Annotated in this window: 47 protein-coding genes (2 of these 47 cut by a window edge); 14 read left to right on the top strand and 33 right to left on the bottom strand. The window is 60.4% G+C overall.

The window, feature by feature from the left end:
• Positions 1-359, bottom strand: the start of a protein-coding gene (gene hldE / locus ACIGHL_RS11885; RefSeq protein ID WP_446697568.1) for a bifunctional D-glycero-beta-D-manno-heptose-7-phosphate kinase/D-glycero-beta-D-manno-heptose 1-phosphate adenylyltransferase HldE. It extends 1,063 nt beyond the left edge of the window; 359 of the gene's 1,422 nt are visible here — the first part of the coding sequence; it begins with the start codon at positions 357-359; its stop codon lies beyond the left edge, outside the window.
• Positions 360-384: 25 nt separating this feature from the next.
• Complete coding sequence (gene msbA / locus ACIGHL_RS11880) at positions 385-2,193, bottom strand: lipid A export permease/ATP-binding protein MsbA (RefSeq protein WP_446697567.1); 1,809 nt, start codon at positions 2,191-2,193, stop codon at positions 385-387.
• A 161-nt stretch (positions 2,194-2,354) separates the two neighbouring features.
• Between msbA and ACIGHL_RS11875 the strand changes: the two genes are divergently transcribed.
• Genes ACIGHL_RS11875 through ACIGHL_RS11865 form a run of 3 tightly spaced genes read left to right on the top strand, consistent with a single transcriptional unit; the run spans position 2,355 to position 4,868 of the window.
• Positions 2,355-3,002, top strand: coding sequence for a BUD32 family EKC/KEOPS complex subunit (locus ACIGHL_RS11875; RefSeq protein WP_446697566.1), 648 nt, complete (start codon positions 2,355-2,357; stop codon positions 3,000-3,002).
• Positions 3,002-4,237: an O-antigen ligase family protein gene (locus ACIGHL_RS11870; protein WP_446697565.1), complete on the top strand. Its 1,236-nt coding sequence runs from the start codon at positions 3,002-3,004 to the stop codon at positions 4,235-4,237. Before ACIGHL_RS11875 ends, ACIGHL_RS11870 begins: the two co-directional genes overlap by 1 nt.
• Positions 4,215-4,868, top strand: coding sequence for a CatB-related O-acetyltransferase (locus ACIGHL_RS11865; protein ID WP_371916878.1), 654 nt, complete (start codon positions 4,215-4,217; stop codon positions 4,866-4,868). Before ACIGHL_RS11870 ends, ACIGHL_RS11865 begins: the two co-directional genes overlap by 23 nt.
• On the opposite strand, the gene ACIGHL_RS11860 is transcribed toward ACIGHL_RS11865, so the two are convergent.
• From ACIGHL_RS11860 to glnE, 14 genes are all read right to left on the bottom strand, one after another.
• Positions 4,826-5,713: a glycosyltransferase family 2 protein gene (locus ACIGHL_RS11860; RefSeq protein ID WP_446697608.1), complete on the bottom strand. Its 888-nt coding sequence runs from the start codon at positions 5,711-5,713 to the stop codon at positions 4,826-4,828. The two genes, ACIGHL_RS11865 and ACIGHL_RS11860, sit on opposite strands and share 43 nt — an antisense overlap.
• Positions 5,707-6,645: a glycosyltransferase family protein gene (locus tag ACIGHL_RS11855; protein ID WP_446697564.1), complete on the bottom strand. Its 939-nt coding sequence runs from the start codon at positions 6,643-6,645 to the stop codon at positions 5,707-5,709. The genes ACIGHL_RS11860 and ACIGHL_RS11855 overlap by 7 nt, the downstream gene beginning before the upstream one ends.
• A gap of 1 nt (position 6,646) precedes the next feature.
• On the bottom strand, positions 6,647-7,585 hold the full coding sequence (locus ACIGHL_RS11850) for a glycosyltransferase family 2 protein (RefSeq protein WP_446697563.1): 939 nt from the start codon (positions 7,583-7,585) through the stop codon (positions 6,647-6,649).
• Positions 7,585-8,643, bottom strand: a complete 1,059-nt coding sequence (locus ACIGHL_RS11845; RefSeq protein ID WP_446697562.1) for a glycosyltransferase family 9 protein — start codon at positions 8,641-8,643, stop codon at positions 7,585-7,587. The genes ACIGHL_RS11850 and ACIGHL_RS11845 overlap by 1 nt, the downstream gene beginning before the upstream one ends.
• A gap of 31 nt (positions 8,644-8,674) precedes the next feature.
• A complete protein-coding gene (locus tag ACIGHL_RS11840) occupies positions 8,675-10,405 on the bottom strand; it encodes a carbamoyltransferase family protein (protein WP_064480723.1) in 1,731 nt (576 codons plus the stop codon).
• A 114-nt stretch (positions 10,406-10,519) separates the two neighbouring features.
• On the bottom strand, positions 10,520-11,941 hold the full coding sequence (locus ACIGHL_RS11835) for a lipopolysaccharide kinase InaA family protein (protein ID WP_446697561.1): 1,422 nt from the start codon (positions 11,939-11,941) through the stop codon (positions 10,520-10,522).
• The gene (locus ACIGHL_RS11830; RefSeq protein WP_446697560.1) at positions 11,938-12,690 is read right to left on the bottom strand and encodes a lipopolysaccharide kinase InaA family protein; all 753 of its coding nucleotides are present in this window, start codon (positions 12,688-12,690) and stop codon (positions 11,938-11,940) included. Before ACIGHL_RS11830 ends, ACIGHL_RS11835 begins: the two co-directional genes overlap by 4 nt.
• The gene (locus tag ACIGHL_RS11825; protein ID WP_446697559.1) at positions 12,687-13,424 is read right to left on the bottom strand and encodes a lipopolysaccharide kinase InaA family protein; all 738 of its coding nucleotides are present in this window, start codon (positions 13,422-13,424) and stop codon (positions 12,687-12,689) included. Before ACIGHL_RS11825 ends, ACIGHL_RS11830 begins: the two co-directional genes overlap by 4 nt.
• The gene (rfaP, locus tag ACIGHL_RS11820; RefSeq protein ID WP_446697558.1) at positions 13,421-14,236 is read right to left on the bottom strand and encodes a lipopolysaccharide core heptose(I) kinase RfaP; all 816 of its coding nucleotides are present in this window, start codon (positions 14,234-14,236) and stop codon (positions 13,421-13,423) included. The genes ACIGHL_RS11825 and rfaP overlap by 4 nt, the downstream gene beginning before the upstream one ends.
• Positions 14,233-15,354 carry a glycosyltransferase family 4 protein gene (locus ACIGHL_RS11815; protein WP_446697557.1) on the bottom strand — a complete coding sequence of 374 codons (1,122 nt, stop codon included), beginning with the start codon at positions 15,352-15,354 and terminating at the stop codon, positions 14,233-14,235. Before ACIGHL_RS11815 ends, rfaP begins: the two co-directional genes overlap by 4 nt.
• Positions 15,354-16,355: a lipopolysaccharide heptosyltransferase I gene (waaC, locus tag ACIGHL_RS11810; protein ID WP_446697556.1), complete on the bottom strand. Its 1,002-nt coding sequence runs from the start codon at positions 16,353-16,355 to the stop codon at positions 15,354-15,356. Before waaC ends, ACIGHL_RS11815 begins: the two co-directional genes overlap by 1 nt.
• Positions 16,356-17,390: a lipopolysaccharide heptosyltransferase II gene (waaF, locus tag ACIGHL_RS11805; protein ID WP_446697555.1), complete on the bottom strand. Its 1,035-nt coding sequence runs from the start codon at positions 17,388-17,390 to the stop codon at positions 16,356-16,358.
• A 77-nt stretch (positions 17,391-17,467) separates the two neighbouring features.
• Positions 17,468-18,391 carry a branched-chain-amino-acid transaminase gene (gene ilvE / locus ACIGHL_RS11800; RefSeq protein WP_446697554.1) on the bottom strand — a complete coding sequence of 308 codons (924 nt, stop codon included), beginning with the start codon at positions 18,389-18,391 and terminating at the stop codon, positions 17,468-17,470.
• A gap of 43 nt (positions 18,392-18,434) precedes the next feature.
• On the bottom strand, positions 18,435-21,380 hold the full coding sequence (gene glnE / locus ACIGHL_RS11795) for a bifunctional [glutamate--ammonia ligase]-adenylyl-L-tyrosine phosphorylase/[glutamate--ammonia-ligase] adenylyltransferase (RefSeq protein ID WP_446697553.1): 2,946 nt from the start codon (positions 21,378-21,380) through the stop codon (positions 18,435-18,437).
• 276 nt (positions 21,381-21,656) lie between these two features.
• On the opposite strand from glnE, the gene aceE reads away from it, so the two are divergent.
• Both aceE and aceF read left to right on the top strand, forming a co-directional pair.
• Entirely contained in the window at positions 21,657-24,302 is a 2,646-nt protein-coding gene (gene aceE / locus ACIGHL_RS11790; RefSeq protein ID WP_446697552.1) for a pyruvate dehydrogenase (acetyl-transferring), homodimeric type, read from the top strand.
• A 27-nt stretch (positions 24,303-24,329) separates the two neighbouring features.
• Positions 24,330-26,339, top strand: coding sequence for a dihydrolipoyllysine-residue acetyltransferase (aceF, locus tag ACIGHL_RS11785; RefSeq protein ID WP_446697551.1), 2,010 nt, complete (start codon positions 24,330-24,332; stop codon positions 26,337-26,339).
• 68 nt (positions 26,340-26,407) lie between these two features.
• On the opposite strand, the gene ACIGHL_RS11780 is transcribed toward aceF, so the two are convergent.
• A complete protein-coding gene (locus ACIGHL_RS11780; RefSeq protein WP_216707068.1) occupies positions 26,408-26,935 on the bottom strand; it encodes a hypothetical protein in 528 nt (175 codons plus the stop codon).
• A gap of 110 nt (positions 26,936-27,045) precedes the next feature.
• Between ACIGHL_RS11780 and ACIGHL_RS11775 the strand changes: the two genes are divergently transcribed.
• A complete protein-coding gene (locus ACIGHL_RS11775) occupies positions 27,046-29,721 on the top strand; it encodes a sensor domain-containing protein (RefSeq protein ID WP_216707067.1) in 2,676 nt (891 codons plus the stop codon).
• 94 nt (positions 29,722-29,815) lie between these two features.
• On the top strand, positions 29,816-30,463 hold the full coding sequence (msrA, locus tag ACIGHL_RS11770) for a peptide-methionine (S)-S-oxide reductase MsrA (protein ID WP_446697550.1): 648 nt from the start codon (positions 29,816-29,818) through the stop codon (positions 30,461-30,463).
• 540 nt (positions 30,464-31,003) lie between these two features.
• Here the strand turns inward: msrA and ACIGHL_RS11765 are convergent.
• The 10 genes from ACIGHL_RS11765 to bioB all read right to left on the bottom strand — a co-directional run bounded on the left by ACIGHL_RS11765 (position 31,004) and on the right by bioB (position 43,397).
• A complete protein-coding gene (locus tag ACIGHL_RS11765) occupies positions 31,004-32,782 on the bottom strand; it encodes an acyl-CoA dehydrogenase C-terminal domain-containing protein (RefSeq protein ID WP_216707066.1) in 1,779 nt (592 codons plus the stop codon).
• A gap of 220 nt (positions 32,783-33,002) precedes the next feature.
• A complete protein-coding gene (locus tag ACIGHL_RS11760) occupies positions 33,003-34,796 on the bottom strand; it encodes an acyl-CoA dehydrogenase C-terminal domain-containing protein (protein WP_045423921.1) in 1,794 nt (597 codons plus the stop codon).
• A 157-nt stretch (positions 34,797-34,953) separates the two neighbouring features.
• Positions 34,954-36,291, bottom strand: coding sequence for a GGDEF domain-containing protein (locus ACIGHL_RS11755; RefSeq protein WP_216707065.1), 1,338 nt, complete (start codon positions 36,289-36,291; stop codon positions 34,954-34,956).
• 117 nt (positions 36,292-36,408) lie between these two features.
• The gene (locus ACIGHL_RS11750; RefSeq protein ID WP_046161709.1) at positions 36,409-38,214 is read right to left on the bottom strand and encodes a phenylacyl-CoA dehydrogenase; all 1,806 of its coding nucleotides are present in this window, start codon (positions 38,212-38,214) and stop codon (positions 36,409-36,411) included.
• 239 nt (positions 38,215-38,453) lie between these two features.
• Positions 38,454-38,708 carry a hypothetical protein gene (locus ACIGHL_RS11745; protein WP_045423915.1) on the bottom strand — a complete coding sequence of 85 codons (255 nt, stop codon included), beginning with the start codon at positions 38,706-38,708 and terminating at the stop codon, positions 38,454-38,456.
• A gap of 122 nt (positions 38,709-38,830) precedes the next feature.
• Positions 38,831-39,529: a dethiobiotin synthase gene (gene bioD, locus ACIGHL_RS11740; protein WP_216707064.1), complete on the bottom strand. Its 699-nt coding sequence runs from the start codon at positions 39,527-39,529 to the stop codon at positions 38,831-38,833.
• Positions 39,526-40,350: a malonyl-ACP O-methyltransferase BioC gene (gene bioC / locus ACIGHL_RS11735; protein WP_216707063.1), complete on the bottom strand. Its 825-nt coding sequence runs from the start codon at positions 40,348-40,350 to the stop codon at positions 39,526-39,528. The genes bioD and bioC overlap by 4 nt, the downstream gene beginning before the upstream one ends.
• On the bottom strand, positions 40,347-41,069 hold the full coding sequence (locus ACIGHL_RS11730) for an alpha/beta fold hydrolase (RefSeq protein ID WP_216707062.1): 723 nt from the start codon (positions 41,067-41,069) through the stop codon (positions 40,347-40,349). Before ACIGHL_RS11730 ends, bioC begins: the two co-directional genes overlap by 4 nt.
• Complete coding sequence (gene bioF, locus ACIGHL_RS11725; RefSeq protein ID WP_216707061.1) at positions 41,062-42,243, bottom strand: 8-amino-7-oxononanoate synthase; 1,182 nt, start codon at positions 42,241-42,243, stop codon at positions 41,062-41,064. The genes ACIGHL_RS11730 and bioF overlap by 8 nt, the downstream gene beginning before the upstream one ends.
• Before the next feature lie 98 nt (positions 42,244-42,341).
• On the bottom strand, positions 42,342-43,397 hold the full coding sequence (gene bioB / locus ACIGHL_RS11720; protein WP_045423905.1) for a biotin synthase BioB: 1,056 nt from the start codon (positions 43,395-43,397) through the stop codon (positions 42,342-42,344).
• Between the two features lie 93 nt (positions 43,398-43,490).
• Between bioB and ACIGHL_RS11715 the strand changes: the two genes are divergently transcribed.
• Together ACIGHL_RS11715 and ACIGHL_RS11710 are read left to right on the top strand one after the other, a co-directional pair.
• A complete protein-coding gene (locus ACIGHL_RS11715) occupies positions 43,491-44,216 on the top strand; it encodes a ComFC family protein (protein ID WP_216707060.1) in 726 nt (241 codons plus the stop codon).
• Between the two features lie 44 nt (positions 44,217-44,260).
• Positions 44,261-45,235, top strand: coding sequence for a serine/threonine protein kinase (locus tag ACIGHL_RS11710; protein ID WP_127840275.1), 975 nt, complete (start codon positions 44,261-44,263; stop codon positions 45,233-45,235).
• 225 nt (positions 45,236-45,460) lie between these two features.
• Here ACIGHL_RS11710 and ACIGHL_RS11705 read toward each other — a convergent pair whose 3' ends face one another.
• On the bottom strand, positions 45,461-46,300 hold the full coding sequence (locus ACIGHL_RS11705; RefSeq protein ID WP_216707059.1) for a 23S rRNA (adenine(2030)-N(6))-methyltransferase RlmJ: 840 nt from the start codon (positions 46,298-46,300) through the stop codon (positions 45,461-45,463).
• 143 nt (positions 46,301-46,443) lie between these two features.
• Here ACIGHL_RS11705 and ACIGHL_RS11700 point away from each other — a divergent pair, with 143 nt between their 5' ends.
• Together ACIGHL_RS11700 and ACIGHL_RS11695 are read left to right on the top strand one after the other, a co-directional pair.
• The gene (locus ACIGHL_RS11700) at positions 46,444-47,487 is read left to right on the top strand and encodes an NAD(P)H-dependent flavin oxidoreductase (protein WP_128121650.1); all 1,044 of its coding nucleotides are present in this window, start codon (positions 46,444-46,446) and stop codon (positions 47,485-47,487) included.
• A 92-nt stretch (positions 47,488-47,579) separates the two neighbouring features.
• A complete protein-coding gene (locus tag ACIGHL_RS11695; RefSeq protein WP_046161698.1) occupies positions 47,580-48,113 on the top strand; it encodes a sterol desaturase family protein in 534 nt (177 codons plus the stop codon).
• On the opposite strand, the gene ACIGHL_RS11690 is transcribed toward ACIGHL_RS11695, so the two are convergent.
• Genes ACIGHL_RS11690 through fni form a run of 5 tightly spaced genes read right to left on the bottom strand, consistent with a single transcriptional unit; the run spans position 48,067 to position 54,054 of the window.
• Complete coding sequence (locus tag ACIGHL_RS11690) at positions 48,067-48,999, bottom strand: phytoene/squalene synthase family protein (protein WP_128121649.1); 933 nt, start codon at positions 48,997-48,999, stop codon at positions 48,067-48,069. The two genes, ACIGHL_RS11695 and ACIGHL_RS11690, sit on opposite strands and share 47 nt — an antisense overlap.
• Positions 48,996-50,513 carry a phytoene desaturase gene (locus tag ACIGHL_RS11685; protein WP_128121648.1) on the bottom strand — a complete coding sequence of 506 codons (1,518 nt, stop codon included), beginning with the start codon at positions 50,511-50,513 and terminating at the stop codon, positions 48,996-48,998. Before ACIGHL_RS11685 ends, ACIGHL_RS11690 begins: the two co-directional genes overlap by 4 nt.
• Positions 50,513-51,676: a lycopene beta-cyclase CrtY gene (gene crtY / locus ACIGHL_RS11680; RefSeq protein WP_128121647.1), complete on the bottom strand. Its 1,164-nt coding sequence runs from the start codon at positions 51,674-51,676 to the stop codon at positions 50,513-50,515. Before crtY ends, ACIGHL_RS11685 begins: the two co-directional genes overlap by 1 nt.
• Entirely contained in the window at positions 51,669-52,958 is a 1,290-nt protein-coding gene (locus tag ACIGHL_RS11675; RefSeq protein WP_128121646.1) for a glycosyltransferase, read from the bottom strand. The genes crtY and ACIGHL_RS11675 overlap by 8 nt, the downstream gene beginning before the upstream one ends.
• 46 nt (positions 52,959-53,004) lie before the next feature.
• Entirely contained in the window at positions 53,005-54,054 is a 1,050-nt protein-coding gene (fni, locus tag ACIGHL_RS11670; protein WP_128121645.1) for a type 2 isopentenyl-diphosphate Delta-isomerase, read from the bottom strand.
• A 118-nt stretch (positions 54,055-54,172) separates the two neighbouring features.
• Here fni and ACIGHL_RS11665 point away from each other — a divergent pair, with 118 nt between their 5' ends.
• The 3 genes from ACIGHL_RS11665 to ACIGHL_RS11655 form a co-directional block, all read left to right on the top strand.
• A complete protein-coding gene (locus ACIGHL_RS11665) occupies positions 54,173-55,078 on the top strand; it encodes a polyprenyl synthetase family protein (RefSeq protein ID WP_128121644.1) in 906 nt (301 codons plus the stop codon).
• A gap of 120 nt (positions 55,079-55,198) precedes the next feature.
• Positions 55,199-57,001 carry an acyl-CoA dehydrogenase gene (locus ACIGHL_RS11660; protein WP_128121643.1) on the top strand — a complete coding sequence of 601 codons (1,803 nt, stop codon included), beginning with the start codon at positions 55,199-55,201 and terminating at the stop codon, positions 56,999-57,001.
• A gap of 191 nt (positions 57,002-57,192) precedes the next feature.
• Positions 57,193-57,671, top strand: partial view of a potassium/proton antiporter gene (locus tag ACIGHL_RS11655; protein WP_216707058.1) — the start only. The gene runs 1,267 nt beyond the window's last position; the window shows 479 of its 1,746 coding nt (coding positions 1-479); the start codon lies at positions 57,193-57,195; the stop codon falls past the right edge of the window.

Below are 57,671 nucleotides of genomic sequence, written 5' to 3'. Positions count from 1 at the left end.
TCCATTCGCAACAGCTGCTGATGGCGACTCATCACCCGCAGTTTGATGATCGTGGGCTGATGCTCGATGGATTGGAAGTAGGCCCCGATCCCCGCAGCAGTAAGGCTATCGGTCAGGCTCTGCTGCGCCTCGTCGACCCCGGTAACCCCGACCAGCGCCGCCGGCGCACCAAGCGCTGCAATATTCAGCGCAACGTTCGCCGCCCCGCCCGGCCGATCCTCCACCTGCTCGACCTTGACCACCGGAACCGGCGCCTCCGGGGAGATTCGCGACGTGCCGCCATGCCAGTAACGATCGAGCATAACGTCACCGACCACCAAAACGGCGGCTTGGTCGAATCGGGGCATGGATAGTTTCATAAGGGGCTCCGCAGTAAATACCTGATTAATCAATTGTCTCAGCGGGACCATCCAGACCCAACGCATGGAGCCTGGCGTAATAGCCATTCATTGCGAGTAACTCACCGTGAGAGCCGCGCTCAACAATTCGCCCCTGATCCATTACGAGGATCAAGTCTGCTTTTTCGATGGTGGAAAGCCGATGTGCAATAACCAACGTGGTGCGGCCCTTCATGACCTGATCAAGAGCGGCCTGAATATGCCGCTCAGACTCGGTATCCAGAGCGGACGTCGCCTCGTCTAGTACCAGCACCGGCGAATCTTTGAGGAGTGCCCGTGCGATCGCAAGCCGTTGACGTTGCCCACCGGAAAGCAATACACCGTTCTCACCAACCTGAGTGTCCAACCCCTGAGGGAGCTGGTCGATGAATTCTTTTGCGTAAGCGGCTTCGACAGCCCGCTCGATATCCTCACGTGGCGCACCCGCGAGATCACCATACGCAATGTTGTTGGCTACGCTGTCGTTGAACAGGTTGACCTGCTGCGTCACCAAAGCAATATGTCTGCGAAGGTTCCGCAGCGTAAAGCGCTCAACATCGACGTCGTCGAGCAGTATCTGCCCCTCGCTGTGATGATAAAAACGCGGTATCAGATTAGCCAAAGTCGACTTGCCGCTGCCAGAGCGACCAACGAGTGCGATCATCTGACCGGGACTGGCACTGAAGGAAATATCCTGGAGTACCTGCTTCTGTGTACCAGGGTATGTAAAGCTAAGGCCGTTTACTTGCAACCGCCCGCTAACGCGATCCAGTTCTACAGTACCCTCGTCGAGCTCCGGCGGCTCGTCGAGCTGCTCAAATACGCTTTCTGCACCAGCCACCCCTTTTTGAACGGTGGAACTGACCTCGGAGAGCTGCCGGATTGGCTTTGGAAGCAATCCTGCAGCGGTTATATACGCCACCAAATCGCCGGCAGTTGCCTCACCGCGCAGCAGAAGCACCAAAAACAGCAGCACAGCCATCGCGGTGTAAATCACAAGCTGCAACATCGGCGTATAAACCGCGCCCGTCTTGGTCATGCGCAGCTGCTTTTCCGTATTGTCGCTACTAGCCGCTGCGAAACGCGTCGATTCATACGTCTCGCCACCAAAACTGCGAACGACTCGATAGCCCTGAATAGTCTCCGAAGCCACGTGCGTCACGTCGCCCATTGCCACCTGGATTTTGCTGCTCTGTTTACGGAATTTCTTGCTGGCACTGCTAACCATGACCGCAATGACTGGAAGGATTGCCAGCATCACAAGCGTCAACTTCCAGTTCATCCACAACAGATACCCGAACAGAAATACAACTGTTAGGCCCTCACGGATCACAACCTTGATCGCATCGGTAGCGGCGCCAGTCACCATGGTCACGTTGAACGTAATGCGAGAAATCAAATGGCCCGAGTTATGGTTGTCGAAATAAGGGTTCGGCAGCCTAAGCAGGCTGTCGAATAGCGCCATCCGCAAGTCATGGACCAGACCAAGCGATACCTTCGCCAAGTAAAAGTTACCCAAATAAGAGCCGATGCCCTGCCAAAGTGCGATCAGAACCACAAGCAACGGGACGATTTGCAGCAGCTGAAGGTCGCGCAAAAAGGGGACCGTAGGAAACGCAACTGCCTGCGGGTCGGCGAGCCCATCTACAAAATACTTGAGGATTCCGGCAAGCATTGGCTGCGATGAAGCGAAAATGACATAGCCGACGATGCTGAGCGCGAAGTAGCCAACGTACGGCCTTACATATCCAAGCAGCCGGAGATAAATCTTCAAGCTGGAAGACGACTGAGCTTCGGTTTGATCGATTCTGCTCATCAGCGACTGGACATCCAGAGGTAAAGGCGGCGATTCTAGCATGAGCATTTCAAGCTATTTCGCCCGACAGAAAAGAGCTCAATCACTAGCGTGTACCGAAACACGCCTGTCGCTTAGGGTAAACTGCGCCACGCCAAATACAGCTCGGTGCCGCCCCAGAGATGACCCCGCTTTCCCATGATCAATACCGCACGCTGCGTGCTGATGCCCAAGTCATCGAAGCTGACGGGCACGGAGAGAAGGTGTTGCGCTTGGCAGACGGCACGTTCCTCAAACTGTTCCGGCGCAAGCGGCTCGTTTCGTCTGCTCTGCTCTACCCCTACGCCAAACGCTTTGCCGATAACATCGAAGCGCTCAAAAGCCGAGGTATTGCCTGCCCGAGCGTAATTGGCGTGTACCGCGTCGCAATGCTTCAGCGGGACCTTGTGCACTATGCGCCGCTGCAGGGAAAGACGCTGCGTCAGATAGATGACCCGACCGAACGCCTGGCGTTACGTGCCCGCTTCGGCGCGTTCGTCGCCGAGTTGCACAATAAAGGAATCTATTTCCGCTCACTGCATTTGGGCAATGTCGTTTTGGGTGAAAACGGTGTACTGGGCCTAATTGATATAGCCGACCTTAGCGCAGGCAGAAGAACGCTCAGCAAGCGTAAGCGACTACGTAACTTCCGACATATCCTCCGCTATCCAGAAGACAGACACTGGTTAATCGATAACGGCGACCGCGTTTTCTTCGACAGCTATGTCCTTCATGCCAAACCAGCTGTCGCGATGTTCGAGCTAACTCAACTACTTCCAGACCCTCTGTAATGTTTAACCCTTTGACTTCGCGCATCATCATTAGCCCCGAAACTCGAGCCGTGCGAGCATCCCGATGGATCATCCGTCTGGTCTTACCAGTGGGCTGGCTAGCATTGCTAACCGGACTATTTTGGATCGGCGACCGGTCACTCTTTCACAAGCTCTATTACGCGCTGATCGCAACTCCTGCTTTGATTGCACTGATAATGCAGCCAACACTTAGCGCCCGGCTGCTACGCCATCCGATTATGATTGCCTACATCGCATTCGCCAGTTACATGTGTCTTACACTTTTATGGACAGATAGCGATACGTCAGCTCAGTCTCTGATCAAACGGCCGGTCTATGTGCTGGTACTCTTGCTCTCAGCGGCGCTGATGGCTTCGGATCAAGCGCACTTGCTATCACGAACGTTAAGAGTGGCAGGGGTAGCAGCCGCAATTAGCGGAGCAATTTCATATGGATATTTTCTATATAGCGGCCACGGCATCCTTGGTAAGGAGCGGTTCAGTGGATACGGCGCCCTGTACAATCCGCTACTTAGCGCGCATGTTTACGGTTTCTTCGCAGCGTTCTGGCTCGCCTCGTGGTTTGCTGCTCGAGAGAGTTCGGCAGCGCCGCTGATCTGCCTGGCCTTTCTCAGCGTTGTGATTATAGCTACCGGCTCACGCACTCCGCTTCTCGCGCTTTCGACTACTGCATTGTGGCTCTGCATGCTGAACGTGAACCGCCGGAGTCTAATGGTGATTTTGATAGGGCTGATGTTAGGGGCTGTTCTTTTATATCTCTACCCATCGGCAATCATGTCGAGAGGGCTATCTTATCGTCCCGACATTTGGATCGAAGCTCTGAAGCTTGCAAACGAGCAGCCCTTGTTCGGCTATGGCTACGAGCACCAATTATTGCTGGAACTCAAAGGCTCGGATCTTATTTTTAACGACCCCCACAACATTGAGTTGGCGGTGCTGCTAGCGGGTGGGCTAGTGGGGCTGGTGCTGTGGACAGTGTTGTACACCATCGCGCTCGTTTACAGCTGGCGCAACCGGAGCAATCCCGCGGTAGTGATTGCTTCGGCGCTGTTGATCTTTGGCTTGGTAGCCGGGCTCACTGAGGGACGCGACTTCCTGTCTCGCCCGAAAGAGCACTGGTTTCTGATTTGGATTCCGCTTGCATTGACCATCAGCGCATGGATCGGCGCGAGCAGTGGAAAGGGTAACGGCCTTGAAAGTTCTCAAAGGGTTTGAGCGGCGCCTGCGCAAAATAATAAAAAACTTGCGGGGACGCCCAGAGATACCGAGATTTTTACGTCCCCAGGTACGCTTTCGTGAACGTTATCCAAACTATGAGATAGGTCTGGGAAGTTATGGCATGCCGTGCGTACACGACTGGGACGAAGGCAGTACGTTACGCATCGGCAGTTATTGCTCGATTGCTGACAACGTGCAGATATTTCTCGGTGGCCATCATCGTGCCGACTGGGTAAGCACCTATCCCTTCCCCGCGTATCTACCGGAAGCTAGCGATATACGCGAATACGGTGGCACCCGAGGCGATGTGGTGATCGGCAGCGATGTCTGGATCTGCGCCAATAGCACCATTCTTTCCGGCGTGAACATCGGGCATGGCGCAGTCATTGCGAACGGCGCGGTCGTCAGTCGTGATGTCGAACCCTACGCTATTGTTGCTGGCAACCCAGCCGCAAGAATACGCTGGCGCTTCGATGAGCATATTCGGAACGAACTGCTAAACACTGCTTGGTGGGAATGGCCTGAGGAGGAGATACGCCGAACAGTACCGCTGCTATGCAGCAATGATTTGGCAGGTTTCCTGCGTTATGCACGATCACGTCCCGATGATGGCAGTAGCAAACGGTAAAGCCCACGTAATGTTTTTCCATCCCATGCGCTTAGCGGCAGTTGGCTCAATAACTGACGGGCAAGAGCCTTGTCTCGCCGCGCACACTTCAGAAACATCGAATTGCGGTAGTTGTTGCAGACTTGCTCGTATGCGGGGTGATCGCTGAAACGGGAAAACGTCCGCAGTACATTGTCGACCATGAACGGGTAGTTCTTGTAAGTGTTGGTAGCATGAACCCGGTAGAGCGCCATTACCTCCCCAAGCACATCGATAAACCAACCGGCACGCGTTATCTTGAGTTCGATAATAAGATCTTCAAGACGCACCTCAGGATCAAACCCGCCCACCGTCTCTAGCGCCTCACGGCGAAACAGGAGAGTTGCAGCTGGCGATCCGGGTTTCCGATTGAGAAAAATATCCTCAAAATCCAATCGGCGCCATGAGGGAGGCTTGTCGTTGCCAAGCGGCGTACCATCTGGACCGATGCTGGTAACGGAACCGGCGCAAATACCAACCTCTGGTTTATCGCGCATGTACTCGACCTGCGTTGCTAACCGGCCTGGCAACATGACGTCATCAGAGCCGAACGGCGCAACGTACTCACCGGTACTCCGCGCAATTGCAGCATTGAGCGTTCGAGATAGGCCTTGATTTTTCTGAACCTTGAAATCGAAGCCGAACTCTTTTTGCAAACGCTCTATAACCGCAACGCTGTCATCTGCTGAGCCATCATCTACCACGAGAAGCTCAAGGTTAGGATAGGTCTGGGCCATCACGCTGCGAATAGAGGCCTCTATATAAGGCCCATGGTTATAGGAAGCGATGATCACGCTGACTTTAGGACAAGGATCGTTGCTTACCAAAATTTCCACCAGGGTTGCGAAGATACGTTAGTAAAAGGGACGGAGACGACATCGCTGATCTCACGTGCAAGTTTGTCGTAGGCGTTCCGCGCCAACACATGCTCACGACCCTTAACCGCAATCGATTGAGCGAGGCCAGGATGCTCGCGAGCCCATTCCAAGCGTTCCAGCAACGACGCAAGATCATCATATAGCAGCAGATTTACGCCATCCTCCAGGCCTAACGCCTCCTCCTCTCCCCGGCCCTGACGCTTGGCCAAAAGCAGGCATCCGCAGGCCATGGCCTCGAAATTTTTCGCCATGTATTCGCTTAGTCCGACATCGGCACTGATGAAGATATTGATGCGGTTGAGTGTGTCTACGTATTCGTTTGCAGTGTGGGTACGCATGATTTCCAGCGGTTCCACTTTCGCGAGCGCTTCGAGCAGCGTTCGCCGGGCCGAGTACGCGGCGCTGCCGAGCCGCCCGATGAACCCTAATTCAATATCGCGCTTTTGATTCTGCAGAACCATACGAGCAGGGTCGAACCCCTTTGGGACGAAATGGGCGTCGACTCCAGCGGCACGTAGATGATTAGTAACGGCAAATCCCGTGCTGATTACCCGCACCCCTGGCAACCGCCGGTAGAAGCGTACAAACGCGCCGCTCCATCGGGATCCAGGCATGAAGTCAAGATAGGCGTCTTCCTCGTACAAGGTCAGCGCCGGCAGGGTGCGCAGAAATCGGCTCTGAGTGCGAACATGCTTGAACATCAGGTCAAGGATGACACGCTCATATTTATCAATCGCTATGTCGACAAAGTAGCGCCGCAAGCAACGCTGCTGGTCCTTGTCTAGAAAGCGCACATCAACTTGGGCGCCACCCTGTAACGATGACCACAATATGCGGTTATCCAATGCGCGGTCGGCACTGCTAAGCACAAGCACCCGCATTTCAAACTCTCCAGATCGAACGCAACAATTTGCGGGTATAAGACCAGTTAAATATCACCTTCCAGTCATACCGCAGCGCTTCGCGGTAGAAATATCGAGCCTCGTTCAGTGCCCCGGCACTCTGGAAAGTTCGAAACAAGGATAGGCAGCGTTGCGCCGCAAAGGGTCTTTTGAACACCTGCATTGATGCCGGCATACGCGTCTCTGTAAACACCTCATCGACCAGCCTTAGCTGCGCTGTTCGGGCATGTATAAGGCTATGTCGCAAGCTGGTGTCATGTTTGTGAATCAGCGCCAACGGACGATTCAGTACAGAGCAGGGGTAGCGAGCAAGCGCCTGAGCAAAGACGGGGATGTCTTCGCTACTGCGCAACGCTTCCGGATAATTACCCGCCGCAAATACATCGCGATGCATGGCGCACGCGCCATTAGACAGCGCAATAGTCTTATCAAGTAAATAAGCTCGAACACGGGCATAAGCAGTTTCCGGCAACGGATGCACCGGATGCCTGCGCTGGCGACCATCTGCTGAAACCGAACAATGTTCGCCTATGATCATCCTGGCGTCTGGATAACGGCCAATGTGAGCGACCAGCTGTTGTAATGCATCAGGCACCAGCTCGTCATCGGCATCCAGGAATAAAAGGTAGCGCCCCCGCGTCTGGGCTATCCCCAAATTCCGTACCGAGGCAGGACCACCGTTCTCTTTATAAATTACCCGCATAGTCTTACCGGCTTCAGCCAGCAGACTTTCCAAAACGGCACGTGTGTCATCGGTAGAACCGTCATCAATCACCAGCAACTCAGCGGCAGACGCCTGGAGTTGAGGTAGCACTGACCTCACGGCACGCGGCAAGGTATGCGCATAGTTGTAGGCTGGAATGACAACCGAAATGAGCGGTTGCTCACAATCGTCCTGCTGAGTCTGCGGGCCAGCCATCACGAGACGCTCTGATGCTGTCGGGCTAGGAGCATGAATGCCTTTTCGACTCGCCCGACGCTGAGAAAGCGCTTCCAGCTGTTCCTGAACGCACCTACCGAAATGACAGGCCGAACTACGACGTTTCGGCCCCACCCCGGCCGCCAGCAAAAGCCATCGCGCCGTTTGCGAAACAGCGTTAGTACTGGCACCCCGATCGCGGAGGCCAAATGGCCTACGCCCGAGTCGTTACCAACTACATAGCCTGACTCATACAAATACGCCGCGAGCTCACACGCATTTGCGAAGCGGGGAATCGGAAACTCCTCACCCAGTCGGGGCGCCCAGAGAGCGAACTCCTTCGGTGAGATAACGAACTGGGGGTCATAGCCGTTTAGCCGCAATCGTCGCGCCAAGTTCAGATATTTCTGGTGGGGCCAATTCTTCTTTTCGTTGTACGACGTAGGGTGCAACATCACCCTAAAGGGGTGACGTCTGGGTATCAGAGTATGGGGCATGACAAAGCCCGGATCAGCGGAGGCATTGCCCAGCCCCAGTTTCAACTGACAGAAAGCTACTGCCTGGTCCACCATCGATACGCTGTCATCGTTTAACACGCGCATCGGCCCAGCGCAGGTCGCAATCCGCGACATCACGCTCGCCTTGTCAGCGCCAACTCGTTGTTTTAGCCGAGGTAGGTGATCATGAACATACGCCGTGTCGACTCGAAGCGTACCCACAAATACAAAACGCTCGGCAAGCCTCGCCTTATCGGAGGCAGCGCTGGTGACGATACTGCCGCAGTCCGACATGACCAGATCGTATGCATCGGCTATGCCGAGCGTGTCTTCAACTTCGGGAAACGGCAACATTTCTAGGTCTGGCAACCAAGGAGCGAAGTGCGCCAAGTGGTTGCTAAGCATCGTTACCCTATAGCCAGCACGCGCCAAGTTGTTGGCTATCACTAGGTAGATCAGGCTGTCGCCTAATCCCATCGATGGCACTACCGCAATGCGGCAACTGTTGCGCCCGGACTCATCTACCGATGGCCCATCGCCCGAAATCAACGTCAAGACCATGCTTGCTCCACCCACTCTTATTGTTATCAGGTCACTGCTTAACGACCAGAACATCTTCCATGATCAAGTACTGCAAGTCCGAGCCATAAAACATATTCAATGCATCGGTGGGCGAACAGATCATCGGCTCGCCGCGGCGATTGAGCGAGGTGTTAAGAGAGACGCCGTTGCCGGTGAGTTTCTCCAACTCCAGCATCAGGTCGTACCAGCGCGGGTTGTGCTTGCGCTCCAGGACCTGGGCGCGAGAGGTGCCGTCCTCGTGCACCACTTCACCGACGCGTTCCTTCCAGCCCTCGTTGACCTCGAAGGTGAAGGTCATGAACGGGCTCGGATGGTCGACTTTGAGCATCTGAGACGCAACGGTATCGAGCATCGATGGGCAGAAAGGCCTCCAGCGCTCGCGGAACTTTATCTGCTCGTTGATCCGATTGGCCACACCTGGAACGCTCGGACAACCAATGATCGAGCGGCCGCCAAGCGCGCGCGGGCCAAACTCCATGCGGCCCTGGAACCACGCTACCGGATTGCCGTCGACCATGATCTGCGCGATCCGCTGCGGCATGTTGTCGATCTGCTGCCAGGTCGGCTTGCTCGGATGGCGCGCGCAGGCTGCGATGATGTCTTCGTTCGAGTAAGACGGTCCGAGATAGACATGCTCCATTTTCTCGACCGGCACGCCACGCTGATGTGAGACATAGGCCGCAGCGCCTACCGCTGTTCCTGCATCGCCTGAAGCGGGTTGGACGAAGAGCTCTTTAACCTCATCGCGGGCAATGATCTTCTGGTTGAGCTTGACGTTCAACGCGCAGCCACCCGCGAAGGCGATCTTGCCCGTTTCGCGAATGATGTCGCCCAGATAGTGATCCATCATCTGCAGCGCCAGCTTCTCGAACAGTGCCTGCATGCTGGCTGCATAGTGGATATAAGGGTCATCTGCGATATCACCCTCGCGCTTGGGGCCCAGCCACTCGATCAACTTGGGCGAGAAGTAGTACCCCTTGCCCTTGTCCTTGTGCCGGCGGAAACCGATCACGTTGGCGTAGTCAGTGTTGATGACCAACTCACCGTTCTCAAATTTGGCCAGGCGCGAAAAATCATATTTGGCAGCATCGCCATACGGCGCCATGCCCATCACCTTAAACTCGCCATCGAGCATCTCGAAGCCGAGGAATTCGGTAATCGCGCCGTAGAGCCCGCCCAGTGAATCCGGATCGTAAAACTCTTTTATCTTATGGATGCGGCCGTTCTCGCCATATCCGAAAAATGTCGTGGCGTACTCGCCCTTGCCGTCAATACCCAGGATCGCAGTCTTTTCCGCGAAACCCGAGCAGTGATAGGCGCTCGATGCATGGGCCAGGTGATGCTCAACCGGCTCGATTTTGATCTTCTTCAGATCGAAACCCAGTTGCTGCAGGCACCACTGGATGCGCTTGTAGTAGCGCTTGTAGCGGCGATTGCCGAACAGAATGGCATCCAACGCGCGATCCGGCGCGTACCAGTACCGCTTGGCATAATGCCAGCGAGCCTTCTCGAGGATGCTGATTGGCGCAAAAGGAATGGCGACCACATCGACATCGGCGGGTTTGATACCAGCGTGTTCCAGGCAAAACTTTGCTGATTCGTAAGGCATGCGATTCTTCGCATGCTTATCGCGTACGAAGCGCTCTTCTTCGGCTGCGGCGATCAGCTTACCGTCGATATATAGAGCGGCGGATGGGTCATGACTGAGGGCGCCGGAAAGGCCGAGAATTGTCAGTGCCACTGTAAAAAAGCCTCTTAAAAAAACGGTCTGGAGCTTAAAGCCGGAAGCTAGAAGCAATAGCGCGTATGTAGTACTCGCCCGAGGGCTTCTCTCCCAGCTTCAAGCGTCCTGCTTCTAGCTGCCTTTCGGTAAACGTATATCTAGCAAACGGTACAAAGTACTGCCTGCAGGCCAGTTGCACAGCAACCGCTCACGGTCCTTGGCAAAGGCCTGATGGAATCGAGCAGGGCTACGGTGCTGCTGCAGTGAGTCCAGGTCGATAAGCGCCCAGCTGCCGTCCCGCCATAGCACATTGGTGCCCTTCAGATCGCCATGACTAATTCGCTCACGAATAAGCGCCGCAAATAGCTGCTCCAGCGCCAGCAGCTCATGTTCTGGGGGGGCACCATCCACGTACGGGGCGAAACGGGTGATTATATCCTGGCCTTCAACGTAGTCGGTAATCAGATAGCTGCGTCCTCGAAGGCCGAGACGGCGAACTTCGATCATGGCCAGCGGCTGCGGCGTAGCGATGCCCAGCACCTCCAGACGATGCGCTTCAACCCAGCTGTGCCAGGCGCGAGATGGCCTCCAGAAGCGCTTGAGCCAGTGCAATACGCCCTTGATGTTGTAGCGTTTGATTACCAAGGGTCCTGCTTGAACATCTACCCTGGCAACCGTTGCACTGCCTCCCCGCTTGAGCGCCGCACCGGCGGCGATGTAGCCATCGGGATCATTGAGTACGTCGCGCAGGCCGGGTTCTCGCTCGCGACGCACGGCGACCAGCCCGACCTGATCGTGGCGCACACTGAACGCCGTGCAGTCGCGCCCGACCTTTTTGAGGTAGTTGGCGAGGCGCTGATGGCGGGCCACACGAGTCTTGTCCAGGAGCGCCTCGAGCGGAAGGGCATGCGCACTGTTGACCAACAGGTAGCTAACCAGCAGTTCTTCCACGAAGGGCTCAAGGACCGTGGGCAGCTGGGCAAAGAAAACAGCCAGGTTTTCCAGCACGCGCTCCCGCGATAACGGCTGGCCGGGGGTCTCGGCACGAATGCCACCGCCATCGATAAGGTAGAGCCGCTGCTTGTGGCGCATCAGGTTGTCGAGATGCAGGTCGCTTTGCCAGAGCCCTTTGGCATGCAGGTTTGCGATTTCGGCCAGCGCACAACCAAGAACCTCCTGCTGGTTTGCGCTTAAGGGCACCTCACACGCCACACCGAGCCAAGCATCGTGCAGGCTCTGCGCGCTTTCAAGATATTCGAATAGCAGCCAGCCTCCTGCCTCGCCGAAACCCTGATCCAGAAGGGCCGGCGTGTTCAGCTGCTGCGCAGCGAGCTGCTGTGCTCCTGCAAGTTCACGATCGAAATGACGGCGGGCGCGATCACCGACCATAAGCTTGGCAAGCACTTGGACTCCTCGCCACTGCGCACGAGCCACGTAGCGCTGTCCCGGCAACACACGCAACCACTGCATGATATGCAGCTCATCGGCACCCAGCGCGACGATCATCGGAAGAGAGGGAGTGCGCCCGGCCGAGCGCAGCTGCGCCAACTTCATGCCTGGGCCGCTTTGTATTGATGCCGCGCCTCGATACGACGCAGCCAGTTTTCAATCATGCGGCTGCTGGAGTCCTTTTCTAGGTAGGCCGCAAACAGGCAACGCAACTCATCTTCGCTCCAAAACCCAACGCGGCGGATCAATGCCTCCAAATCGCGTATGCGGTCTTTGCGCCCCAGCAATATGCGTGTCTTTTCCAGGTCGATCAAACATGCCTCGTAGCCGCTGAGGTGCTCGCGCAAGAAAATATGCTTGGGATAAAAACACCCATGGACTTCGCCAGCACTATGTAGCTGACGGGCCAGCCGTCCGCAGGAAGTGAGTACCGCCTGGCGGCTTGCCATTCCTAGATCTGACCACCGGCAAAGCAGACTGCTCAGGTCCTGCCAACCATCCAGCGCCCGAGTCAGCAGAACGGCGTTGACCGCACCTCGGGTACGGCGCTGCGCAAAGAATGCAGCTTCCAGTGTAGGAATATGCTTGTGCTGATAGCGGCGAATATTACGAAACTCAGCAGCAAAGGTCGGCTCACCGAACGGGTGACGCCAGCTACGCGACAGGTAGTTACTTTGCCGTTTAAGGTAATAACCGACACCACCGATATCGAGCCGGTACACGCTGCTCCAACCGCCGTCGACGGCGTTAGGCACATCGACGGCGTCAAGCTCCAACCTCCACAACGCGTCGAAGCTATCTAGGCTTGCGCTACGCAATGAACCTGCATGCGCTGGCGAAAGGAAATCCCTCATTCGCGTCCCTCGAAATAGGTCAGTATTTTCCTGATAAGCGCTTTGTCGTCCGCGCCGAGCCTCGCCAGCTGCCGATAGAGCAGAAAGAAACGTAGCCGCTGAGTACGGGACAAGGTGCACCTGGCGACCTTGTCCAGGCAAGCCAGGTCCTTAATGATGCGATGCCTCAGAACCGGCCCCCACCAGAAGTCACCTGAGGGGCAATCAATCAGGTACAGCTTGCCTGCTTCGTTGACCAGCAGGTTGCGCCATTTCAAGTCGTTATGAGCGAACCGGTGCACGTGAAGAGTGCGCGTTGCGCTTGCCAGTTGCTCACTGATCTGGCGAACCCACAGCGGGTCCGCCAGGCGTTCATCTCCATTCTTAGCCATGGCAGCCATATCTAGAGTGCCGGGTACTTCCAAGGTGACCAAGGCACCCCGCTGAAAGAACCCCGCACGGCGCTGCTGGCCCCAGGCAACCAGTGGAGCGACGGCGACTCCCCACTCATGAAAGTGCTGCAAATTCTGCCACTCAGCTTCGACGCGTGGACGCCCAATGAAACGCCGCACGCCTTTACCCGCCGCCCAGTAGCGTTTCACGTAGTAACGTTGTTCGCCGATGCTGACACGAACCACCTCGGATAGCGGGTCACGCGTGATTGGCTCGCCATTCAGCGCGAAAACGGCCTCGAGACTGGCGAACGCACGCGCCGCGTCGGAGTTGATTCCGTCAACGGTCCGCCAACGAATCACTGGTTGGCGCCTGACGCATATTTGCGCAGGAAGCGGGTCTGCAGCCTCTCCGACTTTCGCTGCAGCCAAGTCAACAACGAAACCTCGTCACGCAGGACGTCCCGTAGTGGCCGTTGGAAATAAATCTTTAGAAAGCGCAGCTTGTCACGGCGTGTCAGGCCGATGCCCAATGCCGAGAAGTACAACCCGGCCAGATCCTTGTTGCGCCAGCGGCGTGGCGTCTGGGCGCGGGTATGGGCGCGGTGAAGGTCGATGAGCGACAGGCGAAAATCCCGCGCCGTGACCGGCTTGTCCGTATGCAGCAGAAAATGGCAGATGTAGAAGTCGCGGTGATTGACTCCGGCACGGTGCATGTTCCCAGCCATGCTAGCGACTTCCGCAATCAGCGCGCGCTTGAGCGCAGGCTCCGGCGGTTGTTCACGCCAGTTCGCGGCGAAGTCCTCGAGGCTGACCGTCGGTGCCAGTTCTTCGGTGATGATGAACGAATGCTGGGTGGCGGGATTGCTGCCGCGCTCGCCATAGGCCACGGCGGTCATGGTCGGTACGCCGGCCTCGTGTAACCGTTGAATGGCCCGCCACTCCTGCCCAGCGCCAAGGACTGGCAGCTTGGCGGTGCTGAGGTTCTTGACGATCTCGCCCCAACCGATGCCGCGATGAATCTTGACGAAGTAACCGCGCCCGTCGATTTCGGTGCGCAAGGTGCGCCGACCTTCGAGTTCGCGGTAAACCTGCCCCTGCAGCTGCTCAACCGCCTCGAACGGATCGCGACCGGCCCAGAGGGTTTTGAAGGGCTCTGTGACGATCAACTTCATGGGCGCTCCGCGAGGATCACATCGGCAGCCCGCTCGGGCATGCTGTACAGATCGGCGCGTTCGGCAAAAGCGAGCGCGTTCTGCGACCACAGTGCGCGTTGCTCATTGCCCGCAAGCATCTCGGCCAGAAGCCGATCGAGATGGCCTTGCTCGAAAGGACTCGGCACCACGCGACCGCAGTCGGCATCGGCAATGTAGTGCGCATAGCCACATACATCGGTCACAAGCACCGGCAGCCCGGCGACCAGCGCTTCCAGCAGCACGGTACCGGTGTTCTCGTTATAGGCAGGATGGATCAGCAGGTCGGCACCCAGCAGGAACCGCGGAACGTCACTGCGGCCTTCAAGGAAGACAACTTGATCGGAAATGCCTAGATTCCGGGCCTGCAGCTGAAAGGACTTGGGGTCGTCCTGCCCAATGACGAACAAGCGAGTCCGTCGTTTCAGCTCTCGAGGCAGCGCAGCGACGGCTTTGAGGCTGCGGTCGAGTCCCTTGGTCTTGAAACCGGAACCGATCTGCACGAGCAGAAGAACATCGCTCTCAAGTCTGAATTCCCGTCGGAACTCGGCCCGGATGTCGAGGGCATTGGACGGCGCCTTTCGATCCTGGGCAATGCCCGGCGGCAGCAGGTGAAAACGATCAGCCGGCGTCGCGTAGTGCTTGATGAACAGCGGCTGCTGCACCTCGGAAATCATTAGGATCTGCGTCTTCGCCTCCGGGGCGAACACTGCCCGCTCGTACTCAGCGAAATGCTTGTAGCGGCCCCAACGGCGATAGATCGGGTTGCGCAGGGTCTGGGCCTTATCTTCGAAACAAGGGTCGGCGGCGTAATACACATCCAGCCCTGGCATCTTGTTGAAGCCAATCACCCGGTCAACTGGCCGCTTCGCCAGGTCGACTTGGACCCAGGCGGTGAAGCGCTCGTTGCGGGTGTGGTTGAACAGCGCCTTGACCGGCGCAATCAGCACCTCGAAACCCTCGGGCACCTCACCTTCCCAGATCATTGCGTAGACCCGGATCATATGGCCCCGGCGCTGACACTCGAGCGCGATGCGCATAAAATCGCGTTGCAGCCCGCCAAAGGGAAAATACTTATAGAGGATGAAGGCCAGCTGCATCAGGGTGTCTCCGATGACCGCAACAGGGCCTTGAGTTCGCTTGCGACGTGCTCGGCTGATAGCCCGTCGAAGCAGGGTTTGTGGCGATCGCCTTTACCGGCGTTAGGCCCAGGCGCGCACAAGTGTACTTGGGAACGGCCATAGGCGCCGACTCGGCCAGGCAGCGTGGGGCCATAAAGCGAAATGCTCGGAACGTCCAGCGCTGCGGCGAGGTGACCGAGCCCGGTGTCCACCGCCACACAGGCACGTGCCCCGGCAACCACTTTGGCAACACCGCCCAGATTGAGCCTGGGCAATACCGAAGCGCTCGGCAGGCCTTGGGCGATTCGTTCGGCTCGGGCCTTTTCTTCTGCATTGCCCCAAGGCAGACGGATCGCCCAGCCGAACTCGCTCATACGCTCGGCCAGTTGGCGCCAGTAAGCCTCCGGCCAATGCTTGCTCGGCCAGGTGGTGCCATGCAGGAACAGTAAATAGGGCTGTTCGCCTGGTGTGGCCAGCTGACTGCGGTCCAGACCGTAGTCGGCAATCATCTCAGGAATCGAGTAGCCGAGCGCCTGGGCAAATAATTGACGCACCCGCTCGAGCGCATGCTGGTCCCGAGGCACGGCATAGCATCGATCATAGAAACGCGACGCCAGCGGTTCGCGTATTGAATCACGATCAAACCCTGCAACCGGCGCCTTAACGTAACGTGTCAACCAGGCGCTTTTGAGCAGTCCTTGCGCATCGATCACCAGGTCGTAACGGGTCTCGCGCAGCCGTGCCTTGAAGCGCCGCCACTCGCCGGAACGAAGGGTTTGCAGCGGATGCTTGCGCCAGCGGCGAATGGCCACGGGAATTACCTGCGCAACCGCCGGATGCCAGGCAGGGATCTCAGCGAAACCCTCCTCCACCACCCAATCAAACTGAATACCGGGGATGGCGCGCTGCGCGTCGGTCAACGCCGGAAGCGTATGGATCACGTCACCCAGCGAAGAGGTCTTGACCAGCAACACCCTCACTCAGCGCACCTCGACTGGCTGTGGAACCAGGCGCCCTAGCGCCTCGATGACCGGGCGCGGTGTCAATTCACGCATGCAGTTGTTATGGCCAAAACGGCAGGTGCGTTCGAAACAGGGACTGCAATCGAGCCCCAGACGCACGACTTCGACCTGATCGGACAATGGCGGGGTGAAGGCCGGTGACGTCGAACCATAGACCGACACCAGCGGCCGCCCGAGCGCGGCGGCGACGTGCATCAGTCCCGAATCGTTGGAGACCACCGCTTCGGCGCAGGAAAGCAGATCGATGGCCTCGGCCAGACTGGTTTCGCCAGCCAAGTTCAGCGCCTCTTCACGCAGCCCAGGGATCAACTGTTGCAGGATCTGCTCGCCGACAGCGTGGTCGTTTTTCGAGCCGAACAGCCAGACCTGCCAGCCTTCGCGAATTTTCACCTCGGCAACCTTGGCGAAATGCTCGGCCGGCCAACGCTTGGACTCACCGAACTCCGCTCCGGGGCAAAGCGCCAATACCGGGCGATCAAGAGAAAGTCCGAAACGCGTCAGCGCTGCGTCGCGGGTCTCTTCGACGATACGCAGAGCGGGCTTCGGGTAGGGTTTCGGCAGCTCGGCGCCAGGCTCGTAAGCCAGCGCCATAAAGCGCTCGATCATCAGCGGATAGCGTTGCTTGTCCAGCTTGCGCATGTCGTTGAGCAGGCCGAAACGCATCTCGCCCCGCCAGCCGGTACGCTTGGGAATACCGGCAAAGAACGGGACCAAGGCGGACTTCAGCGAGTTGGGCAGCAGGATCGCCTGTTCATACTTTCCCCGCAGCCCCTGGGCGATGTTGCGCCGGGTCGCCATGTCGAGCACACCGTGCCCGACCGGAAAGCTCAGCGCCTGACGCACCTCGGGCATACGCTCAAGAATAGGGCGACTCCACTCTGGCGCGAGCACGTCGATCTGGCAACCGGGATGACGCTGTTTCAGACAGACAAACAGCGTCTGCGCCATCACCATGTCGCCGACCCAGCTAGGACCCACAATCAGAATATTCATAAAGACAGCTTCAAGCTTCGGGCCTCAAGCCGCAAGCACGAGCAGCTCAGGCGCTCGTGCTTGCGCAAGGCCCGCGCTTACTTGACCAGCGTCCGCCATTCAGCGTGCGCATCGGTCTTGCCGGAGACGAGATCGAAGTACGCCTTCTGAACACGCTCGGTCACCGGGCCGCGACGACCGATACCGATATTGCGGCCATCCACTTCGCGGATTGGGGTGACTTCTGCGGCAGTGCCGGTGAAGAAGGCCTCGTCAGCGATGTAGACCTCGTCCCGGGTGATGCGCTTCTCTACTACCTTGATGCCAAGCTCTTCAGCCAGGGTCAGTACGGTGCCGCGGGTGATGCCATTGAGGCAGGCGGTGACTTCGGGGGTGTAGATCACGCCGTCCTTGATGATGAAGATGTTCTCGCCCGAACCTTCGGCGACATAGCCTTCCGGATCCAGCATCAATGCTTCGTCGGCGCCGCCGGAGATGGCTTCCTGCAGGGCGAGCATGGAGTTGATGTAAGCACCGTTGGATTTGGCGCGGGTCATGCTGATGTTCACGTGATGGCGGGTAAAGGAGCTGGTGCGCACCTTGATGCCCACCTCCAGCGCTTCGTCGCCCATGTAGGCGCCCCAGTGCCAGGCGGCGACGATCACGTGGACCTTCAGGCCGCTGGCGCGCAGCCCCATGCCTTCGGATCCGTAGAAAACCATCGGGCGAATATAAGCGCTTTCCAGATTGTTCTCGCGAACGGCGGCGCGGGTGGCCTCGTTAATTTCCTCTTTCGAAAACGGCATCTTCATATTCATGATGTGCGCCGAATCGAACAGGCGATCAGTGTGCGCCTGCAGGCGGAAGATAGCGGTGCCGGCTGGCGTGTTGTAAGCACGCACGCCTTCGAACACGCCCATACCGTAATGCAGGGTGTGAGTCAGTACATGGGTGGTCGCATCGCGCCACTGCACCATCTCACCGTCATACCAGATCACGCCATCACGATCGGCCATCGACATTGTTGCCACCTCAAAATTCGAAAAATGCTGTTTGCCGACGAGATCAGCTGAGCCCCAGCTCACGCCAGATGCGCATCACCGCGCGACGCTCGTCATGAAATTGATCCCCGCTTACCACGCCAGGCAGTTTCTGCAGTGATTGCCGGTGGGCCGCAGCGCGGTATGCCTTGTAGGCATCCTGCAGCAACCGAACCTCATCGCCGGTCATCAACCCGGCCTGCTCCAACCCATCGAGAATGCGGATATTGTCGGTATAGCGCAGCAGTTGCGGATGCTGGTGCGACCACGCCAAAGCCGCGTATTGCACCATAAATTCGATATCCACGATACCACCGGCGTCCTGCTTGAGATTGAACTCACCCTCCGCCAAAAAGGCTTTGTCAGCCATGCCGGCCTGAGTGGAGCGGGTCCCGAGGTTGTCACGCATCTTGGTGCGCATATCGCTGACTTCGCCGCGCAGCTGTTCGAGATCACGCGAGCGCCCGAGCACCGCAGCACGGACTTTTTCGAAATCCGTTGCCAGCTGTGGACAGCCGACCAACACTCGGGCCCGCACCAACGCCTGATGCTCCCAGGTCCAGGCCTCCTCGCTCTGGTAGCGACTAAAGGCATTCAGCGAGCTGACAAGCAAGCCGGATACGCCTGACGGTCGAAGGCGCATGTCGACCTCGTAGAGTTGGCCTGAAGTCGTCTGGGTGGTCAGCAGATGAATGATGCGCTGACCCAGGCGGGTGAAGAACTGTGCGCCATCGATGGGCTTGGCACCGTCTGTTTCGGCGTTCGGGTCGCCGTCATGGATGAACACCAGATCCAGATCAGAGCCATGGCCAAGCTCGATTCCACCAACCTTGCCATAGCCCAGGATGATAAAGGCCGGATCGCACAGCGAACCGTCGGCACGCCTCGGCTGGCCGTGCCGCGCGACGGTGTGGCGCCAAGCCAGGGCCAGCACCTCTTCGAGAATGGCCTCGGCGAGCCAGGTCAAGTAATCGCTAACCTTCATCAGCGGCAAGGTGCCGGCGATCTCGGAAGCCGCAACCCGCAGTCGGTGCGCCAGCTTGAAGTGGCGCAGCGCTTCCATCTGTTGCTCGAGGTCGTCCTCGGGAATGCGCGCCAGCCGCTCGCGCAATTCGGCAGCGAGTTCCGGCGCCAGCGGCGGGCTGAACAGCCGCCCCGCGTTGAGCAGCTCGTCGAGCAGCAACGGAAAGCGCGCGATCTGCTCGGCGATCCATGGACTGCCGGCGCAGAGCTCGAGCAAGCGCTGCAACGCGCCGGGATTTTCGGTCAGCAACACCAGATAGGCGGAGCGACGTGCGACCGCCTCGACCAGCGGCAATACGCGCTCCAGCACCAGATCAGGATCATCCTGCTCAACCGCCTGAGCCAACAACCGAGGAATGAAGGCATCGAGACGCTCGCGGCCGAGACGCTGCATGGTCCGCACCTGATTGCCGCTACGCAAAGCCGCGAGTCGCTGGCAGGCGGTCTGACCGTCGCGAAAACCCGCATCGCTCAACTGACGGCAGGCAAATTCCTCGTCCCAATCCTGCTCCCACAATGGCAGCCACTCGCCACCTGCCAACGACTCGCCTTCGGCGTTTTCGTCTTCGTCGGGATCGGCAATCACCTGACGGAAATGCCAATCCACTCGACCGCGCCAATGAAGAAGCTGTTGGTGGAAGGCTTCCCAATCGCTGAAGCCCATGATCAAAGCGACGCGATCACAATCGATCTGGTTGTCCGGCAGCATCTGTGTTTGGCGATCATCGATGGCCTGCAGCGCATGCTCGGTGTAACGCAGGAATTCATAGGCTTCGCGCAATTCCTCGACCGCAGCAGGCGGCAGATAGCCCTGCCCGGCCAGGGTTGTCAGCACCTTAAGCAAGGGCCGCTGCTGCAAGCTCAGGTCGCGCCCCCCGTGGATGAGCTGGAAAGCCTGAGCGATGAATTCCACCTCGCGAATGCCACCCGAGCCCAGCTTGATGTTGGCGGCCATACCCTTGCGCCGCACTTCCTGCTGGATCAGCTGTTTCATCGTGCGCAGCGCATCGATCGCGGAAAAATCGAGGTAGCGCCGATAGACGAAGGGCCTGAGCATTTCCAGCAACTCCTTGCCGGCCGCTTCGCTGCCGCCGACCACCCGAGCCTTGATCATGGCGTAGCGTTCCCAGTCGCGCCCCTGGTCCTGGTAGTACTGTTCCAGCGCATTGAAGCTCAGCACCAGCGAGCCGGACGAGCCATAAGGTCGCAGCCGCATGTCGACGCGAAAGACAAAGCCGTCCAGGGTCGGCGCATCCAGCGCCTTGATCAGCCGCTGACCGAGGCGAATGAAGAATTCCTGATTATCCAGTGAACGCTTGGTCCCCACAGTTTCGCCGCCTTCCGGATAACCGAAGATTAGATCGATATCGGATGACAGGTTGAGCTCGCGCGCGCCCAGCTTGCCCATGCCAAGGATGACCATCTGCTGCGCCTCGCCGCTGCGCCGACCGGTCGGCACACCGAACTGCTCGCAATGGCGCTCATACAACCATTGATAGGCAAGATCGATACAGGCGTCAGCCATGTCGGACAAATCGCCGCAGGTCTCGGCGAGATCAGCCTGACGAGTAAGGTCACGCCAGATGATTCGTACCTGTTGGCGGTTGCGGAACCGGCGTAGCCGATTGGCCAGACTCTCTTCGTCCAGGCAGTCGCTGAGCAGCTCTGCGAGCACTGCACGCATTTCGCCCGCCTTCAACGATCGCTCCAGCAACCCGCTCTCGGCCAACTGGAGCAGCAATTCAGGATCTCGGCTAACCTGTTCGCTGACGAAGTCGCTGGCGGCGCAAACCCGACCGAAAGCCTCACGACGCATCGTCGGCCATGCCAAGAACCGCTGTTCAGCCTGCTCCGATGAGTCGCGCAGAGCGCCGAGGAACGTCTCCACGGCACGGGTGACCAAAGATTCAAGCGACGGCGGCAGTGCAACCAGCGATGGCAAACTCATGAATGTTTCCTTAGCGCAAGAATGGCTAGAGGGATAGCGAAAACGTCCGGACTAGAGCCCCTGACGCCGGAGCCAGCCAGCTAGGCCGGCTCGCCGCGATGTAGTTTTACTACGAAAGAATGTGACAGGGGGCTGAATCAGCCGCGGTTTTGTAGTAAAACTACAGAGCCCGGCTCTACCCCCGGCAAACATCCAAGAACATATACGCGCCGGCCCACAAAGCCGGCCGCGAAGCAGGCAACCGATTCTGGAAGCCTTTCCGCCCTGGAGCAAGCCATGCAAGATCTCGATCCCGTCGAAACCCAGGAATGGCTGGACGCCCTCGAGTCAGTTCTCGACCGCGAAGGCGAAGACCGCGCCCATTATTTAATGACCCGGATGGGGGAGCTGGCCACCCGTAGCGGCACACCGCTGCCCTACGGCATCACCACGCCGTACCGCAACACCATCCCCGTTACCCGCGAAGCCAAGATGCCCGGCGACCTGTTCATGGAACGCCGCATCCGCTCTTTGGTCCGCTGGAACGCGCTGGCAATGGTGATGCGCGCAAACATGAAGGACCCGGACCTGGGTGGACATATTTCCACCTTCGCCTCCAGTGCGACGCTCTACGACATCGGCTTCAACTACTTCTTCCAGGCGCCTACTGAAGAGCATGGCGGCGACCTGATCTACTATCAGGGCCACGCCTCTCCGGGCATCTATTCGCGTGCCTTCCTCGAAGGCCGCCTGAGCGAAGACCAGATGCTCAACTTCCGACAGGAAGTGGATGGGCAAGGTCTGTCGAGCTACCCGCACCCACACCTGATGCCGGACTTCTGGCAGTTCCCGACCGTATCCATGGGCCTGGGCCCGATCACCGCGATCTACCAGGCGCGCTTCATGAAGTACCTGGAAAACCGTGGCTTCATTCCGAAGGGCAAGCAGCGCGTCTGGTGCTTCATCGGCGACGGCGAGTGCGACGAGCCGGAAACCCTCGGCGCGATCTCGCTCGCCGGCCGTGAAAATCTCGACAACCTGGTGTTTGTCATCAACTGCAACCTGCAGCGTCTGGATGGCCCGGTCCGCGGTAACAGCAAGATCATCCAAGAGCTGGAAGGCGTGTTCAAAGGCGCCAACTGGAACGTCAACAAGGTCGTCTGGGGCCGCCTGTGGGACCCGCTGTTCGCTGCCGACGAAGACGGCCGCATGCAGCGCCGCATGGACGAGGCAATCGACGGGGAATACCAGAACTACAAGGCCAAAGACGGCGCCTATGTGCGCAAACACTTCTTTGGTGCTGACCCTGAACTGCTCAAGCGCGTCGAGAGCATGTCGGACGAGGAAGTCTGGAAGCTCAACCGCGGGGGCCACGACCCCTACAAGGTCTATGCAGCCTACCACCAGGCGGTCAACCACAAGGGTCAGCCGACGGTCATCCTGGCCAAGACCATCAAGGGCTACGGTACCGGTGCCGGTGAGGCGAAGAACATCGCCCACAACACCAAGAAAGTCGATATCGACAGCCTGAAGTTGTTCCGCGATCGCTTTGACATCCCGGTCAACGATTCGCAGTTGGAAGAGCTGCCGTTCTACCGTCCGGCTGAAGACAGCGCCGAGATGCGCTACCTGCGCAAATGCCGTGAAAAGCTGGGTGGCTCGCTGCCGCAGCGTCGCGCCAAGAGCTTCAGCATCCCGACACCGCCGCTAGACACCCTCAAAGCGGTGCTCGACGGTTCCGGCGATCGCGAGATTTCCACCACCATGGCTTTCGGCCGGATCCTGTCGCAGCTGGTCAAGGACAAGGATTTGGGCAAGCGCATTGTCCCGATCCTCGCCGACGAGGCGCGGACTTTCGGTATGGAAGGCATGTTCCGCCAGCTGGGCATCTACTCACCGGTCGGACAGCTGTACGAGCCGGTCGACCGTGATCAGGTGATGTACTACCGCGAAGAAAAGGATGGCCAGATCCTGCAGGAAGGCCTCAACGAGGCCGGGGCGTTCTCCTCGTTCATCGCGGCGGGTACTGCCTATAGCAACTACAACCAGCCGATGCTGCCGGTCTACATCTTCTACTCGATGTTCGGCTTCCAGCGGATCGGCGATCTGGCCTGGGCGGCGGGCGATGCCCAGACCCGCGGCTTCCTGTTGGGCGGTACCGCCGGGCGCACGACGCTCAATGGCGAAGGCCTGCAGCACGAGGACGGCCACAGCCACATCCTGGCCAGCACCATCCCCAACTGCCGCAGCTATGACCCCACTTACGGCTACGAGCTAGCGGTGATCATGCACCACGGCATGCACGAGATGATGGAGCAGCAGAAGAGCGTCTACTACTACATCACCGTGATGAACGAAAACTACCAGCAGCCGGCCATGCCGCAGGGCGTCGAAGACGGCATCCTAAAGGGCATGTACTTGCTCGAGGAAGCCAAGGGCGACTTCAAGCACCGTGTGCAGCTGCTGGGTTCCGGCACCATCCTGCGTGAAGTGCGCGCTGCGGTGGACATTCTCGCCAAGATGGGCGTGGGCGCCGACGTCTGGAGTGTCACCAGCTTCAACGAGCTGCGCCGTGATGGCCTGGCCGTGGATCGCTGGAACCGTCTGCACCCGACCGAAGAGCCGCGCAAGAGCTATGTAGAGCAGTGTCTGGAAGGTCGCGAAGGTCCAGTCGTGGCGTCTACCGACTACATGAAGCTGTTCGCCGATCAGATTCGTCAGTGGATCCCATCACGCGAATACCAGGTGCTGGGTACCGACGGCTTCGGCCGCAGCGACTCGCGCGCCAAGCTGCGTGACTTCTTTGAAGTCGACCGTCGCTGGGTTGCCGTCGCGGCACTGCAGGCACTCGCCGATCGCGGCGCCATCGAACGCACGGTCGTGGCCAATGCCATCACCGAGTTCGGTATCGACCCCGAGAAGCGCAATCCTCTGGATTGCTGATGCTGCGTGCGCACAGGAGAACCTATTGTGAGTGAAACCATACGCGTACCCGACATCGGCAGCGGTGAGGGTGAAGTAATCGAGTTGTTCGTCAAGGTCGGCGACCGTATCGAAGCCGACCAGAGCATCCTGACGCTCGAATCCGACAAGGCCAGCATGGAAATCCCGGCGCCTAAGGCGGGGGTGGTGAAAGCCTTGAAGGTCAAGCTGGGCGATACGTTGAAGGAAGGCGACGAGCTGCTGGAGCTTGAGAGCGAGGAAGAGCCGGACAGCGAGACACCGGCAGAAGACGCCGCCGAGCCGGCCGGTGCCGCTACCGGCGGCCCGGCAGATGAAACCGAGGCGCCTACCCCTCCGGGCGATGAAGCTCCGTCGGCATCAGCCGAGGAAGGCGAATCGCAGGAGATCAAGGTCCCGGACATCGGATCGGACGGCAAGGCCAGCGTCATTGAAATCTCGGTCAAGGTCGGCGACACCATCGCCGCCGAGCAAGCGCTGATCACCCTTGAGTCCGACAAGGCCAGCATGGAGATACCCTCCCCGGCTGCCGGCGTGGTCGAGAGCATTTCGGTGAAGGTCGGCGACGAAGTTGGTACCGGTGACCTAATCCTGATCCTCAAGGGCGCCGCTTCGAGCAAGCCGGCAGCGGCCAGCGCCTCGGACAGCCAGGCACAAAGCCCGGCCAAGGAGAAACTGACCGAGCAGGCCGCAGAAGCACCAGCCGAAGCTGCAGGCGAGTCCGTGGAGGAGGTTCGTATTCCGGACATCGGCTCCAGCGGCAGCGCCAAGGTCATTGAAGTCATGATCAAGGCCGGCGACAGCGTCGAGGCGGATCAATCACTGATCACGCTGGAGTCGGACAAAGCCAGCATGGAGATCCCAGCGCCCAAGGCGGGTGTGGTGGAATCGCTGTCGATCAAGGTCGGTGACGATGCCAAGACCGGCGACCTGATCCTGACCTTGAAGGTGGCTGGCGCAGCTCCGGCGAAGAAGGCCGAGCCGAAGCCGCAGCAGGAAGCAGCGCCCCAGCAGCAGGCCGTTGCACCGAACAAGCAAGGCGTACCGGAGGCCAAGGCAGCCTCGACGCCAGCCCCGGCCGTGAGCGGGCCGAGCAAGGCCGGCACCAAGGTGCACGCTGGCCCAGCGGTGCGCATGACCGCACGGGAATTCGGCGTGGAATTGGCTGATGTCACCGGAACAGGACCAAAGGGAAGGATTCTCAAGGAAGACGTTCAGGCCTACGTCAAGAACATGCTGCACAAGACCAAGCAGCCCTCGACTGAAGGCGCTACGGGCGGTGCGGGCATCCCGCCGATCCCGACCATTGATTTCAGCCGCTTTGGTGAAATTGAAGAAGTGCCCATGAGCCGCCTGATGCAGGTCGGTGCTGCCAACTTGCATCGCAGCTGGCTGAACGTGCCGCACGTGACCCAGTTCGAGTCGGCTGACATCACCGAATTGGAAGCTTTCCGTGTCGCGCAGAAGGCGATCGCGGAAAAAGCCGGCGTCAAGCTGACCGTGCTGCCGTTGTTGCTCAAGGCGTGCGCGCATCTGCTCAAGGAGTTGCCGGAGTTCAACGCTTCGCTGTCGCCAAGCGGCAAGTCAGTGATCCGCAAGAAGTACGTGCATGTCGGCTTCGCGGTCGACACTCCAGACGGCTTGATGGTCCCTGTGATACGCAACGTTGACCAGAAGAGCTTGTTGCAGTTGGCAGCCGAAGCGGCAGAGTTGGCCGAGAAGGCCCGCACCAAGAAGCTATCGCCCGATGCCATGCAAGGTGCCTGCTTCACCATCTCAAGTCTCGGCCACATTGGCGGCACCGGCTTCACGCCGATCGTCAACGCGCCGGAAGTGGCGATCCTCGGTGTATCCAAGGCGGCAATGCAGCCGGTTTGGGATGGCAAGGCCTTCCAGCCTCGCCTGATGTTGCCGCTATCGCTGTCCTATGACCACCGCGTCATCAACGGCGCCGCGGCCGCACGCTTCACCAAGCGTCTCTCCGAGCTGCTGGCTGACATCCGCACCATGCTGTTGTGATCGGATGAGCAACAAAAAACCCGCCATCTGGCGGGTTTTTTTGTGTCACCTAACACCGTGAGGCGCCATCAGCCTTTCTGCAAATTGCGGAACAGGAATGACAGAGCCTTCGCCAGCTCCTCGGCACCCTTGGGATCGCGCAGGATGGTTAGCCAAGGATCGCCACCCGCCTTGCCGGCGAAGGTGCACACGACACCCTGCGGCGGGCATTGGTACTGGATGTAGGGGTCCATGCCGAACACCGAGAAACCTCTATTACGCACGGCGACATTGCCGGACGCATCACGGCGCTCCTCACGAATGCGCAACTCACCCGGAGCACCAACGCTGATCTGGTATTCGAGGTCCTCTGGGTTGGCCTGCCCCACTTGATAGGCCGCCCGCAATCCATAGGTTTTGAGCAGTGCATTGCTATGAGCAAGCAGCGCTTTTCGTTCGTCCGTGGTCAGGTAAAGCGTCTTGAGCTCGGCCAGATATCGCGACGGTTCATCCGAGCCCAAGGTATTTGATTCGGCAGCTTTGAGCTGTCCGCTGGCGATCAGGAAGATTGAGATCAACAGTAACTTTGATAGCCGACTTGTCAGTCCCTGCTGCATGATGCACCCTTGCGGTAATTAATATTATTTAGCCATCGCCGCGCCGTAAAAAGCGTCTAAGCTGCGGCTAACGAAGCGACTACCGCAGCATACTGGAAGCAAACCGCTCGATGAAAATACATACCGATGCCGCCAGCCGTTTGGCGACCGAGGTTGTGACGCAGTTGCCAGTGCCTTCGAGGCTGGGCATGCTGCGCTTCGAGCGTTTGAATGAATCCAGCTGGGCGCTGCTGTTTCTAGACCCTGCCTGCGAACGTTATCTAGGCCAGCCCGCGCAGGATCTCTGTTCCCTGATCGACTCGCCTTACGCCAGCCTCATGGAACCGCAGGTTCGCCTTAAGCTTCATGACGTTGTCCAAGCCCAGCTCGCAACGCTGGGCCACTATTCCATCCGGTATTGCCTGCACACCTGCGGTGGGCCGCTGGATATGTTGGAAATCGGTGAACTCTGCCAGCAGTATGGTCGAGATCTGGTCCGCGGCTACCTGATTGTCGAACCCCATGCAGCGGAAGCCTCCCCTGCGCTGGAAGCCGAAAATGCGAAGCTGCGGTCGACCCTGGAGTTTTATCAGCAGGCCCAGGATGAGCACCTCGAACACCTGATCCGCTCCCGTGCGCAGCAGAGTCTGATTGTGCGCCTGGCCCGGCACCGGTACAGCGCAGCCGACCCGCAGCTCGAGGCCGCCCAGCTGATCACCCAAGCCGCCAGCGAAGCCTACGGGATAGCCCGCGCGTCGATATGGCATTTGAAGGGTAATCATCTAGAAGCCATCGCCGCCTACTGTCGCGACAGTGGCAGCCTCGAATACCCTTCATCGTTGGAAGTGTCGGGCTGTCCGCGTTATATGGAGGCGCTGCACAGGGGGCGAGTGATCGATGTGCAAAACATCGCCGAAGACGCCCGGACCGTGGAACTTGCGCAAGCTTTTTTCAAACCACGGGGTATCACGTCGATCCTTGACGCAACGATACGGGTCGGTGGTGAGGTGTTTGGCGTGCTCTGTCTAGAACACTCCGGTTGCGTCAGAACCTGGCATGCCGACGAGGTGGCGTTCGCTGGTGAACTGGCCGATCAGTATGCGCAGGTGCTGGCCAATCAGCAGCGCGTCAGTGCGACTTACACATTGCACCTCTTCCAGCGCGCGGTCGAACAGAGTGCCAGCGCGTTCATTCTGGTCGATCGTGATGGCATCGTCGAGTACGTGAATCCGAGCTTCACCTCTATCACCCAGTTTTCAGCCGACGAGGTTCGGGGCCGCCGCCTAGCCGAGCTTACCGCCTTGGAAAACCTCAGCGAATTGTTGTTCGATACCTCGTCGGCCTTGTCGCAAAGCAACAGCTGGCAGGGTGAATTTCGCAGCCGCCGAAAGAATCTTGAGCCCTATTGGGGGCAGCTGTCGATTTCCAAGGTGTTCGGTGAGAGCGGTGAACTCACGCATTACATCGGCATTTACGAAGACATCACGCAGAGCAAGTTGGCGCAGCAGCACATCGAGCGCCTGGCCTATACGGATAACCTGACCAGCCTCGGAAATCGGCCGTTTTTCATTCGCAGCATCGAAGAGCGCTTCGCCACCAACAAAGAACCGCAGCTGTGTCTGCTGCTGGTGGATATCGACAATTTCAAGCGCATCAATGACAGTCTCGGACACCAGACCGGCGACAAATTGCTGGCCAGCCTGGCTCGCCGTCTACGCAACAGCCTCAACCGAGACAGTGTGCTTGCACGCTTCGCCAGCAACGAGTTCGCGCTCCTGCTCGACAACATGGACCTGGAAGAAGGCCGGGCCCTGGCGCATCAAGTGCTGCGCATCCTCGACAAACCCCTGTTCGTCGACAAACAGCTGATTAGCGTCAGCGCCTCCCTGGGCCTGGCCTGTTCGCCGCTGCATGGCCGCGATCCCGAGACGCTGATGAAACACGCTGGCCAAGCGCTGCATAAAGCCAAGGCCAACGGCAAGAATCAGGTCCAGGTGTTTACCGAAGCCTTGCATGCCGAGGCCAACTACAAGCTATTCGTCGAAAACAATCTGCGCCGTGCGCTGGTGCAGAATGAGCTGGAAGTCTTCTATCAACCCAAGCTCTGCCTGCGCAGCGGTCGGCTGCAGGGACTGGAAGCGCTGCTGCGCTGGAACCACCCGGAAAAAGGCATGATCCGCCCTGATCAATTTATCGGCGTTGCCGAAGAAACCGGGCTGATCATCCCGATAGGCAAGTGGGTAGCACGTGAGGCCTGTCGAATGGGCCTGCAGCTCGCAGCGCTGGGCATCGGCAATCCCCAGGTCGCGATCAACCTGTCGCCCAAACAATTTTCGGATCCCGACCTGGTCGGCTCAATCGCCGCCATTCTTTCCGAAGAGCAGCTACCACCCGACCGTCTTGAGCTGGAGCTGACTGAGAGCCTACTGCTCGAAGCGACCGAAGAGACCCGCCAGCAACTGATAGGGCTTAAGGCACTCGGGGTCACGCTGGCAATGGATGACTTCGGTACCGGCTATTCGTCGTTGAGCTATTTGAAGAAATTCCCCATCGATGTAATCAAGATCGACCGCAGCTTTATCAAGGACATCCCGGACAACCAGGACGATATTGAGATCACCTCAGCCGTTATCGCCATGGCCCGCAACCTCAATCTCAAGGTGGTTGCGGAAGGTATCGAGACAGTTGAACAGCTGACCTTCCTGCGCCATCAGCGCTGCGATATCGGGCAGGGTTACCTGTTCGACAAGCCCATCCCCGGCGACCAGCTACTGACCTCGCTACGCCGATACCCGCACTGGCTCTAACGGTCTGCGCCTACCGTCCGGGCACATGCGCGTTGGATTTGTCAGCTTGGTAGCCTAGGCTAGCTGAAAACACGCCCCAGGCTCGAGGACCACAATGACCCTGCGCTCGCAAATTCTCGTTCATAAACAAGCGCTACCCGATGCAGGACAAGCCCTGCCCGGACGCGCCACGCCAGTTCCGGTACCCGCAGCTCACTTCGTCAGCGGTAACCCGCTGCAGCCCCCTTTCCCGGAGCACCTGCAGCAGGCGATGTTTGCAATGGGTTGTTTCTGGGGGGCCGAACGCCGCTTTTGGGAGCAGCTAGGGGTATGGACTACCGCGGTGGTCTATGCCGGAGGGCACACGCCAAACCCCACCTACGAAGAAGTCTGTTCCGGTCTTACAGGGCACACCGAAGCCGTGCTGGTGGTGTTTGACCCGCAAAAAATTTCTTACAACGACTTGCTCAGGCTGTTCTGGGAGGCGCACAACCCGACCCAAGGCATGCGCCAAGGCAACGACATTGGCACCCAGTATCGCTCGGCAATCTACTGCTTTAGCGCCACGCAGCTCGAAATGGCGCGCGATAGCGAAGCGTGCTTCCAAACAGAGCTGAACAAGCACGGGCTTGGAGGCATCACCACGGAAATCGCCGACCTACCGGCTTTCTACTACGCAGAGGCCTATCACCAGCAATATTTGGCGAAGAACCCTGGCGGATACTGTGGCCTTGGAGGCACAGGCGTCTGCATGCCAGCCTGAAAACTGCACTGCGTCGATGCTGGGGCTAATCAGACGCTAGGGGAGGCAAGCGCAGCCTGCCAATGTCTTTTGCGGTGGCGTTGCGCCCGGACAGCTTCCCCAGCTTGTCCGCGCTCCGCCAACTTCATCTGGATCGAGCCGCCAAGCCGCCGCGGCACACAGACATCCGTCTACCGGCCCGTGACGCCTGGCTTCTCTGCCCTTTAAAAAAGAAAACCCCGCCGAAGCGGGGCCTTTGCAGACTGAAACTGACATCCGTGACTTACGCCTTCCTGGCGTCGTTCCGCTACGCGTCCGTTTTGTGTCTAAAGCGCTTCCCTACGCGGCGTCCATGGCGGCAAAGACTACCGATCGGCCTGGAAAACCTGTAGTAGCAGTTCGCACCACGGCTTGTAAGCATTAACTTACGCACGAACCCTGCCTTGGTCCCGCGTGTAAGCAATTGACTACAAGCGATGCAGATCTATGACTGAACTGGTGGCGCATTGCTCCCTAACGATGGCTAATTAATTTCATTATGCCTTCACGGATGGATCTCTCTTAGAACTGCGCAGCATCGAGCAGATACAACGATTCGCTGCCGGCTCGGACCGAGGCGCTCAACGAGTGAATGCGAGGCAACAGACGTGCGAAATAAAACCGCGCTGTGCCGAGCTTGCTGGCGTAGAAATCGTCGTGCTTTTCCTTGCCCAGCGCGGCTTCTGCCATTCTCGCCCACATATAGGCGTAGGCCGTGTAACCGAACACATGCAGGTATTCGACCGAGGCCGCGCCGATCTCGTTAGGGTTGCGCTTTGCGCTATCGATGACGAAGGCTGTGAGTCCATCAAGACTCTCCAATGCTGCCTTCAGTGGAACAGTGAACTCGCCGAGCTCACTGCCCGCAGCCGCACAGTAGCTTCGGATTTCCTCAGCAAACGCGTTGTACAGTTCGCCGCCACTGCCCACCACCTTGCGTCCGAGCAGGTCCAGCGCCTGGATGCCGTTGGTGCCTTCGTAGATCTGGGTGATCCGACAATCGCGGACCAGTTGCTCCTGCCCCCACTCCCGGATGAAGCCGTGGCCACCGAAGATCTGCTGACCATGGACAGTGGTTTCCAAACCCATGTCGGTGAGGAAGGCTTTGGCCACGGGCGTCAGCAGAGCCACCTGCGCCTCGGCACGCTGACGTGCTTCGGCATCATCACCGAACTTGGCGATGTCCAGCTGCAGGGCGACATAGCTGGAGAAGGCGCGCCCGCCTTCGTTCAGCGCTTTCATGGTCAACAGCATGCGGCGCACGTCCGGGTGCACGATGATCGGATCGGCGGCCTTGTCTTGCGATACCGGCCCCGTCGGAGCGCGGCTCTGGATGCGCTCGCGGGCGTACTCAATGGCACTCTGGTAAGAACGCTCGCCGGTGGAGAGCCCCTGGATGCCAACGCCCAGACGCTCGTAGTTCATCATGGTGAACATGGCGGCGAGCCCCTTGTTGGGCTCGCCGACCATCCAGCCCGTGGCGCCGTCGAAGTTCATGACGCAGGTCGCAGAGGCCTGGATACCCATCTTGTGCTCGATGGAGCCGCAGCTCAGGCTGTTGCGCTCACCCAGGCTGCCGTCTTCATTGACCATCACCTTGGGCACCAGGAACAGCGAGATACCGCGCGAGCCGGCCGGTGCGTCGGGGAGCTTGGCCAATACCAGATGGATGATGTTATCGGTGAGATCGTGCTCGCCGCCGGTGATGAATATCTTGGTGCCGCTGACCTTGTAAGAGCCATCCGCCTGAGGCTCCGCCTTGGTTCGGATGATGCCCAAATCGGTCCCGGCGTGGGGCTCGGTCAGGCACATGGAACCGGACCAGACACCGGCATACATGTTTGGCAGGTACTTCTGCTTCAGCTCTTCGCTGGCATGGGCGTAGATTGACAGGCAGGCTCCGGAAGTCAGCATTGGGTAGAGACCGAACGCCAAACTGGCAGAGTTCATCATTTCCTCGACCTGCGCCGAGATCGCTTTCGGCATGCCCATGCCGCCGTAGGCTGGGTCGCCGCCTACACCGACCCAGCCGCCTTCGGCGTAAAGGCGGTAGGCCTCTGGGTATCCAGCCGGAGTGGCTACCACGCCGTCGACCCAGCGACAGCCTTCCTCGTCACCGCTGCGGTTGAGCGGTGCGATGGAATTCGCTGTGATCTTGCCGGCCTCCTCGAGGATGGCTTCGGCGGTTTCCGCATCAACGACTTCCGCCAACGCTGGCATCGTCTGCCAGAGCTTCGGGGCGTCGAAGACTTCATTTAGGACGAAACGCATATCGCGCAGGGGTGCTTTGTAGTCAGCCATGAAAAAGACCTCGCAGAAAACATCTCACCCGGCCGATTGGCCGCAGCAGTTTCGCGAGTCTAACTGAAGACCAATCAGCGCCCGAAGCGTCTTTAAATGACTGACCGGTTCTCACTTCGACACTACAGGCCGCCACGCTTGCTCGCCCGGAATCCACAAGCCGCGACTGAGATCGCCCACAAAAAAGCCCGCACGAGGCGGGCTGTAAATTACCGGAGGGTCAGAAAGCGAATTGGTCAGCGGCCAGCTTCATCAGGCTTGCACTCCCGGCCTCGATGGCCGCTTTGTGGGCAGCGGTGCGCGGAAGCAGGCGAGCAAAGTAAAATTCGGCGGTGGTCAGCTTCGACTGGTAGAAAGCCGTGTCGCTGCCCGCCTCGTCCAGCTTGCTCTGAGCCACCACAGCCATGCGCAGCCAGAAATAGCCCAGGATCAGGTAACCGCAGTACATCAGGTAGTCCACCGAGGCTGCACCGACTTCGTCGGGATTTTTCATCGCTGCCATGCCGATTCGTGTGGTGATCTCGCCCAATTCGCGATTGAGGCCAGCCAGTTGTGTCACGTATTGCTGCAGCTGAGGATGCTGCCCGTTGGCCTCGCAGAACTTGTGCACCTGCTTGGTGAAACCGAGCATCAGCTTGCCCTGGCTCCCCAGCACCTTGCGCCCCAGCAGATCGAGCGCCTGGATGCCGTTGGTGCCCTCGTAGATCGGGGCGATACGGCAATCACGCACGAGCTGCTCCATGCCCCACTCTCGGATATAGCCGTGGCCGCCAAACACCTGCATGCCGAGGTTAGTGACCTCAAGCCCGGTGTCGGTCATGAAGGCCTTGCAGATCGGCGTGAGGAAGGCGAGCAGATCCTCAGCTTCCTTGCGCTTGTCGGCGTCGGGGCTGTGTATCTGATCGAGCAATTGTGCGGTGAAGTACGCCAGGGCACGGTTACCCTCGTTGAACGCCTTCATCGTTAATAGCATGCGCCGCACATCAGGGTGCACGATGATCGGGTCGGCCGGTTTCTCAGGAAACTTCGCGCCGGTCAGCGCGCGCATTTGCAAACGCTCGTTGGCGTACTGGATCGCGCCCTGAAAGCTCGCCTCGCCACTGCATAGCCCCTGCATGCCAGTACCCAGCCGGGCATGGTTCATCATCGTGAACATGCAGTTGAGACCTTTGTTGGGCTCACCGATGAGGAAACCCGTGGCGCCGTCGAAGTTGATGACGCAGGTCGCCGAGGCCTTGATCCCCATCTTGTGCTCGATGGAGCCGCAGGCAACAGCATTGCGCTCGCCTGCTTCGCCGGCGGCATCAGGCAGGAACTTGGGCACGATGAACAGCGAAATCCCCTTGGTGCCAGCCGGGGCATCGGGGAGTTTGGCCAGAACCAAATGCACGATGTTCTCGCTCATGTCGTGCTCGCCGGCCGAGATGAAGATCTTCGTGCCGCTGATTGCGTAGCTGCCGTCAGCCTGCGGTACCGCGCGAGTCTTGATGATGCCCAGATCCGTGCCGCAGTGGGACTCGGTGAGGCACATGGTGCCGGTCCAGCGGCCCTCGGTCATCCGGGTCAGGTAGGCCTGTTTCTGCTCATCGGTGCCGTGAGCCCCGATTGCGGCCATGGCACCATGGGTCAGTCCGGGATACATACCAAAGGAGGTGTTCGCCGAGCCGACCATCTCGCCAACGACCAGCCCCAGCGAGTGCGGCAGGCCCTGTCCGCCATAGGCAGGATCCGAGGCCAGGCCCATCCAGCCACCTTCGGCGTACTGCGCGAAGGCCTCCTTGAAGCCTTTCGGGGTGACGACCACGCCGTCATCGAAATGGCACCCTTCCTCGTCACCGCTGCGGTTGAGCGGCGCCAGAACCTGTTCGCAGAACTTGGCGCCCTCCTCGAGAATCGCGCTGACCGTGTCTGGCGTGGCGTCTTCGGCACCATTGGCCGCGTAGCTGCCATGAAAGTCGAACACTTCGTCGATCAGGAAGCGCATATCGCGCAGGGGAGCTTTGTAAGCGGGCATATCGATCTCCAGGACGGCACTGTGTATTGTTATGCCCGCCACGCTACTGGCAGATCGACCCGCTCGCCATCACATTGCAGGCGCTGAATGCGCCACCATAACCACCGGCTGCCCGACCGGTTCGCACGGCCAACGCCGGCAGGTTTTCAGCCGCGCGCTAAGCGTCGGTGGTCACCTCTTTCAACGTACGCATTGCACCGCGGCGGTTCTCCCCATGCGCGCGGATGCAGTTACGCCCCGCTCCCTTGGCGCTATAGAGCGCCTGATCGGCCTTCTTAATGACCTCCTCGGGGCTGCGCTGCGTTATCAGTCGCTCGGCGACGCCGATACTGATGGTCACCGAGACCGCGGCTGCCGAAGCAACACCGCGGCGCTGCCGCCCCTGCTCCGCATCCTTTGGCCGGCTGGACTTGTCACGCAACTGCAACGGATAACTCTCGACAGCCTGCCGTACGGCTTCCAGATGCGGCAGGCAATGCGTCAGATCCCGCCCCGGAAATACCAACGCAAATTCTTCACCACCGTAACGATAGGCACGCCCACCGCCACCAACTTTGCGTAGCCGGCTTGCGACGAGGCGCAGTACCTCGTCACCCACGTCGTGCCCATGGGTATCGTTGAAGGCCTTGAACCGATCCACGTCGGCCATCGCAATCACGTATTGACGGCCCAGACGCTGCAACCGCTCGTTAAGAGCACGACGGCCAGGCAGGCCGGTCAGCTCATCACGAAAAGCCATCTGATAGGCCTCTTGTGCAATCGAAACCACCAGCACCAGCATCATCAAGCTGCTCAAGACGTTGAGTGCGCCCGGACGACTGAATACCTGCGGCAGCATCAAGAACAGCCCTACCAGCGCAACCCACTGCGCCGCATGCACTGGTCGAGGCCGCCGTAGGTATTGCGCCAGCACTCCGAGTATCGCGATTAGAAATACTGGATAGGCCAGCTGGATCAATTGCAGCCAGTCGGCCTGCAATGACGGCCAGCGAATCTCAGTCAGCCAGTCGAGCACCCCCACGGGGAAGCGTCGCGCCAGAGCCAGCGCCAAGACCGACACAACAAACACAACAGCAAGCCGTGCCAGACCATCCTGCAACAGATGTGCACGCTCTTGCCAAAGGGCATAGAGCCCATAGAGCGCCGGCAAAATCAGGCTACACAGGTGGAAGGTCAGCGCGGCCTCAGGCAGCAGCGAGCCCGTGAGCCGGTAGTGATCGACCTGGGTATCTAGTAGGAAGTAGACGATATAAACCGTCAGCAGCAAAAAGGTCTCACGGACCCGGCCATAGGCGATGCAGAAAGCCCCCCCGAGCAACAGCAGCACGGTAGGCAGCACATTGAACAGCGAAGTGAAGAACTCGTTCAGGGTAGGTTGACGCGCAGCCACAAGCCCTCCGGTCAACAACGCCAGGGGAGCATAGAAATGACTGAAGCGAGCAGGACTCAGACGGGGCACGGCGGCTCCGGTAACGGCCGTGAGGAAAGTAGGCATTCTGCCTGCACTTGGTGACAGGTTCACCTATAGGGGTGCAAAACAATGACTGGCATGGCGGAAAACAGGCAAAAAAAACCGCTGCCGTAGCAGCGGTTTCTTTTCTTGCAGGAGGCCTTAGTAGGCCAGCTCGAAGTGCGCCTCATCCATGTCCATCAGGTTGTCAGCACCGGACAGCATGGCTTCAACGTGGGTACGCGTACGCGGCAGGATGCGCTGGAAGTAGAAGCGTGCGGTCTGCACCTTGGCGGTGTAGAAGCCGTCCGCATCTTCGCCGGCAGCGATCTTCTCCGACGCCAGGCGTGCCATGTCCGCCCAGAAATAGGCCAGGCAGGCGTAACCGCAGTACATCAGGTAATCCACCGAAGCGGCTCCGACTTCTTCGCGGTTCTTCATCGCAGCCATACCGACCTTCATGGTCAGATCGCCCCACTCCTTGTTCAGCTTGGCCAGCGGCTCGACGAACTGCTTGACCGGCTCGTTGCCTTCGTTGGCCTGGCAGAACTTGTGCACCACCTTGGTGAAGCCTTTCAGCGCCTCGCCCTGAGTCATCAGGACTTTACGGCCCAGCAGGTCAAGAGCCTGGATGCCGGTGGTGCCTTCATACAGGCAGGAAATACGGCTGTCGCGAACGTTTTGCTCCATGCCCCACTCAGCGATGAAACCGTGGCCGCCGTAGATCTGCACGCCGTGGTTGGCCGCCTCGAAACCGACTTCGGTCATGAACGCCTTGGCGATCGGAGTCAGGAACGCCAGCATCGCGTCGGCGGCTTTGCGCTCGGCTTCATCCTTGCTGCGCTGGACGATGTCGACCTGCTTGGCTGCGAAATACATCATCGCCCGGTTGCCTTCAGCAAAGGCCTTCATAGTCAGCAGCATGCGGCGTACATCAGGATGCACGATGATCGGGTCAGCAGCCTTTTCGGGCGCCTTCGGACCGGTCAGCGAACGCATCTGCAGACGCTCACGCGCATACTTGATACCGCCCTGGAAGCCGATTTCGGCGTGTGCCAGGCCCTGCAGCGCAGTACCCAGACGCGCCGTGTTCATGAAGGTGAACATGCAGTTCAGGCCCTTGTTCGGCGGGCCGATCAGGAAGCCAGTGGCGCCATCGAAGTTCATCACGCAGGTGGCGTTGCCGTGGATACCCATCTTGTGTTCCAGGGAGCCGCAAGACACGCCATTGCGCTCGCCCACGCCGCCTTCAGCGTTCGGCAGGAATTTCGGCACGATGAACAGGGAGATGCCCTTGGTGCCAGCCGGCGCATCGGGCAGACGAGCCAGAACGATATGGACGATGTTATCGGCCATGTCGTGCTCACCCGCGGAGATGAAGATCTTGGTGCCGGATACCTTGTAGCTGCCATCGGCCTGAGGCTCAGCCTTGGTGCGCAGCATGCCCAGATCGGTGCCGCAATGCGGCTCGGTCAGGCACATGGTGCCGGTCCACTCACCGGAGACAAGCTTGGTCAGGTAGGCCTGCTGCTGCTCAGGCGTGCCGTGCTCATGCAGGGTGTTCATTGCGCCGTGAGAGAGGCCGGGATACATGCCCCAGGACCAGTTGGCTTCACCGATCATTTCGCTGATTGCCAGGCCCAGCGATTCTGGCAGGCCTTGGCCACCATGCTCAACGTCATGGGCCAGGCTCGGCCAGCCACCTTCTACAAACTGCTGGTAAGCCTCTTTAAAGCCGGTCGGCGTCTTCACGCCGCTTTCGCTCCAGGTGCAACCCTCGATGTCGCCCACACGGTTCAGAGGCGCGATGACCTGCTCACAGAACTTCGCGCCTTCATCGAGGATGGCATTGACCATGTCCGGGGTGGCGTCTTCACAACCCGGAAGGCTCTGATAGTGCGCTTCGTAGCCGAGCAATTCGTCACGTACAAAGCGGATATCGCGCAAGGGGGCCTTGTAGTCAGGCATATCGTAAACCTCAGCAGTGGGTTCTTGATTCAGGTGACTGACGGGTCAGCCACGCTTGATTTTGAATGGACCATCCGGCATAGCCCCGGCAGGTCAAACAGGCGTTTGAAACATACGTTTAGGCCTGTTCGATGTCAAGCAGCGACCATGACGCCACTCGTCGGCATCTGAACAATCATGGGCAGGGATCAGGGTGCCCGGAATCGGGCGAGGCGGCCGGCCAGAAAGGTCGGCGCAGGTCAGGCTTTGGTGTTGACCAATGTACCGAGCACTTCGTCGGCGGTCTGCAGGAGGCGCACGCCAGCGTTGGCCTGATGCTCACCCACTTTCATCTGAACCAGTTGCTCGGTCAGCTCGACCGTGTCGGCCATTGCCTGAGAGGTTTCAGCAGCAGGCAGAGTGCGATCAGCCACGACAGCGCTGGCTTGGTCAACCCGCTGCTGTCCGGCTTGGTAGGCTCCAAGGCCGGCAGATAGAAGGCTGTTGATTTGCATGATTCAAACTCCACTGAAGACGCTTAGCTATCATTGATAGCAGAGCCGTTCCATTGACGCCAGTGCCACGTCGCTATCAGCAGCACTCAAGCGCATGATCGAATGATGCCTGCGCGTCGTCTTCAAGTCCTGAGCGGCAAAATCTTGAGCGGCGCCAGGTCGAGGTAGCGTGCTACCGCTGCCGGGCTTGCGGTCGGCAAACGCGGCACCCGACCAAGGCATGGGGCCTCAAGCCGCTCATTCAACGTCGCGAGATTTTCCTGTAGTCGTGAGGTGGCTGGATCAACGATGTTGGCGACCCAGCCGGCTAGCCTCAATCCGTCGCGCTCGATGGCCTCGGCGCTGAGCAGCGCATGGTTGATACAGCCAAGGCGCACGCCGACTACCAGAATCACCGGCAGGCCGAGTTCTATGGCGAGATCGGAAAGCGTTTCGTCTCCAGCCAGCGGCACGCGCCAGCCACCCGCGCCCTCCACCAGCGAGAACTGAGCCTGCAGTGCCAGCACTTGCCGAACCGGCTCGGCCAGCGACGTTACAGTCAGCTCGACACCCGCCTCACGGGCGGCCAGGTGTGGGGCGATTGCCGGCTCGAAGGCCAACGGGTTGACCTGCTCGTAGCGTAGCGGCAGCGTGCACTCGCCGAGCAGCGCCAGTGCGTCGCTGTTGCGCAGGCCTTCGGCGGTAATTTCGCAACCAGATGCGACCGGCTTCGCTGCTGCCGTGCTGAGCCCGGCCAGCCGCGCGGCGTGCAGGAGTCCGGCAGCGATAGTGGTCTTGCCGACTTCGGTGTCTGTACCGGTGACGAAATAAGCCGCGGTCATGTCAACTCCTTGCACAACACGCCATACACCACCTGATAGGTCGCCGGGAGCCCGCTCGGCGTGCGGAACTGCTCGTAGGCATCAATCAGCGCTCGAATCCGAGCACGTCCGGTAAGCCCGCCCGGGCGGCCGGGGTTCAGGTTATGCGCGCCGAGCGCCTTGAGTTCGCTGGTCAGCTGACGCAGCTCGGCGAAATGCAGCACCTCGGGCTCGACCTCTAACCGCTCCAGCCGCAAACCACCGGCGGCGCAGTACTGCTGATAGGCGCTGAACGGACGAAAGCGATTCACGTGGGCAAAACCGTCTACCGCCTGCCAGCTGTCGCGCAGCTCCTGCAGAGTCCCGCTGCAGAGGCTGCTGAAGGCGAACACACCACCAGGACGGAGTACCCGCTTCGCCTCGCTCAGCACGGCGGGGAAATCCTCACACCACTGCAGCGCCAGACTGGAAAAAATCAGATCCACCGACGCATCACGCAGCGGCAAGCACTCAGCATCGCCAGCGATGAAACTGCCCGCGCCGCCCTGGGGCCGAGCATGGCGTAGCATGCCTTCGGCGATATCCAGCGCGACGCCTTCACCAGCCGGGAAACGGTTCGCCAGCACCCGTGAGAAATAGCCGGTGCCGCAGCCCAGATCCAGCCAGCGCGCCGACGTCAACCCAAGGGGCAGACGCTCGATCAGCGCGTTGCCGACGGTGCGCTGCAGCTCGGCCACACCATCGTAACTAGATGCCGCACGGGAAAACGACGCAGCGACCTGACGCTTGTCAGGCAGACCGCTTTTCGTATCCGGTGCTAGTGCCGCGACCGCGTCCGTCATTCCGCCTTGCTCTTGATGAAAGCCGCGATGGTTGCGGCCACGTCGTCCGGCCGCTCCAAAGGGAGCGCGTGGCTTGTCGAGGCGATCAGCTCGGCTTCGACCCCAGGCATCCAGCGCCGAAGCGCATCACAGGCAGTCGAAGGCACCAGCGCGTCGCCACCAGCAAGCAGGTGCAATTGCGGCCCGAAATAGCCATGCAGCGCGCCACGCCCGTCCAGCTCAGCGAGTAATCGCAAGCCGGCTTCAAGCACGGCCGGCGTCGAATCAGATTGGCTGACTTCCAGCTGGCGGGCCAGCGTTCGCGGATCGTAGCCACCGCGGCTACAGAGCAGACGGAAACGCTTGAGCGTTTCCTCGGGATCAAGCCTGAACGCCTCTTGAAAGGCATCGAAGATCTCCGCTGCCATCGCTTCGGGCCACTGAGGGCGGGCACGGAAGCAGGGGTTGCTGGCAATGGTGACCAGTCCACGGCAGGAATCCAAGCGCCGCGCGGCGAGCTGGGCCGCCAGCATACCGCCCAGCGACCACCCGGCCAGCCAGCTGTCATCGGGTAAACGGCGATCGAGTTCATCCAGCCAGGCTTCGGGATCGGCAAGCTCGGGCAAGGGCTCGATGACCACGTCAAGATCCGGATCGAGTTCTGTCAAAGCCTCACACAAAGGCTGCAAAGCAGCCGGGCCATACGCCCAACCGGGTAGCAAAATCAGCTGATCACGCATCCGCTTCAGGCTCCTCGGCCATTTGATTCCAGCATTCGGCCAGGATATCCAGCAGTCGTTCCACCTGCGCTTCGCTATGCGACGCGCTGAAGGTCACTCGCAGCCGCGCGCTGCCGGTAGGCACGGTCGGCGGGCGGATGGCACCGACCAGAATTCCGCGCTCACGCAGCGCCGCAGAGAGTTTCAGGGCGCGCTCGCTGCTACCGACCAGAATCGGCTGGATCGGCGTCGGGCTATCCATCAAGGTCAGACCGATCTCGCTCGCACCCTGACGGAAACGTGCGATCAGACTGTTCAGGTGATCTCGGCGCCAGCTCTCACTGCGGAGTAGCTCCAGGCTCTTGAGGGTGGCGCAGGCGACAGCCGGTGGCTGGCTGGTCGTATAGATGTAAGGCCGAGCGAACTGGATCAGCGTCTCGATCAGTTCCTCGCTGCCAGCCACAAAGGCCCCAGCGGTGCCGAAGGCTTTGCCGAGCGTGCCGACCAGGACCGGCACATCATCTATCCCCAAGCCGAAATGCTCGACGATGCCGCCGCCGGTTTTGCCCAACGGGCCGAAGCCGTGTGCGTCATCGACCATGACCCAGGCATTTTTGACTTTCGCAGTGGCGCAAAGCGCTGGCAGGTTGGCCAGATCGCCATCCATGCTGAATACGCCATCGGTAACCACCAGCGTATCGCCGGCGGCCTTGTCCAGGCGCTTGGCCAGGCTGTCGACGTCGTTGTGCAGGTAACGCGAGAAGCGCGCGCCACTGAGCAGGCCGGCATCGAGCAGCGAAGCGTGATTGATACGGTCTTCCAGCACTGTATCGCCCTGCCCCACCAGCGCTGTAACGGCTGCGAGGTTGGCCATGTAACCGGTGGAGAACAACAACGCTCGCGGCCGGCCGGTGAACTCAGCCAGGGCCTCCTCAAGCTGGTGATGCGGTGTACTGTGCCCCATGACCAGATGCGATGCACCGCCGCCGACACCCCAGCGCGCAGCACCCTGCTGCATGGCGCGGACGACGTCGGGGTGGCTAGCCAGCCCCAGATAGTCGTTGGAGCAGAACGCCAACAACTGTTCGCCATCAACCGTCACCTCCGGCTGCTGCGGTGTTTCCAGCAATGGGCGACGGCGATAGAGGTGGGCGGCGCGGCGCTCAGCGAGACGAGACGCAAGATCGAAAGGCATAGTTCAATACCCTAAGGAGCGAGCTTGCTCGCGAACGGGAGAACGCGAAAGCTTCGCGAGCAAGGACTAGGCGTCCCCCTCGCTCCTACTGAGGTTGCTTAGGCAGTGGCGTCGTAAAACAGTTTGCTGTCACGCTGCTCGACCAGGGCCTGCTCGATGGCGGCCTGATGCACTTCGTCATCGTGCTCTTCGCGGGCTTCCGGCTGGATCCCCAGACGCTTGAACAGCAGCATGTCCTTGTCGGCCTGCGGGTTGCCGGTGGTCAGCAACTTTTCGCCGTAAAAGATCGAGTTGGCGCCAGCGAGGAAGGCCAGCGCCTGCATCTGCTCGTTCATCTGCTCGCGACCGGCCGACAGGCGCACATGGGATTTCGGCATCATGATCCGCGCCACGGCGAGCATACGGATGAAGTCAAAAGGATCGACGTCCTGCTCTTCGGCCAGCGGTGTGCCCTTGACCTTGACCAGCATGTTGATCGGCACCGATTCCGGATGCTCGGGCAGGTTGGCCAGTTGAATCAGCAGGCCGGCGCGGTCATTCAGCGACTCACCCATGCCAAGAATGCCACCGGAGCAGATCTTCATGCCCGACTCGCGGACATAGCTCAGCGTCTCCAACCGGTCGGCGTAGGTGCGGGTGGTGATGATGCTGCCGTAGAACTCCGGCGAGGTGTCCAGGTTGTGGTTGTAGTAGTCCAGCCCCGCGGCTGCCAAGGCTTTGGTCTGCTCCTGATCGAGCTTGCCAAGGGTCATGCAGGTTTCCAGTCCCAGGGCTTTCACGCCTTCGACCATTTTCAGCACGTAAGGCATGTCCTTGGCGGACGGGTGCTTCCAGGCGGCGCCCATGCAGAAGCGCGTCGAACCAATGGCCTTGGCGTCGGCCGCAGCCTCCAGCACCTTCTGCACTTCCATCAACTTTTCTTTATCGAGGCCGGTGTTGTAGTGGCCTGACTGGGGGCAGTACTTGCAGTCTTCCGGGCAGGCACCCGTTTTGATCGACAGCAACGTCGAAACCTGGACGCGGTTGGCATCGAAGTGCTGGCGGTGCACGCCTTGAGCCTGGAAGATCAGGTCATTGAAGGGTTGTTCGAAGAGCGCCTTGACTTCGGCGAGGCTCCAGTCGTGACGGGTAACGGAAGCGGCGGTGGCGCTCATGGGCAATCCTTGTAATTAATAGCGGCTCGGCGGCTAGGCACGGATGCGAAATGGTTAGCCAAGGCCGAGGCGCTGTCAACCAGGAAAGGAATCATGGTTTACAACTGGCTAAATATTGAACACTACTGTTCGCTTTGTGATGAGCGCTGCGAAACACGGCAATCGGTTTGCGGCGCCTGCGAAGCAGAACTGCCCTGGCTGCGCGAGCACTGTTCTGTATGCGCCCTGCCGTTGCCGGCGTCCGGCCTGATCTGCGGCGAATGTCTCAAGCGGCCGCCCGCGTTCGATCAGGTTACCGTGCCGTGGCGCTTCGCCTTTCCGGTAGACACCCTGATCAGCCGTTTCAAACACCAATCTCAATGGCCGCTCGGCAGGCTGCTGGCGGAGCAGCTGTCGCGCCATTTGCAGCACGCGTTCGATGAAGGTTTGCCACGCCCCGACGCGCTGTTGCCGGTGCCCCTGGCCCGCAGGCGGTTGCGTCAGCGCGGCTTCAATCAGGCGCAGATGCTCGCTGATTGGCTAAGCACAGCACTGTCGATCCCCGTCGATACGAAGCTCTTAACGCGGGTTCAGGACACCCAGTCGCAGCAGGAGCTCGATGCGGCCAGTCGGCGACGAAATCTGCGTCAGGCGTTTGCGCTTATTGATGATCGGAGCCCTACCGGACGTCACCTGGCAATCATCGACGATGTGCTGACAACGGGCGCAACCGCGGAGGCGTTGGCCCGTCTGCTTAAGCGAGCCGGCGCGGCACGCGTTGACGTCTATTGCCTGGCGCGCACACCGAAACCCGGCGAGTCGCCAGGCGCGGTTGTGTAAACACGCCAGTGCAATACACTGGGTACCCGTCCACGGAGCCGACCATGAGCCACCCCTTCGACACGCTTACGCCTGACCTTGTGCTCGATGCGGTGGAAAGCACCGGTTTCATCAGCGACGCTCGCGTGCTGGCATTGAACAGCTACGAAAACCGCGTCTACCAGGTGGGCATCGAGGACGAAACGCCGATCGTTGCGAAGTTCTACCGCCCTGGCCGCTGGAGCAACGAGTCTATTCTCGAAGAGCATCAGTTCTCCAAGGAGCTGGCCGATCGCGAAATCCCGGTCGTGGCGCCATTCGAGCGCGACGGCAAAACCCTGTTCGAACACGCCGGTTTTCGCTTCGCGCTTTTTCCTCGCCGCGGCGGTCGCGCGCCGGAGCCGGGCAATTTGGATCAGCTCTACCGACTCGGCCAGCTGCTGGGCCGCATGCATGCGGTCAGCGCCAGCCGGCCCTTCGAGCATCGGGAAACACTCAATGCCCAGCATTTCGGCCATGAGTCGCTGGCGACGCTGCTCGAAGGTAATTTCGTCCCCAAGAGCCTGCTGCCTGCTTACGAGTCGGTGGCGCGCGACCTGCTGAAGCGCGTCGATGATGTCTTCGCCCGCACAGATTTCCAGCCGATCCGCCTGCATGGCGACTGCCATCCCGGCAACATCCTCGCCCGTGACGATGCGTTCCACCTGGTCGATCTGGACGACTGCCGGATGGGCCCCTCGGTGCAGGACATCTGGATGATGCTGGCTGGTGAACGTCACGAGCGCCTCGGGCAGCTGTCCGAACTGGTCGATGGCTACAGCGAATTCCACGACTTCGCCCCGCGAGAACTCCCGCTGATCGAAGCGCTTCGCGCTCTACGTCTGATGCACTACAGCGCCTGGCTTGCCCGCCGCTGGGATGACCCGGCCTTCCCTATGAGCTTTCCCTGGTTCGGTACCGAACGGTACTGGGGCGATCAGGTCTTGATCCTCCGAGAGCAGATGTCGGCACTGCAGGAAGAGCCGCTGAAGCTTTTTTAGCTGGAAGTTCGGAAGGGAACGGGGGCCATCGGAGCCCCGACGGACTTGCGATGGCCTGCTCGGTGGGCTGAAGCCCACCCTACGACTCATGCAAAGCGTTGCCGGCCATACCTACTCGCTGCCTACATGTTCCCCGGAGCACGCTCGCCCTACCCTAAGACCTCAGTACTGACTGATCGTAGGGTGGGCTTTAGCCCACCAGTCGCACACGCATCTACGTCGCGATCAGGCCTCCTCGATCAACCAGTCCAGCCGCCAGCCGCCTTCGCTCTGCCCGAGCAGCTTAGCCAGCCAAGGCAGCAGCTCACGCAGCTCTTCCTCCAGCCCCCACGGCGGGTTGCTGATAGCCAGGCCCGAGCCGTTGAGTCGCAGGGCGTCATCAGTCGGATGGACGTACAGCTCAGCGCGCAGCAATTTGGGTGCGCCGCTGCGTGACAGGTCTTGATAGAAGCGCTTGAGCTGCCGCTCATCCTTGATGGGATACCAAATCACGCCGATGGTCTGGCGCATGCGTCCCAGCGCTTCCTTCAGCGCCGTCACGCAGCGGCTCAGCTCGTCGGCCTGCTCGAATGGCGGGTCGATGAGCAGGACAACGCGTTTTTCGGCGGTCGGCATCAAGGCGCGCGGCACGTGCCAGCCCTCGCCCAGGTGCACCGCAACACGGTGGTCACCGGACATATTGTCCTTGAGCAGGCGTCCGTCCTCAGGGTGCTTTTCGTTGAGTTGCAGGCGATCCTGCGGGCGCGTCAGCTGGCGCGCCAGCTCCGGCGAGCCGGGGTAGTAACGCAGCTGACCGCTTGGATTGAGCGCACGGATCACATCCAGATACCCCTGCGCCATTGCCGGGACATCCTCTGCCTGCCACAGCCGCGCGATGCCCTGCAGCCACTCGCCGGTGCGGCTGGCCTGGTCACCGGACAAGTCATACAGGCCGACGCCGGCATGGCTGTCGAGATAGGCGAACGGCGCATCCTTGCGCGCAAGCATGGCGAACAGACGGGACAAGACGAGGTGTTTGAAGACGTCGGCGTGATTGCCGGCGTGAAAAGCGTGGCGGTAATTCATCGGGCACTCCTGAAGAGCGCACAGTCTAACTGCGCCGAGCCGCGATTCGCAGAGCCTGGGACGAAACACCCGTTGACCAGGGGTACGAAATCTCGACAAACGGCTGCTACAGTGACCCACCGCTATCCAACCAGGACGCTCCGATGGACATTCGCGACCTTTTGCAGATCACCCTACCCATCATCCAGGCGCCGATGGCTGGCTCGCAGAACCATCAACTCGCCGCCGCAGTTTCCGAGGCCGGCGGGCTGGGCTCGATCCCTGCCGGGATGCTCAACCCCGAGACCCTGGATGCCGAGCTGACCGCCATGGCCGCGCTGACGCGCAAGCCCTATAACGTCAATTTCTTCTGCCATCAGACACCCGCCGACGACCCCGCACGTACTGAAGCCTGGCTGGCATTGCTGGCGCCTTTTCTGAACGAATTCGCGATCGACCCGGCGAGCATTCCGGGCGGCGCAACCCGTCAGCCTTTCGACGCCGCGATGGCCGAAGTGGTCGAGCGGCACCGTCCACTGGTGGTCAGCTTTCATTTCGGCCTGCCTACGCGGGACCTGCTAGAGCGAGTCAAAGCAACCGGTGCAAAGATCCTCTCCAGCGCCACGACGCTGGAAGAAGGCCGCTGGTTGCAGGCGCACGGTGTCGACGCGGTGATTGCCCAGGGCGTCGAAGCCGGGGGCCATCGCGGCATGTTTCTAAGCGATGACATCAATGGTCAGGTCGGCACCTTTGCCTTGCTGCCGCAGCTGGTTGCCGCACTGGACGTGCCTGTGATCGCCGCCGGCGGGATTGCCGATGCCCGCTGCGTAACCGCCGCGCAGGCGCTGGGCGCAGCGGGAGTGCAGGTCGGCACCGCTTATCTGCTATGCGACGAAAGCCGCGCCAGTCAGCTGCACCGCCAAGCCTTGCAGAGCCCCTTTGCCGAGCACACTGTTTTGACCACCTTGTTCTCCGGGCGGCCAGCGCGCGGCATCGTCAATCGCCTCATCCGCGAAGTGGGCGCTCGGCCAGAAGCCGTGCCGGCGTTTCCGCTGGCAGGCAACGCCATCGGCAGCCTGCGCGCCGCAGCCGAGCCTCTGGGCATCGATCATTTCTCACCCCTATGGGCGGGGCAGAACGTCAGCGGTTGCCAGCCGATTCCGGCGGCGCGATTGACCGAGGCGCTGGCGGCCGGCTGGAAGAATTAAGCGACAATCAGGGCTGCGCCAGGCGTCGGACTGGGTCCATTGTCGCGGCGTAGCGCGTAAACTGGCCCGACCTGCAGATGAGCGGATCGGATATGACCGTGCTGACAAACACACTGGTATTTCTCGCCACCCTGGCCGGTATGGAGCTGTTCGCTTGGTGGGCGCACAAGCATGTGATGCATGGCTGGGGTTGGGGCTGGCACAAGTCGCACCATGAGCCGCGCACCGGCTGGTTCGAGAAGAATGATCTGTATGCAGTGGTATTTGCCGGGGTCGCTATCCTGCTGATCGCGCTTGGCACGGCGGGCTATGGCCCGCTGGAATGGATCGGCGCCGGCATGACGGCCTATGGCTTTCTATATTTCGTCGCCCATGACGGCCTGGTCCACCACCGCTGGCCGCTGCGCTACGTACCGCGCAAGGGCTACCTCAAGCGTCTCTATCAGGCCCACCGCCTGCACCATGCGGTAGAGGGCAAGGAGCGCTGCGTGTCCTTCGGCTTCCTCTACGCGCCGCCGCTTCCGGTGCTCAAGCAGCAGCTGCGCGAGCTGCATGATGGTCCGTTGCACAAGACAAACGCTAAGCCCGACGGGGACGTTTCCAGAGGGAATCAGGGCGCGGCGTGAGCTGCATCCGACGCGAAGCCAGCGCCAGCAGTCCCCCGCCCAGCAGAAACTGCAATTTCTGCGCGCTCGTCGTCGACACCCGCGTGTCCCAGGCCGCTGCGCCGCGCGCTTTCACCTCCACACCGATCTGCCGATAGACCCCATGCGCCGTTGCAATGGACCAGGCCGAACGCAGTGGCAGGTCGCGCAAACCCTGCGAGGCCGATAGGTAGTAAGGCTCGGCTAGATCGACCAGACGGGCCGCCAGCAGCGCCAGCGCAGGCCGGTTGTGTGGCAGGCCGATCTCATCGGCCGGAATGCCTGCTTCCGCGAGCCAATCGGCCGGCAGATAGACGCGACCGATTTCCGCGTCCTCGACGATATCGCGAGCGATATTGGTCAACTGAAACGCCAGCCCCAGGTCGCAGGCCCGATCCAGCGTCGCCTCCGCTTCAGCGCCCATCACTTTCGCCATCATCAGGCCCACCACCCCGGCGACGCGGTAGCAGTACAGCAGCGTGTCCTCGAGAGTCTGGTAGTGATACTCCTGCACATCCATGCGGAAGCCCGCGAGATGTTCCAATGGGTATTCTCGTGGTATCTGGTGGCGCTGAACCACTTTCTGAAACGCAGCAAAGGCCGGATCGCTCATTGGCTCCCCGGCATAGGCGCGCTCGGTCAGGTCCACCAGCTCGGCCAGCCGCGCTTCACCGGTGGAGCGATCACCCTCGACCTGGCCGTGCCCCAGCGTCTGGCCATCGATCACGTCATCACAATGCCGGCACCAGGCATAGAGCATCACCGCGCTCTGGCGGGTGCGTTCGTCAAACAGCTTCGCCGCTGCCGCAAAGCTCTTGGAGCCGACATTGATCGCCTGCGTCGAGTGATCGATGACCTTATCGTTCATCCGGCCTGCTCCTGCGACATGAAGTCCTCCAGCATCAGGCCGGCCGTGGCCTTGGCCGAACCCACCACACCCGGCACGCCTGCACCGGGATGCGTGCCGGCACCGACGATATAGAGGTTTGGAATCACATCATCACGGTTATGCGGGCGGAACCACGCACTCTGGGTGAGGATCGGCTCCAGCGAAAATGCCGAGCCCAGATGGGCATTTAGCTCGTCACGAAAATCGTGCGGCGTGAAGATCCGGTGGGTCACCAGGTCGTCGCGCAAGCCCGGAATGTAGTGACGCTCAAGGTATTCAAAGATGCGGTCGCGGTACTTGGGCCCTTCCACTGCCCAGTCGATATCCGCGGTGCCCAGGTGCGGCACCGGGGCCAACACGTAATGGCTGGCACAGCCTTCCGGCGCCAATGATGGATCGGTCACGCAAGGCGCGTGCAGGTACAGGGAGAAGTCATCAGCCAGGGTTTCGCGCTTGAAGATCTCGTCAATCAGCTCACGGTAACGTGGACCGAAACACACCGTGTGATGTTGCAGGTGTTCATGGCGGCGCTTGAGGCCGAAATGAATCACGAACAGTGACATGGAAAAACGCTTGCCGGAGAGCCGCTTGGCCTCTTCACGACCACGCTGTTCGTGGCCGAGCAGCTGCTTGTAGGTGTTGACCACATCGGCGTTGGAGGCCACCGCATCGGCGTTGAAACGGCGCCCATCCCACGTGGTCACCGCACTCGCCCGACCACCAGCCAGCTCGATGCTCGCCACCTCGGCATTGAGCTCCAGCTTGCCGCCGAGGTCTTCGAACAGCTTGACCATCCCTTGCACCAGCGCCCCGGTGCCGCCGCGCGGAAACCAGACACCGCCCTGGCGCTCCAGCGCGTGGATCAGCGCATAGATGGACGAGGTTTCAAAGGGGTTGCCACCGACCAGCAACGAATGAAAGGACAGCGCCTGGCGCAGCCGGTCGTTCTCCACGAACTTCGAAACCATGCTGTACACATTGCGCCAGGCCTGCAATTTTGCCAGCTGCGGCGCGACGCCGATCATGCTGCGAAACGACAGGAAGGGTACGGTGCCGAGCTTGACGTAACCCTCTTCATACACAGCACGGGAATAGGCAAGAAAGCGCTGGTAGCCTGCGACATCCCTTGGATTCAACGCATGAATCTGCCGGTCCAGTTCGACCTGATCGTTGACGTAATCGAAGCTGTAGCCATCCTCCCAACACAGCCGATAAAACGGGCTGACCGGCAACAGCTCGACGTAATCGGCCATGCGCTTGCCCGCACCGGTAAACAGCTCGTCCAGCGCAGGAGGGTCGGTGATCACCGTCGGGCCGGCGTCGAACGTGAAGCCCTGATCGTGATAGACGTAGGCGCGGCCGCCCGGCTTATCGCGCTTCTCCAACACCGTAGTCTGAATGCCGGCACGCTGCAGCCGAATCGCCAGAGCCAGCCCACCGAAACCGGCACCAATCACCACGGCCCGCCTCACACCGCCTGTTTGTTCGTTCATCATTTGTCCTTGTGGTGCAGGTTGCCAGCGGCGAGCGCACGCAGCGCTTCACCCACCGGCACGGGAGGTTTGCCCGAGACGATGCGCAAGCGGTCCCAGGTGGTCAGGTTGGCCGCGTAGAAGCGCTGAATCAGCGGTTCACGCAAGCGGTAGAAACGCTGCATGACCGCCCAGCGGCGATCCGCCGGTCCGGCCATGAACAGCATGCGATTAAGCAATCTGAAGAACCCACGTTGACGCCATTGCTGCATCGAATAGCCGCGAATCGCGGCAAACAGGCTGTCGGCATCCCAGCGATTCAGCGCGACCAGGTGATCGGCGAGGCGCACCGCGTCAGGCAGCGAGTAGCCTGTAGTGGGATGAAACAAAGCGGCGGACAGCCCCGTCTGCGGTACGCCGCGCGCCTCATCCCAGAACGCCGGCAAGTCACCTGATAGCACGATGGGCAGCACGCCCTGTTCTTCTCGCAACAGTTCGGCGATGACCCAGCCACGCTCGCTGGCATAGCGGGCAATGTTGTCGCGCAACGCACCAAGCGAAACGGCATCGCCATCGGCGTAGTAGGTGTCTTCGATCAACAGGGTGTCGGCGCTGAGCGGCAGCACATAGACGAACCGGTAGCCATCCTGCTGAGCGACGCTGGCGTCCATGATGATCGGCTCCAGCAAGCCGTGCGGCTGATGTAGGCGTAGTTCCTGGCCAAGGAATTTCTGGAAGCCCAATGCCAGCTGACCGCTTCGACGGACCCCTCGCCCGTCGATTACCGCGCCAGCCCGTAACACTTTGCCGCACGCCAGCCGCACCTGCCGGGGCTCTACCTGCGTGACAGTGGCGTTCAGACTTACGCCGTCAGCCAGCTCCGACATCAGCAACTGATGGAATCGATGGGAAAAGATGCTGGCATAGCCGCTGCCCAAACGGCGTTGAATATCCGGGAAGATCACCTCGTAGCCAGGCCAGCGATTGCCCACCAGCGGCTCCAGCCAGGTCCGTTGGGCTGGCGTCAGGTCGTGTTCGTGAAAGGACCAGGTATGGTTGCCGCCGAGGGTTTCGCCCTGCTCGATGACCAACAACCGCAAATCCGGACGCGCCTGCCGCAGGCGCAGGGCCAGCAGCCCGTTGGCCAGGCCGCCGCCGACGAGGATCAGGTCCGCATCAGCCATGTTCGGCCCTCTGCAACGCCGGCGATTCGACGCCGAGTGCTGCCTCGATCAGTTGAGCTGCCCGCGGCGCCCCACCGGCAGCACGAACCTCGTCGCCCAGAAGTCGGGCGCGCTGAGCGAAATCGGGCTCGCGCAACAATCGACGCAGGCCCTGCACGATCCGTCGGCGACTGGCCAGACGCGGATCGAGCTTCAAGCCAACGCCTGCATGCACCACCCGAGCGGCTACGCCGGGCTGATCGAAAGCAATCGGCAACGCCAGGCTCGGCACCCCTGCTTCCAGCGCGTCGAGTACGGTATTGAGCCCGGCATGGGTGACTACGGCATCGGCTCGCGCCAGCACCGCACGCTGGGGTGCGAAATCGGTAACCCAACTGGCGCCGGCCTTGAGCAGTCGTTGCTCCTGGCGCCAATCAAGCCGCCCGCAATGCGCGATCAGCAGTTGTACATCGAGGTCGCGGCACGCCTCGGCTATCCGCTGGAACAGGCCGAAGCGATCGCCTTGCAGGGTGCCCAGCGAGGCGAACACAAATGGCCTGCCGGTAGCGACCGGAATAGTCATCGCCGGCTCGTCGGTCAACGCCGAGCGCAGCGGGCCGATGCCGTGGAAATAGCCAGGCAGGGCGGTACGTGGAAAATCGAAACCGGGTGTGGTCTGGCTCAACTGCAACAATGGCGACAGGCATTCATCGAGGCGCTGGCGAGGCGGCAGACCGAACGCGGCTGCATGGCGCGAGATAACCTTGGCGTGCGCCTGCATCGCCCGGTCATAGACGCCACTACTGTGCAGATTCAACTGCTCGCCCCAGGGCGTCGCACGATAGCGCCAAGGCATGACCGGAAGCGGCACCAGCGCCTCACGGTTGACTGGCAAGGCACAGGCCACCGACACGAACGGCAGCCCCAGGTACTCGGCGACAAGCCCACCACCCGGCTCCATCTGGTCTGCAATGACGCACTCTGCGCCGATGGAGCGAAGCACGGCAGGTGCCTCTCGGCAAAACATATCGGTTGCCGAAGCCATATCGGCGATCACCCGGCGTATTCCCCAGGGCCCGCCGGGGCGTGCCGCACGGTCGATCACCGCCCTGAGCGAGCCAGGCGGATGCGAGCCCGCGCCGACCTGGGCAAAACCCAGTCGAGGGTGGCGCAATATTGCGGCGACATCGGCCTGCTGCACGACCGTCACCCGGTGCCCGCGAGCCAACAACTCAGAGGCGAGCGCTTCCATCGCCCGCACGTGGCTGTGGAAAGGCGGTGCGATCACGGCAAAATGAATCATTGAAACGAACCTCGCCGGCTGGCAGAGCAGCAAACCTGACGACACATCACAGCTTGGACGGGTCGAAGGGTGCCAGGAGCGGCGCTTTGGCCAGCTCCGCCAGATTGGCCGAGCCCGTACAGAAGCAGGCAATGCGCAGCTGCTCGATCAGCACCTGGAAATGCTCGACCACGGCTTCTGGTCCGATCAGCGCTGCGTCCAGCACGCCGGCAGCCTGCCCCACCAGATTGGCGCCGAGACGAATCGCCTTGGCCGCATCTATGCCGTCACGAATGCCGCCGGATGCGATGAGCTGAGCAGCGGGGCACGCGCGGCGAACAGCCGAAATCGCCTGCGCGCTGGGAATGCCCCAGCCGGTGAACGCTTTGGCAATGGCGCGCTGCTGCGGATCGAGGGTTCGTTCGGCCTCTACCGCCGCCCAGCTGGTACCGCCGGCACCGGCGACGTCGATTACCGACACGCCGGCATCGAGCAATCGCTGCGCCACCCTCGGAGAAATGCCCGCCCCCACCTCTTTGGCTACCAACGGCACCGGCAAGCGCAAGGCCAGTGCCTCGAGCGCCGCGTACACGCCTATCCAGTCCCGATCACCGCCAACCTGCACCGCTTCCTGCAACGGGTTCAGATGGATGATCAGTGCATCGGCCTGAATCATGTCGACGGCTCGCTGCGCCTCATCCAATCCGTAGCCGGCAACCAGCTGCGCCGCTCCGAAATTGGCCAGCAAAGGGATGGACGGCGCGAGTTCGCGCAGCTGCCGGGTCAGCCCCTGATCGGCATCGGTTTCCAGTGCGATTCGTTGCGAGCCCACCGCCAGGGCAATCCCCAGCACCTCGGCGGCCTCGGCCAGGTTTCGATTGATCTGAGTTGCCCGCGCCGCGCCGCCCGTCATCGAGCTGATCAGCAGGGGGGCTGAGAGGGGTCGGCCGAACAGCACGGCGCGAATATCGATGTCGTCGAGACGCAACTCCGGAACCGCGCAGTGCTCGAAAGTCAGGGCAGCGTAGCCTGGATCGACAGCGGAACAGGCGCGGCGCGGGTCGAGAACGATGTCCAAGTGGTCGTTCTTACGTTCCGCAATAGTTTCTTTAGTCATGCAGCGCCTCGTTCGATGACCTTATGTGGACGGTAGTGGTCATTAAAAGTGCCAAGACTTATACACTCTGTACAGGTATTGTCACGATATCTAACGAAAAACGATACAGGAGGTCGTCATGGCCATCGCTTTGCCGGACACGCACCACGACTTCGGACAGACAGTCAGTACGCTGCGTGCACAGGTTGACGAACGGCTTGGCCAGTGGCTACCGCTAGCGCCCCCGCAAGATGCCATCGCCACCGCCATGCGCGAAGGCACCCTCGCGCCGGGCAAGCGTGTCCGCCCATTGCTGCTGCTATTGACCCTCAAGGATCTGCAGCAGGACGCGACGGCCTTCGATGCCGGCCTCGACCTGGCTTGCGCCCTGGAGATGGTGCACGCCGCCTCACTGTTTCTTGATGACATGCCGTGCATGGACAACGCCGAGCTGCGCCGTGGCCGGCCGACCATTCACCGTGAGTTCGGCGAAGACGTCGCGGTCCTCGGATCGGTCGCCCTGCTCAGCCAAGCATTCAGCATAGCCGCCTCGACAGCCAGCATCGACGCGTCGACGCGCAATCAGCTGGTGCGCCTGCTGTCGCAAGCTACCGGCGCGCAGGGCCTGGTTCGCGGCCAGTTTCACGATCTGCGTGAGGGGCAACGCGCCCGCCCGCTCGAAGCCATCGCCCATACCAACCGCCTGAAGACCTGCCCGCTTTTCACGGCTGCGGTGGAGTCCGCTGCGCTGCTGGCCGATGCCAGCGCGAGCTGCACGCGCCATCTCAACGGTTTTGCCACCGAACTCGGGCTTGCCTTCCAGCTCCTCGACGATCTGGCCGATGGGCTCAGCCCTCAGCAGATCGGCAAGGATTCCGGCAAAGACGCTGGCAAAAGCACCGTGGTCGCCCTGCTCGGCCCCGAGGCGGCGCGCCAGCACATCGAAGAACATCTGGCACGTGCCGAACAGCATTTGATCGACGCAGGCATCGGCGACGGTCACCTGGCACAGCTGCTCGAATATTTCTGCGCGAAGCCACACTAAGCCCGCCCAGGCAACCCCCAGAAGACGCTGCTGTGTCGACCCATCACTCGAATGTATGGTGCTAGGCAGCCGTCTCGCCGGCTCCTTAGACTCGAGTGCATGTAAACGGAGGAATTTTCCATGCCCGAGACTCTGCTCTGCCCGCGTAACCTGGCATTCGAACTCTACGAAGTACTCGACGCCGAAGGCTTGACCCAGCGCGAACGCTTTGCCGACCACAGCCGCGAAACCTTCGACGCGGCCATCGACACCGCCCGCAGCATTGCCGAGAACCTCTTCGCCCCGCACAACCGCAAGGCAGACGAGAACGAGCCGATCTACAAGGACGGCGAAGCGGTGCTGATTCCGGAAGTGAAACCTGCTGTCGATGCGTTCATCGAGGCCGGCTTTCACAACGCGTCGCGCAGCTTCGACGATGGCGGCATGCAGCTGCCCAATCTGCTTTCACGGGCCTGTTTCGCGCACTTCCAGTCGGCCAACATTGGCACCTCGTCATACCCGATGCTGACCATGGGCGCGTCGCACCTGATCGAGGTGTTCGGCAGTGACGAACAGAAACAGCGCTTTCTCCAGCCCATGCTCGAAGGCCGCTTCTTCGGCACCATGGCGCTGACCGAGCCGCACGCCGGCTCTTCCCTGTCCGACCTGCGCACCCGTGCCGAGCCTGCCGGTGACGGCTCCTACCGCCTGAAGGGCAACAAGATCTTCATCTCCGGTGGTGATCATCCGCTGTCGGAAAACATCGTGCACATGGTCCTGGCCAAGCTGCCCGACGCCCCGCCCGGTGTGAAAGGCATCAGCCTGTTCATCGTCCCCAAGTTTCTGGTCAACGATGACGGTAGCCTCGGCAAGCGCAACGACGTGATCCTGGCTGGGCTGTTCCACAAGATGGGCTGGCGCGGCACTACCTCCACGGCGCTTAACTTCGGCGACAACGGCAATTGTGTTGGCTATCTGGTGGGTGAGCCGCACAAGGGACTGTCGTACATGTTCCAGATGATGAACGACGCGCGCATCGGCGTTGGCATGGGCGCGATCATGCTCGGTTACGCCGGCTACCTGTACTCGCTCAACTACGCGCGGGAACGGCCGCAAGGCCGCCTGCCAGACGGCAAGAACCCGGCATCTTCGCAGGTCCCGATCATCCAGCACACCGACGTCAAACGCATGCTGCTGATGCAGAAAGCCTACGTCGAAGGCGCCTTCGATCTCGGCCTCTATGCCGCGCGTATCGTTGACGAAGAGCAGACCGCTGGGACCGAGGAAGAGCGCAAGAGCGCCCACGAGCTGCTGGACCTCCTCACCCCGATCGTCAAATCCTGGCCTTCGGAGTACTGCCTTAAAGCCAACGAGATGGCCATTCAGATCCTGGGCGGCCATGGCTACACCCGTGAGTACCCGGTTGAGCAGTACTACCGCGACAACCGGCTGAACCCGATTCATGAAGGTACGCACGGCATCCAGTCACTCGACCTGCTGGCACGCAAGCTGACGCAGAACGGTGGCGCCGGGCTGCGCCAGTTGCTCGGTCTGATCCAGGGTACCTGCAAGCGCGCGGGCGAGTTCAGCTCGCTGGATGCGCTGCGCCAGCCGTTGGAGCAGCTCCTGGCGCGCCTGACCGAGGTCACCCAAGCGCTGCTCGGCGACCTGATGGCTGGCAAGATCAACCAGGCACTGGCCAATTCAGCGCTGTACCTCAAGGTATTCGGTCACGCCGTGATCGGCTGGCGTTGGCTGGAGCAGGCGATTCGCGCCGAACAGGGGCTGGCGAAGGGCAACGAGGCGGACGTCGATTTCTATCGCGGCAAGTTGCAAGCTGCACGCTACTTCCTGACGTGGGAAGTGCCGAGCTGCCATCACGAACTGGATCTGCTGGCCGGTCGTGACGACACCTGCCTGACCATGCAGGAAGACTGGTTCTGACCTGGCGCCCGACACGTTGTACGTGTCGGGCGGCCACAATCATTCAAGTCGCTGTTTATCGGCGCCACCTCCTTATCCGAAACGCCCGTCGCTCCGCCGGGCTTTTTTGACAGCACGTCAAAACCGCGGGTTAGAATCGCTGGCATGCAGCCTGCATGCTTGCCAGCAGCACTAACCTTCGGAGAGCGCGTTTGGATATCGGCAACATCAACCAACTGTTCTTTGTCGGTGCTCTGTTGGTTGCGGCGAGCATCCTGATGAGCTCTCTGTCGACACGTCTCGGCGTGCCGATCCTGGTCATCTTTCTTGCGGTCGGCATGCTCGCGGGCGTCGACGGTATCGGCGGCATCGTCTTCGACGACTACTCGCTGGCCTTCCTGATCAGCAACCTGGCCCTCGCGATCATCCTGCTCGATGGCGGCATGCGCACCCGCGCCGCCACCTTCCGCGTCGCACTCTGGCCGGCGTTTTCGCTGGCAACGGCCGGGGTGGTCGTCACGTCCGGCCTGACCGGTCTGGCTGCAGCCTGGCTATTCGATCTACCCATGATGCAGGGCTTGCTGATCGGCGCCATCGTCGGCTCGACGGATGCCGCCGTGGTGTTCAATCTGCTGAACGGCCGCGGCCTCAACGAACGGGTCGGTTCAACATTGGAAATCGAGTCGGGCAG

The sequence above is a fragment of the Pseudomonas sp. NPDC077451 genome (genome assembly GCF_044543345.1).
Taxonomy (GTDB): domain Bacteria; phylum Pseudomonadota; class Gammaproteobacteria; order Pseudomonadales; family Pseudomonadaceae; genus Stutzerimonas.
This window is presented reverse-complemented; position numbering and strand designations above follow the sequence as displayed.

What these genes read in the sequence shown, in the direction of transcription:
- ACIGHL_RS11675 (WP_128121646.1), bottom strand. Translation starts at nt 52,958, where the DNA reads ATGATTCATTTTGCCGTGATCGCACCGCCTTTCCACAGCCACGTGCGG.
- ACIGHL_RS11705 (WP_216707059.1), bottom strand. Translation starts at nt 46,300, where the DNA reads ATGAATTACCGCCACGCTTTTCACGCCGGCAATCACGCCGACGTCTTC.
- rfaP (WP_446697558.1), bottom strand. Translation starts at nt 14,236, where the DNA reads ATGAAGTTGATCGTCACAGAGCCCTTCAAAACCCTCTGGGCCGGTCGC.
- ACIGHL_RS11695 (WP_046161698.1), top strand. Translation starts at nt 47,580, where the DNA reads ATGACCGTGCTGACAAACACACTGGTATTTCTCGCCACCCTGGCCGGT.
- ilvE (WP_446697554.1), bottom strand. Translation starts at nt 18,391, where the DNA reads ATGTCGATGGCCGATCGTGATGGCGTGATCTGGTATGACGGTGAGATG.
- glnE (WP_446697553.1), bottom strand. Translation starts at nt 21,380, where the DNA reads ATGAGTTTGCCATCGCTGGTTGCACTGCCGCCGTCGCTTGAATCTTTG.
- ACIGHL_RS11830 (WP_446697560.1), bottom strand. Translation starts at nt 12,690, where the DNA reads ATGAGGGATTTCCTTTCGCCAGCGCATGCAGGTTCATTGCGTAGCGCA.
- ACIGHL_RS11870 (WP_446697565.1), top strand. Translation starts at nt 3,002, where the DNA reads ATGTTTAACCCTTTGACTTCGCGCATCATCATTAGCCCCGAAACTCGA.
- ACIGHL_RS11750 (WP_046161709.1), bottom strand. Translation starts at nt 38,214, where the DNA reads ATGCCTGACTACAAGGCCCCCTTGCGCGATATCCGCTTTGTACGTGAC.
- ACIGHL_RS11755 (WP_216707065.1), bottom strand. Translation starts at nt 36,291, where the DNA reads ATGCCTACTTTCCTCACGGCCGTTACCGGAGCCGCCGTGCCCCGTCTG.
- ACIGHL_RS11775 (WP_216707067.1), top strand. Translation starts at nt 27,046, where the DNA reads ATGAAAATACATACCGATGCCGCCAGCCGTTTGGCGACCGAGGTTGTG.
- ACIGHL_RS11760 (WP_045423921.1), bottom strand. Translation starts at nt 34,796, where the DNA reads ATGCCCGCTTACAAAGCTCCCCTGCGCGATATGCGCTTCCTGATCGAC.
- ACIGHL_RS11715 (WP_216707060.1), top strand. Translation starts at nt 43,491, where the DNA reads ATGGTTTACAACTGGCTAAATATTGAACACTACTGTTCGCTTTGTGAT.
- ACIGHL_RS11745 (WP_045423915.1), bottom strand. Translation starts at nt 38,708, where the DNA reads ATGCAAATCAACAGCCTTCTATCTGCCGGCCTTGGAGCCTACCAAGCC.
- ACIGHL_RS11710 (WP_127840275.1), top strand. Translation starts at nt 44,261, where the DNA reads ATGAGCCACCCCTTCGACACGCTTACGCCTGACCTTGTGCTCGATGCG.
- ACIGHL_RS11855 (WP_446697564.1), bottom strand. Translation starts at nt 6,645, where the DNA reads ATGCGGGTGCTTGTGCTTAGCAGTGCCGACCGCGCATTGGATAACCGC.
- bioC (WP_216707063.1), bottom strand. Translation starts at nt 40,350, where the DNA reads ATGACGGACGCGGTCGCGGCACTAGCACCGGATACGAAAAGCGGTCTG.
- waaF (WP_446697555.1), bottom strand. Translation starts at nt 17,390, where the DNA reads ATGAATATTCTGATTGTGGGTCCTAGCTGGGTCGGCGACATGGTGATG.
- ACIGHL_RS11685 (WP_128121648.1), bottom strand. Translation starts at nt 50,513, where the DNA reads ATGAACGAACAAACAGGCGGTGTGAGGCGGGCCGTGGTGATTGGTGCC.
- ACIGHL_RS11765 (WP_216707066.1), bottom strand. Translation starts at nt 32,782, where the DNA reads ATGGCTGACTACAAAGCACCCCTGCGCGATATGCGTTTCGTCCTAAAT.
- ACIGHL_RS11700 (WP_128121650.1), top strand. Translation starts at nt 46,444, where the DNA reads ATGGACATTCGCGACCTTTTGCAGATCACCCTACCCATCATCCAGGCG.
- crtY (WP_128121647.1), bottom strand. Translation starts at nt 51,676, where the DNA reads ATGGCTGATGCGGACCTGATCCTCGTCGGCGGCGGCCTGGCCAACGGG.
- fni (WP_128121645.1), bottom strand. Translation starts at nt 54,054, where the DNA reads ATGACTAAAGAAACTATTGCGGAACGTAAGAACGACCACTTGGACATC.
- ACIGHL_RS11850 (WP_446697563.1), bottom strand. Translation starts at nt 7,585, where the DNA reads ATGGCTGGCCCGCAGACTCAGCAGGACGATTGTGAGCAACCGCTCATT.
- bioB (WP_045423905.1), bottom strand. Translation starts at nt 43,397, where the DNA reads ATGAGCGCCACCGCCGCTTCCGTTACCCGTCACGACTGGAGCCTCGCC.
- msbA (WP_446697567.1), bottom strand. Translation starts at nt 2,193, where the DNA reads ATGAGCAGAATCGATCAAACCGAAGCTCAGTCGTCTTCCAGCTTGAAG.
- msrA (WP_446697550.1), top strand. Translation starts at nt 29,816, where the DNA reads ATGACCCTGCGCTCGCAAATTCTCGTTCATAAACAAGCGCTACCCGAT.
- ACIGHL_RS11835 (WP_446697561.1), bottom strand. Translation starts at nt 11,941, where the DNA reads ATGAAGTTGGCGCAGCTGCGCTCGGCCGGGCGCACTCCCTCTCTTCCG.
- ACIGHL_RS11845 (WP_446697562.1), bottom strand. Translation starts at nt 8,643, where the DNA reads ATGGTCTTGACGTTGATTTCGGGCGATGGGCCATCGGTAGATGAGTCC.
- ACIGHL_RS11660 (WP_128121643.1), top strand. Translation starts at nt 55,199, where the DNA reads ATGCCCGAGACTCTGCTCTGCCCGCGTAACCTGGCATTCGAACTCTAC.
- bioF (WP_216707061.1), bottom strand. Translation starts at nt 42,243, where the DNA reads ATGCCTTTCGATCTTGCGTCTCGTCTCGCTGAGCGCCGCGCCGCCCAC.
- ACIGHL_RS11730 (WP_216707062.1), bottom strand. Translation starts at nt 41,069, where the DNA reads ATGCGTGATCAGCTGATTTTGCTACCCGGTTGGGCGTATGGCCCGGCT.
- bioD (WP_216707064.1), bottom strand. Translation starts at nt 39,529, where the DNA reads ATGACCGCGGCTTATTTCGTCACCGGTACAGACACCGAAGTCGGCAAG.
- aceE (WP_446697552.1), top strand. Translation starts at nt 21,657, where the DNA reads ATGCAAGATCTCGATCCCGTCGAAACCCAGGAATGGCTGGACGCCCTC.
- ACIGHL_RS11815 (WP_446697557.1), bottom strand. Translation starts at nt 15,354, where the DNA reads ATGCAGCTGGCCTTCATCCTCTATAAGTATTTTCCCTTTGGCGGGCTG.
- ACIGHL_RS11665 (WP_128121644.1), top strand. Translation starts at nt 54,173, where the DNA reads ATGGCCATCGCTTTGCCGGACACGCACCACGACTTCGGACAGACAGTC.
- ACIGHL_RS11780 (WP_216707068.1), bottom strand. Translation starts at nt 26,935, where the DNA reads ATGCAGCAGGGACTGACAAGTCGGCTATCAAAGTTACTGTTGATCTCA.
- ACIGHL_RS11690 (WP_128121649.1), bottom strand. Translation starts at nt 48,999, where the DNA reads ATGAACGATAAGGTCATCGATCACTCGACGCAGGCGATCAATGTCGGC.
- ACIGHL_RS11875 (WP_446697566.1), top strand. Translation starts at nt 2,355, where the DNA reads ATGACCCCGCTTTCCCATGATCAATACCGCACGCTGCGTGCTGATGCC.